The 56266-nt window shown below is 67.3% G+C and carries 56 protein-coding genes and 1 riboswitch (2 of these 57 running past the window's edge); of the genes, 37 read left to right on the top strand and 19 right to left on the bottom strand.

Annotation, left to right across the window (positions count from 1 at the left end):
* From cheW to ACFPTO_RS09920, 12 genes are all read left to right on the top strand, one after another.
* Positions 1–319, top strand: the 3' portion of a protein-coding gene (gene cheW, locus ACFPTO_RS09975; RefSeq protein ID WP_377711198.1) for a chemotaxis protein CheW. Its footprint begins 224 nt before the window's first position; the window shows 319 of its 543 coding nt (coding positions 225–543); the start codon falls outside the window, past its left edge; it ends in the stop codon at positions 317–319.
* 159 nt (positions 320–478) lie between these two features.
* Entirely contained in the window at positions 479–2299 is a 1821-nt protein-coding gene (locus tag ACFPTO_RS09970) for a methyl-accepting chemotaxis protein (protein ID WP_377711196.1), read from the top strand.
* A gap of 160 nt (positions 2300–2459) precedes the next feature.
* Positions 2460–3425 (top strand): CheR family methyltransferase, encoded by a 966-nt coding sequence (locus ACFPTO_RS09965; protein WP_377711195.1) that lies wholly within the window; start codon positions 2460–2462, stop codon positions 3423–3425.
* Positions 3422–4198 (top strand): chemoreceptor glutamine deamidase CheD, encoded by a 777-nt coding sequence (cheD, locus tag ACFPTO_RS09960; RefSeq protein ID WP_377711194.1) that lies wholly within the window; start codon positions 3422–3424, stop codon positions 4196–4198. Before ACFPTO_RS09965 ends, cheD begins: the two co-directional genes overlap by 4 nt.
* Positions 4199–4203: 5 nt before the next feature.
* On the top strand, positions 4204–5310 hold the full coding sequence (locus tag ACFPTO_RS09955; RefSeq protein ID WP_377711193.1) for a protein-glutamate methylesterase/protein-glutamine glutaminase: 1107 nt from the start codon (positions 4204–4206) through the stop codon (positions 5308–5310).
* 123 nt (positions 5311–5433) lie between these two features.
* A complete protein-coding gene (gene cheY, locus ACFPTO_RS09950) occupies positions 5434–5829 on the top strand; it encodes a chemotaxis response regulator CheY (protein WP_377711191.1) in 396 nt (131 codons plus the stop codon).
* A gap of 58 nt (positions 5830–5887) precedes the next feature.
* Positions 5888–6580: a protein phosphatase CheZ gene (gene cheZ / locus ACFPTO_RS09945; protein WP_377711709.1), complete on the top strand. Its 693-nt coding sequence runs from the start codon at positions 5888–5890 to the stop codon at positions 6578–6580.
* Positions 6581–6841: 261 nt separating this feature from the next.
* Complete coding sequence (gene flhB / locus ACFPTO_RS09940; RefSeq protein ID WP_377711190.1) at positions 6842–8098, top strand: flagellar biosynthesis protein FlhB; 1257 nt, start codon at positions 6842–6844, stop codon at positions 8096–8098.
* Positions 8095–10191, top strand: coding sequence for a flagellar biosynthesis protein FlhA (flhA, locus tag ACFPTO_RS09935; protein ID WP_377711189.1), 2097 nt, complete (start codon positions 8095–8097; stop codon positions 10189–10191). The genes flhB and flhA overlap by 4 nt, the downstream gene beginning before the upstream one ends.
* 325 nt (positions 10192–10516) lie before the next feature.
* Complete coding sequence (gene flhF, locus ACFPTO_RS09930) at positions 10517–12490, top strand: flagellar biosynthesis protein FlhF (RefSeq protein WP_377711188.1); 1974 nt, start codon at positions 10517–10519, stop codon at positions 12488–12490.
* Positions 12483–13451, top strand: a complete 969-nt coding sequence (locus ACFPTO_RS09925) for a MinD/ParA family ATP-binding protein (protein ID WP_377711187.1) — start codon at positions 12483–12485, stop codon at positions 13449–13451. The genes flhF and ACFPTO_RS09925 overlap by 8 nt, the downstream gene beginning before the upstream one ends.
* Before the next feature lie 48 nt (positions 13452–13499).
* Positions 13500–14231 (top strand): RNA polymerase sigma factor FliA, encoded by a 732-nt coding sequence (locus tag ACFPTO_RS09920; protein ID WP_377711186.1) that lies wholly within the window; start codon positions 13500–13502, stop codon positions 14229–14231.
* 134 nt (positions 14232–14365) lie between these two features.
* Here the strand turns inward: ACFPTO_RS09920 and ACFPTO_RS09915 are convergent, their stop codons facing one another.
* The 3 genes from ACFPTO_RS09915 to flgA form a co-directional block, all read right to left on the bottom strand.
* Positions 14366–14815: a flagella synthesis protein FlgN gene (locus ACFPTO_RS09915; protein WP_377711185.1), complete on the bottom strand. Its 450-nt coding sequence runs from the start codon at positions 14813–14815 to the stop codon at positions 14366–14368.
* 34 nt (positions 14816–14849) lie between these two features.
* Complete coding sequence (flgM, locus tag ACFPTO_RS09910) at positions 14850–15203, bottom strand: flagellar biosynthesis anti-sigma factor FlgM (protein ID WP_377711184.1); 354 nt, start codon at positions 15201–15203, stop codon at positions 14850–14852.
* Between the two features lie 99 nt (positions 15204–15302).
* Positions 15303–16694: a flagellar basal body P-ring formation chaperone FlgA gene (gene flgA / locus ACFPTO_RS09905; RefSeq protein ID WP_377711183.1), complete on the bottom strand. Its 1392-nt coding sequence runs from the start codon at positions 16692–16694 to the stop codon at positions 15303–15305.
* A gap of 203 nt (positions 16695–16897) precedes the next feature.
* On the opposite strand from flgA, the gene ACFPTO_RS09900 reads away from it, so the two are divergent.
* From ACFPTO_RS09900 to flgL, 12 genes are all read left to right on the top strand, one after another.
* Positions 16898–17521, top strand: coding sequence for a flagellar basal body protein (locus ACFPTO_RS09900; RefSeq protein WP_377711181.1), 624 nt, complete (start codon positions 16898–16900; stop codon positions 17519–17521).
* 104 nt (positions 17522–17625) lie between these two features.
* Entirely contained in the window at positions 17626–18051 is a 426-nt protein-coding gene (gene flgC, locus ACFPTO_RS09895) for a flagellar basal body rod protein FlgC (RefSeq protein ID WP_377711180.1), read from the top strand.
* A 106-nt stretch (positions 18052–18157) separates the two neighbouring features.
* Positions 18158–18868 (top strand): flagellar hook assembly protein FlgD, encoded by a 711-nt coding sequence (locus ACFPTO_RS09890; protein ID WP_377711179.1) that lies wholly within the window; start codon positions 18158–18160, stop codon positions 18866–18868.
* Positions 18869–18894: 26 nt separating this feature from the next.
* Positions 18895–20160, top strand: coding sequence for a flagellar hook protein FlgE (gene flgE / locus ACFPTO_RS09885; protein WP_377711178.1), 1266 nt, complete (start codon positions 18895–18897; stop codon positions 20158–20160).
* Between the two features lie 35 nt (positions 20161–20195).
* On the top strand, positions 20196–20954 hold the full coding sequence (flgF, locus tag ACFPTO_RS09880; protein WP_377711177.1) for a flagellar basal-body rod protein FlgF: 759 nt from the start codon (positions 20196–20198) through the stop codon (positions 20952–20954).
* 46 nt (positions 20955–21000) lie between these two features.
* Positions 21001–21789, top strand: a complete 789-nt coding sequence (gene flgG, locus ACFPTO_RS09875) for a flagellar basal-body rod protein FlgG (RefSeq protein ID WP_377711175.1) — start codon at positions 21001–21003, stop codon at positions 21787–21789.
* A gap of 42 nt (positions 21790–21831) precedes the next feature.
* Complete coding sequence (gene flgH, locus ACFPTO_RS09870; RefSeq protein ID WP_377711173.1) at positions 21832–22524, top strand: flagellar basal body L-ring protein FlgH; 693 nt, start codon at positions 21832–21834, stop codon at positions 22522–22524.
* A complete protein-coding gene (locus ACFPTO_RS09865) occupies positions 22518–23729 on the top strand; it encodes a flagellar basal body P-ring protein FlgI (protein ID WP_377711172.1) in 1212 nt (403 codons plus the stop codon). The genes flgH and ACFPTO_RS09865 overlap by 7 nt, the downstream gene beginning before the upstream one ends.
* Before the next feature lie 10 nt (positions 23730–23739).
* Complete coding sequence (flgJ, locus tag ACFPTO_RS09860) at positions 23740–24753, top strand: flagellar assembly peptidoglycan hydrolase FlgJ (protein ID WP_377711171.1); 1014 nt, start codon at positions 23740–23742, stop codon at positions 24751–24753.
* A 280-nt stretch (positions 24754–25033) separates the two neighbouring features.
* A complete protein-coding gene (locus ACFPTO_RS09855) occupies positions 25034–25792 on the top strand; it encodes a flagellar brake protein (protein ID WP_377711170.1) in 759 nt (252 codons plus the stop codon).
* Positions 25793–25963: 171 nt separating this feature from the next.
* Entirely contained in the window at positions 25964–27976 is a 2013-nt protein-coding gene (gene flgK, locus ACFPTO_RS09850) for a flagellar hook-associated protein FlgK (RefSeq protein ID WP_377711169.1), read from the top strand.
* Between the two features lie 11 nt (positions 27977–27987).
* On the top strand, positions 27988–29256 hold the full coding sequence (gene flgL, locus ACFPTO_RS09845; protein ID WP_377711168.1) for a flagellar hook-associated protein FlgL: 1269 nt from the start codon (positions 27988–27990) through the stop codon (positions 29254–29256).
* A gap of 58 nt (positions 29257–29314) precedes the next feature.
* Here the strand turns inward: flgL and fliR are convergent, their stop codons facing one another.
* Genes fliR through fliP form a run of 3 tightly spaced genes read right to left on the bottom strand, consistent with a single transcriptional unit; the run spans position 29315 to position 31169 of the window.
* On the bottom strand, positions 29315–30106 hold the full coding sequence (fliR, locus tag ACFPTO_RS09840) for a flagellar biosynthetic protein FliR (protein WP_377711167.1): 792 nt from the start codon (positions 30104–30106) through the stop codon (positions 29315–29317).
* A gap of 34 nt (positions 30107–30140) precedes the next feature.
* Positions 30141–30410 (bottom strand): flagellar biosynthesis protein FliQ, encoded by a 270-nt coding sequence (gene fliQ, locus ACFPTO_RS09835; protein ID WP_377711166.1) that lies wholly within the window; start codon positions 30408–30410, stop codon positions 30141–30143.
* 12 nt (positions 30411–30422) lie between these two features.
* The gene (fliP, locus tag ACFPTO_RS09830; protein ID WP_377711164.1) at positions 30423–31169 is read right to left on the bottom strand and encodes a flagellar type III secretion system pore protein FliP; all 747 of its coding nucleotides are present in this window, start codon (positions 31167–31169) and stop codon (positions 30423–30425) included.
* On the opposite strand from fliP, the gene ACFPTO_RS09825 reads away from it, so the two are divergent.
* Positions 31168–31299, top strand: coding sequence for a hypothetical protein (locus tag ACFPTO_RS09825; protein ID WP_377711163.1), 132 nt, complete (start codon positions 31168–31170; stop codon positions 31297–31299). The two genes, fliP and ACFPTO_RS09825, sit on opposite strands and share 2 nt — an antisense overlap.
* Positions 31300–31340: 41 nt before the next feature.
* Here ACFPTO_RS09825 and fliO read toward each other — a convergent pair whose 3' ends face one another.
* The 10 genes from fliO to fliF all read right to left on the bottom strand — a co-directional run bounded on the left by fliO (position 31341) and on the right by fliF (position 41623).
* Entirely contained in the window at positions 31341–31955 is a 615-nt protein-coding gene (fliO, locus tag ACFPTO_RS09820) for a flagellar biosynthetic protein FliO (RefSeq protein ID WP_377711162.1), read from the bottom strand.
* Positions 31952–32419 carry a flagellar motor switch protein FliN gene (fliN, locus tag ACFPTO_RS09815; protein ID WP_377711161.1) on the bottom strand — a complete coding sequence of 156 codons (468 nt, stop codon included), beginning with the start codon at positions 32417–32419 and terminating at the stop codon, positions 31952–31954. The genes fliO and fliN overlap by 4 nt, the downstream gene beginning before the upstream one ends.
* Positions 32412–33410, bottom strand: a complete 999-nt coding sequence (gene fliM / locus ACFPTO_RS09810; RefSeq protein ID WP_377711708.1) for a flagellar motor switch protein FliM — start codon at positions 33408–33410, stop codon at positions 32412–32414. Before fliM ends, fliN begins: the two co-directional genes overlap by 8 nt.
* A 97-nt stretch (positions 33411–33507) precedes the next feature.
* On the bottom strand, positions 33508–34023 hold the full coding sequence (gene fliL, locus ACFPTO_RS09805) for a flagellar basal body-associated protein FliL (protein ID WP_377711160.1): 516 nt from the start codon (positions 34021–34023) through the stop codon (positions 33508–33510).
* A gap of 440 nt (positions 34024–34463) precedes the next feature.
* The gene (locus ACFPTO_RS09800; protein ID WP_377711159.1) at positions 34464–36038 is read right to left on the bottom strand and encodes a flagellar hook-length control protein FliK; all 1575 of its coding nucleotides are present in this window, start codon (positions 36036–36038) and stop codon (positions 34464–34466) included.
* Positions 36039–36064: 26 nt separating this feature from the next.
* Positions 36065–36517 (bottom strand): flagellar export protein FliJ, encoded by a 453-nt coding sequence (gene fliJ / locus ACFPTO_RS09795; protein WP_377711157.1) that lies wholly within the window; start codon positions 36515–36517, stop codon positions 36065–36067.
* Complete coding sequence (gene fliI, locus ACFPTO_RS09790; RefSeq protein ID WP_377711707.1) at positions 36514–38181, bottom strand: flagellar protein export ATPase FliI; 1668 nt, start codon at positions 38179–38181, stop codon at positions 36514–36516. Before fliI ends, fliJ begins: the two co-directional genes overlap by 4 nt.
* Positions 38178–38864, bottom strand: a complete 687-nt coding sequence (gene fliH / locus ACFPTO_RS09785) for a flagellar assembly protein FliH (RefSeq protein ID WP_377711155.1) — start codon at positions 38862–38864, stop codon at positions 38178–38180. Before fliH ends, fliI begins: the two co-directional genes overlap by 4 nt.
* Positions 38857–39852 (bottom strand): flagellar motor switch protein FliG, encoded by a 996-nt coding sequence (gene fliG / locus ACFPTO_RS09780; RefSeq protein WP_377711153.1) that lies wholly within the window; start codon positions 39850–39852, stop codon positions 38857–38859. Before fliG ends, fliH begins: the two co-directional genes overlap by 8 nt.
* Positions 39842–41623 carry a flagellar basal-body MS-ring/collar protein FliF gene (fliF, locus tag ACFPTO_RS09775; RefSeq protein WP_377711151.1) on the bottom strand — a complete coding sequence of 594 codons (1782 nt, stop codon included), beginning with the start codon at positions 41621–41623 and terminating at the stop codon, positions 39842–39844. Before fliF ends, fliG begins: the two co-directional genes overlap by 11 nt.
* A 334-nt stretch (positions 41624–41957) precedes the next feature.
* Here fliF and fliE point away from each other — a divergent pair, with 334 nt between their 5' ends.
* The 5 genes from fliE to ACFPTO_RS09750 all read left to right on the top strand — a co-directional run bounded on the left by fliE (position 41958) and on the right by ACFPTO_RS09750 (position 45242).
* Positions 41958–42293, top strand: a complete 336-nt coding sequence (gene fliE, locus ACFPTO_RS09770) for a flagellar hook-basal body complex protein FliE (protein ID WP_377711149.1) — start codon at positions 41958–41960, stop codon at positions 42291–42293.
* A gap of 142 nt (positions 42294–42435) precedes the next feature.
* A complete protein-coding gene (fliS, locus tag ACFPTO_RS09765; RefSeq protein ID WP_377711148.1) occupies positions 42436–42882 on the top strand; it encodes a flagellar export chaperone FliS in 447 nt (148 codons plus the stop codon).
* A complete protein-coding gene (locus ACFPTO_RS09760; RefSeq protein ID WP_377711147.1) occupies positions 42879–43208 on the top strand; it encodes a flagellar protein FliT in 330 nt (109 codons plus the stop codon). The genes fliS and ACFPTO_RS09760 overlap by 4 nt, the downstream gene beginning before the upstream one ends.
* Positions 43209–43284: 76 nt before the next feature.
* On the top strand, positions 43285–44847 hold the full coding sequence (gene fliK, locus ACFPTO_RS09755) for a flagellar hook-length control protein FliK (RefSeq protein WP_377711145.1): 1563 nt from the start codon (positions 43285–43287) through the stop codon (positions 44845–44847).
* Positions 44847–45242: an EscU/YscU/HrcU family type III secretion system export apparatus switch protein gene (locus ACFPTO_RS09750; protein WP_377711144.1), complete on the top strand. Its 396-nt coding sequence runs from the start codon at positions 44847–44849 to the stop codon at positions 45240–45242. The genes fliK and ACFPTO_RS09750 overlap by 1 nt, the downstream gene beginning before the upstream one ends.
* On the opposite strand, the gene ACFPTO_RS09745 is transcribed toward ACFPTO_RS09750, so the two are convergent.
* Both ACFPTO_RS09745 and ACFPTO_RS09740 read right to left on the bottom strand, forming a co-directional pair.
* Positions 45220–46653: a coniferyl aldehyde dehydrogenase gene (locus tag ACFPTO_RS09745; RefSeq protein WP_377711143.1), complete on the bottom strand. Its 1434-nt coding sequence runs from the start codon at positions 46651–46653 to the stop codon at positions 45220–45222. The genes ACFPTO_RS09750 and ACFPTO_RS09745 overlap by 23 nt on opposite strands.
* A 62-nt stretch (positions 46654–46715) precedes the next feature.
* Positions 46716–48446, bottom strand: coding sequence for an isovaleryl-CoA dehydrogenase (locus ACFPTO_RS09740; RefSeq protein ID WP_377711141.1), 1731 nt, complete (start codon positions 48444–48446; stop codon positions 46716–46718).
* A gap of 314 nt (positions 48447–48760) precedes the next feature.
* Here ACFPTO_RS09740 and ACFPTO_RS09735 point away from each other — a divergent pair, with 314 nt between their 5' ends.
* Positions 48761–50389, top strand: coding sequence for a GMC family oxidoreductase (locus tag ACFPTO_RS09735; RefSeq protein ID WP_377711140.1), 1629 nt, complete (start codon positions 48761–48763; stop codon positions 50387–50389).
* 47 nt (positions 50390–50436) lie between these two features.
* Here ACFPTO_RS09735 and ACFPTO_RS09730 read toward each other — a convergent pair whose 3' ends face one another.
* Positions 50437–51366, bottom strand: a complete 930-nt coding sequence (locus ACFPTO_RS09730; protein ID WP_377711138.1) for a LysR family transcriptional regulator — start codon at positions 51364–51366, stop codon at positions 50437–50439.
* A gap of 111 nt (positions 51367–51477) precedes the next feature.
* Here ACFPTO_RS09730 and ACFPTO_RS09725 point away from each other — a divergent pair, with 111 nt between their 5' ends.
* From ACFPTO_RS09725 to ACFPTO_RS09700, 6 genes are all read left to right on the top strand, one after another.
* On the top strand, positions 51478–51954 hold the full coding sequence (locus tag ACFPTO_RS09725; protein ID WP_377711137.1) for a CidA/LrgA family protein: 477 nt from the start codon (positions 51478–51480) through the stop codon (positions 51952–51954).
* Positions 51955–52009: 55 nt separating this feature from the next.
* Positions 52010–52732 carry an LrgB family protein gene (locus ACFPTO_RS09720; RefSeq protein WP_293034342.1) on the top strand — a complete coding sequence of 241 codons (723 nt, stop codon included), beginning with the start codon at positions 52010–52012 and terminating at the stop codon, positions 52730–52732.
* A 138-nt stretch (positions 52733–52870) separates the two neighbouring features.
* On the top strand, positions 52871–53302 hold the full coding sequence (locus ACFPTO_RS09715; RefSeq protein ID WP_377711135.1) for a DUF29 domain-containing protein: 432 nt from the start codon (positions 52871–52873) through the stop codon (positions 53300–53302).
* 232 nt (positions 53303–53534) lie between these two features.
* Positions 53535–54347 carry a glycosyltransferase family 2 protein gene (locus tag ACFPTO_RS09710; protein WP_377711134.1) on the top strand — a complete coding sequence of 271 codons (813 nt, stop codon included), beginning with the start codon at positions 53535–53537 and terminating at the stop codon, positions 54345–54347.
* 196 nt (positions 54348–54543) lie between these two features.
* Positions 54544–54660: riboswitch (S-adenosyl-L-homocysteine riboswitch) on the top strand.
* A gap of 33 nt (positions 54661–54693) precedes the next feature.
* A complete protein-coding gene (gene ahcY / locus ACFPTO_RS09705; RefSeq protein WP_377711133.1) occupies positions 54694–56112 on the top strand; it encodes an adenosylhomocysteinase in 1419 nt (472 codons plus the stop codon).
* A 65-nt stretch (positions 56113–56177) separates the two neighbouring features.
* Positions 56178–56266, top strand: partial view of a phage holin family protein gene (locus ACFPTO_RS09700; protein WP_377711131.1) — the start only. 265 nt of this gene lie beyond the right edge of the window; only the first 89 of its 354 coding nucleotides appear in the window; it begins with the start codon at positions 56178–56180; its stop codon lies off the right edge, out of view.

Below are 56266 nucleotides of genomic sequence, written 5' to 3'. Positions count from 1 at the left end.
CAACCTGCGCGGCATCATCGTCCCGATCGTGGACATGCGCATCAAGTTTCATCTGGGCCGCGTCGAATACGACCACCAGACGGTCGTCATCATCCTGAACGTCGCGCATCGCGTGGTCGGCATGGTCGTGGACGGCGTGTCCGACGTGCTCACGCTGCAGCAAGACCAGATCATGCCCGCGCCGGAGTTCGGCGCGACGCTCACCACCGAATTCCTCACGGGCCTCGGCACGCTGGACGGCCGCATGCTGATCCTGATGGACATCGAAAAGCTGATGACGAGCCGCGAAATGGCGCTGATCGAGGCGCTCGCCAAGTAGGCACGGCGGACCGGTATCTGGGGGGCCCACGGTGTGGGCAGGCGCGAAAGAGCGGCAAGCCGCCGAAAAGAGCGGCAAGCTGCCCTTTGTTTGGCGCGCTGCAAATAACGATTTGTGCGACGCTCACTGAACCTTTCGCACAGCACAGGAGCCATTGAGATGCTGCACAAGTGGTCGATCCGCGCGACGCTAACCGGCGTCGGCGCCGTACAGATCCTGCTGACCTTTCTGGTCGGTGCGCTAGGCCTTTTCGCGCTCGGCGGCGCGGGCGACTCGCTCAGCGCGATTGCGCACGGCGACGTCGTCGCGATGCGCTCGCTGAACGACGCGTCGTCGTATCTGCTGCGCGCGCGCATCTCGCTCGAGCGCGCGAGCGCGCTCGCCGTGGCGAACCAGGCCGACGAATCGAAGCAGGCGCTCGATCGCGCCGACGAACTGCTCGCCAAGGGCAACGACGCGTGGAAGGCGTTCCAGGCCGCGCCGAAGAGCGGTATCGACGCCGCTGCGCTCGACACGCTCGCGCAAAAGCGCGCGACGCTGCTGCAAGACGGCGTGCAGCCCGAGATCGCGGCGCTGCGCGCGAACGATCAGACGGCTTATCGCGCGGTCGCGGACACGAAGATCAGCCCGCTGTTCGTCGACTACGACAACGGTGCCACGCCGCTCGCCCAAGCCCTGCAGAACGGCGCGCAGCAGCGCGAAGCCGACGCGCGCGGGCGGATCGCGTTCATGCGCACGCTGATCGTCGGCATGTCCGCCGTCGCGCTCGTCGTCGTGCTCGTGATCCGCTTCGCGCTGCGCGGGCTCATCGTGCAACCGCTCCAGGAAGCCGTGGATTGCTGCGAGCGCATCGCGCAAGGCGATCTGTCGACGTCCATCGTAGTCGACCGCACGAACGAAATCGGCCGTCTCTTCGTGGGCCTCAAGCGCATGCAGGAGAGCCTTGTCTCGCTCGTGAACGCCGTGAACACGGGCGCGGGTTCGATCGACATCGGCGCGCGCGAGATCGCGATGGGCAACACCGATCTGTCGCAGCGCACCGAGCAGCAGGCGGCTTCGCTGCAGGAAACCGCGTCGAGCATGGAGCAGCTCACCGGCACTGTGAAGCAGAACGCCGAAAACGCACGCCAGGCGAGCCAGCTTGCGGTCAACGCGTCGGATATCGCGACGCGCGGCGGCGAAGTGGTCGGCGAAGTGGTGCACACGATGCAGGACATCGCGGCCAGCTCGGCGAAGGTTGTCGACATCATCAGCGTGATCGAAGGCATCGCGTTCCAGACCAACATTCTGGCGCTCAACGCGGCGGTCGAGGCCGCGCGGGCGGGCGAGCAGGGCCGCGGCTTCGCGGTGGTCGCGGGCGAAGTGCGCAGCCTCGCGCAGCGCAGCGCGAGCGCGGCCAAGGAAATCAAGGAACTGATCAACGATTCCGCGCAGAAGGTGCAAAGCGGCTCGCAGCTCGTGGGCCGCGCGGGCACGACGATGGAAGACATCCTCCTCGCCGTGCGGCGCGTGACCGACATCATGGGCGAGATCAGCTCGGCCTCCGAGGAACAGTCGGGCGGCATCGAACAGGTGAACCGCGCCGTCACGCAGATGGATACGGTCACGCAGCAGAACGCGGCGCTGGTCGAACAGGCAGCGGCTGCGGCGGCCTCGCTCGAAGAGCAGACGCGCAATTTGCAGACCGTGCTCGGAATCTGGCGCACGGGCGCGGCGTCCGCGCGCTCGCGCACGACGGCTGGGCGCTCTGCTTCAGCACCGGCAACGTCCGCAGCGTCCGCAGCGCCTGTCGCCACGCAGGCTGCGCACGCGCCGCAAGCCACGCAGGCAGCGCCCGCCGCGAAGCGCGCGGCCGCACCCGCAGCGTCGCCGAAGCCTGCCGCCGATCCGGTTCTGCTGCGGCCGGCGACGAAGTCCGCTCCGCGCGTCGAGCCGGTCGTGAGCGCCGCATCAGCGGACGCCGACTGGGAAACGTTCTAGATCGGAAGAGCTACGCAATGCACACGAGTGTCCACGGCCGCGATGAAACGTACCGTGCTGCCGTCGACGAGACGGCCGCGCGGCGCGGCGCGCATGGCGCTCTGCAACCCGCCGCGCGCGCGGCCGGGCGTGTGGCCAGATCCGGCGGGAGCGCAAGACGATGAGCGATCCGCGTTCAAGGCGAGACGATCGCGCCACGCGCGCGAGCGCGAGTGCGGCGCCAGCCGAGGGTAACCGCGATTTCGATTTCACCACGGCGGACTTCGAGCGGATCCGCGCGCTGATCCATCGCCGCGCCGGTATTTCGCTTTCGGACCACAAGCGCGACATGGCGTACAGCCGTCTCGCGCGGCGCCTGCGCGCGCTCGGGCTCGACAGCTTCCGGGACTACCTCGATCAGCTCGAACAGGGCAACGACGCGCTCGAGTGGGAGGCGTTCACGAATGCGCTCACCACGAACCTCACGGCGTTCTTTCGCGAGGCGCATCACTTTCCGATTCTCGCGGAGTTCGTGAAGCGGCGCACGCAACCGGTTTCGGTGTGGTGTTCGGCGGCTTCCACGGGCGAAGAGCCGTATTCGATCGCCATGACGCTGATCGAGGCGCTCGGTGAGCGTGCGGCGCGCGACGCGCGCGTGCTCGCGACCGATCTCGACACCCAGGTGCTCGCGAAGGCCAATGCGGGTGTCTATGCCTACGACCAGGTGAAGCACCTTTCGGCGGAGCGTCTGAAGCGCTTCTTCCTGAAGGGCACCGGCGCGCACGACGGCTTCGTGAAGGTGCGCCCCGAGTTGCGCCAGATGATCCGCTTCGAGCAGCTCAATCTCACCGACGCGGACTACGGTTTGCGGCAGCAATTCGACGCGATCTTCTGCCGCAACGTGATGATCTATTTCGACAAGCCGACGCAGTCGCGGGTGCTCACGCGCTTCGAGCCGCTGATGAAGGCGGACGGACTGCTGTTCGCGGGGCATTCGGAAAACTTCACTTACGTCACGCAGGCTTTCCGGCTGCGCGGCCAGACCGTCTACGAGCTGGCGCGGGAGCGGGCCACCGCGACCACCGCGGCCACCGCCACCACGTCGGCCGCGCGCCGCGTCGGCGACACGATCGGAACGCCTGCATGAGCACCACGCTGCCGATCGCGACCAACCTCTATTACGACAACCACTTCCACCGCCAGGGCGTGAAGCTGTTGCCGAACGAGTTCTATACGACCGCCGAGGACATGGTGCTCATGACGGTGCTCGGCTCGTGCGTGGCCGCGTGCATTCAGGATCGCACGGCGGGGATCGGCGGCATGAACCATTTCATGCTGCCCGACGACGGCGCCGATGTCGCGCAGGCCGCCTCCGACGCGATGCGTTACGGCGCCTACGCGATGGAAGTGCTCATCAACGAGCTCATCAAGGCGGGCGGTCGGCGCGAGCGCTTCGAAGCGAAAGTGTTCGGCGGCGCGGCGGTGCTCGCGGGCATGACGACGATGAATATCGGCGACCGCAACGCCGAGTTCGTGCGCCGCTATCTCGCGACCGAACACATCCGCATCGTCGCCGAGGATCTTCAGGGCCCGCATCCGCGCAAGATCGCGTTCTTGCCGCATACGGGCCAGGTGATGGTGAAAAAGCTGCGGCTCACGCAGGATCCGGGCGTCGCCGAGCGTGAACAGGCGCTCGCGCGGCAATCTCCCGAGGCGCGTGCCGAAAGGCTCGCCCAGGCGCGCGCGCGCGTCGAGCTGTTCGGACTCGCGGGCACGCGGGCCGCGGCAGCCCGCGCGCCGCAGCCGGCCTCACCGCAGCAGGCGGGCACTCGCAGCCGCGTCGAACTTTTCGGCGCGGCGGGTTCCTCGCCGCTGCGGCCACTCAGACAAGACAACGCCAAGACAGTAGAGGAGGCGTGAACACTGTGCAAAAAATCAAGGTTCTCTGTGTCGACGATTCGGCGCTCATCCGCAGTCTGATGACGGAGATCATCAACGATCAGCCGGACATGACGGTCGTCGCCACTGCGCCCGACCCGCTCGTCGCGCGTGAGCTGATCAAGCAGCACAACCCCGACGTTCTCACGCTCGACGTGGAAATGCCGCGCATGGACGGCCTCGACTTTCTCGAGAAGCTCATGCGCCTGCGTCCCATGCCGGTCGTGATGGTGTCGTCGCTGACCGAGCGCGGCAACGAAATCACGCTGCGCGCGCTCGAACTGGGCGCCGTCGATTTCGTGACCAAGCCGAAAGTCGGCATTCGCGACGGCATGCTCGAATACGCGGAAAAGCTCGCGGACAAGGTGCGCGCCGCCGCGCGCGCACGCGTGCAGGCGCGTCACGCCGCACCGGCTGCGGCCCATGCGGGCGCGGCTGGCGCGCCGGGCACGCCTCCGGCCGCGACCCACGCGCCGATGATCAACAACCCGCTGCTCAGTACCGAGAAGCTGATCATCATCGGCGCATCGACGGGCGGCACGGAAGCGATCCGCGAAGTGCTCACGCCGCTGCCGCCCGATGCACCGGCCGTGCTGATCGCGCAGCACATGCCGCCGGGCTTCACGAAGTCGTTCGCGCAGCGCCTGAACGGCCTGTGCCGCATCAGCGTGAAGGAAGCCGAGCACGGCGAGCGCGTGCTGCCGGGCCATGCGTATATCGCGCCGGGCCACGCGCACCTGCTGCTCGCGCGCAGCGGCGCGAACTACATTGCCCATCTCTCCGACGACCCGCCGGTGAACCGGCATCGTCCGTCGGTCGACGTGCTGTTCCGCTCGGCGGCGCAGCACGCGGGCAAGAATGCGATTGGCGTGATCCTCACGGGCATGGGCCGCGACGGTGCCGCGGGCCTGCTCGACATGCGCCGCGCGGGTGCGTACACGTTCGCGCAGGACGAGGCGAGCTGCATCGTGTTCGGCATGCCGCGCGAGGCGATTGCGGCGGGCGCCGCCGACGAAATCGCGCCGCTTTCGGACATGAGCCGCCGCGTGATGGCGCGTCTCGCGCAGATGGGAGACCGCGTACAGCGGGTATGATGCGCGCGCAGCGAAGCGCGCCGCGTAGCACGGGCGCGCAGCGGTGAATAACTGATTTGACTGGCCTCGTAGCATGCGAGTCTGGATAATTGCCCGGGGCAAGCCTGGAGGAATGGAACTGTGATGGATAAGGGAATGAAGATTCTGGTGGTGGACGATTTTCCGACGATGCGCCGGATTGTCCGCAACCTGCTGAAGGAACTGGGCTACTCGAACGTCGACGAAGCCGAAGACGGCGCAGCGGGCCTCGCGCGCCTGCGCAGCGGCAACTATGAGTTCGTGATTTCCGACTGGAACATGCCGAACCTTGACGGTCTCGCGATGCTCAAGGAGATCCGCGCCGATGCGGCGCTCACGCACCTGCCGGTGCTGATGGTGACGGCGGAATCGAAGAAGGAAAACATCATCGCGGCGGCGCAGGCCGGCGCGAGCGGCTACGTGGTGAAGCCGTTCACGGCGGCGACGCTCGATGAGAAGCTGAACAAGATTCTGGAGAAGATGGCAAAAGCGGGGAGCTGACGTGAACGAGTACATCGGCGCACAGGCCAACGAGCTGCCTGACGAGCTGTCCAACGAGCTGCAAGAAGGCGCGGACAGCCTGTCGGGCGATCTGTCCGGGAACGCGGGCGACCGCATCCTCGCACGCATCGGCCACGTGACGCGCACGTTGCGGGACTCGATGCGCGAACTCGGCTTCGACAAGCACATCGAACGCGCGGCCGAAGCCGTGCCCGACGCGCGCGAGCGGCTGCGCTACGTCGCCAGCATGACCGAGCAGGCCGCGGAGCGCGTGCTCTCGGCCATCGAGCTCGCCAAGCCGATGCAGGAGCAGCTCGAACGCGACGCGCGCGCGCTCTCCGAGCGCTGGGCGACGTGGTACGACGCGCCGATCGGCCGCGAGGAAGTGCGCGTGCTGATGGACGAAACGCGGGCGTTCGTCGACGGCGTGCCGCAGGTCACCATCGCGACGAACCAGCAACTGCTGGAGATCATGCTCGCGCAGGACTTCCAGGATCTCACCGGCCAGGTGATCAAGAAGATCATGGAGGTCGTGTATCTGATCGAGCAGCAACTGCTCGGCGTGCTGGTCGAGAACATCGCGCCGGAGCGGCGCGAGCAGTTCGCGGCGACGGCCGCGCAGCTCGTCGAATCGCCGACGGGCAGCCCCGCATCGCTGCTGAACGGCCCGCAGATCAACCCCGAAGGCAAGGCCGACGTCGTGCAGGATCAGGAGCAGGTCGACGATCTGCTCGCGAGCCTCGGCTTCTAGCCCTCCCGCGCGGGGCGGCGCGTCAGCGGTAAATCGCTGGCGGGCCGCCGCCCTTGCCCCGACCGGGCGGCGCCTGAAGGCCCAGGCAGGCCCGGGCAGGCCCGGGCAGGCCCGGGCGCCGGTCCGGCCCATTCCCCGAAATACCCCCGTTTCTCCGGCTTACTCCGGCAATCGGCGCTGGTGCGCCACGGCAATAATTGCTGTCACTGAAAAAGGGCGCGGGCGGCCAGACGAGGCCGTGCGCCACCGACCGGAGCAAGCGTGGCTGAGGACAGCGACCTCGAAAAAACCGAATCCGCCACTCCCAAGCGCCTCCAGAAGGCGCGGGAGGAGGGGCAGGTTGCGCGTTCGCGGGAGCTGTCCACATTCGCACTGCTCTCGGCGGGCTTCTACGGCACGTGGATACTCTCGACCGGGATTGGCGGGCATCTGCAGGCCATGCTGCGCGGCGCGTTCACGTTCAATCACGCGAGCGCGTTCGACACCAGCCGCATGCTGAGCGGTGCCGCCGTGGCTGTGCGCGAGGGGCTTTACGCGACACTGCCGGTGCTCGCGCTCACGGGCGTCGCAGCCCTGCTCGCGCCGATGGCGCTCGGCGGCTGGCTCTTTTCCACGAAATCGCTCGAACCGAAATTCAGCCGCCTGAACCCCATCGAGGGTCTAGGGCGCATCTTCTCGGTGAACGGGCCGATCCAGCTCGGCATGTCGCTCGCGAAGACGCTCGTGGTCGGCGTGATCGGCACCATGGCGGTCTGGCAGCGGCACGAGGAAATTCTGGGGCTCGCGCTGCAACCCGTGCCGCGCGCGCTCGCCGACGCGTTCCGCCTCGTCGCCGTCTGCTGCGGCACGACCGTCGCGGGGATGTTCGTGGTGGCTGCGCTCGACGTGCCCTACCAGCTCTGGAGCTACTACCGCAAGCTGCGCATGACGAAGGAAGAGGTCAAGCGCGAGCACCGCGAGAACGAAGGCGATCCGCACGTGAAGGGCCGCATCCGCGCGCAGCAGCGCGCGATGGCGCGCCGCCGGATGATGGCGCAGGTGCCCAAGGCCGACGTGGTCGTGACCAACCCGACGCACTTCGCGGTCGCGCTGCAGTACACGGACGGCCAGATGCGCGCGCCGAAGGTGATCGCCAAGGGCGTGAACCTCGTGGCGGCGCGGATCCGCGAAATCGCCACGGAGCACAACGTGCCGCTCCTCGAAGCGCCGCCGCTCGCCCGCGCGCTCTATCACAACGTGGATCTGAACCGCGAGATTCCAGGCCCGCTGTACGGCGCGGTCGCGCAGGTGCTCGCGTGGGTTTACCAGCTCAAACGTTTTCGCGAGCACGGCGGCGACGTGCCGATGGAGCCAACCGATCTCGATGTGCCGGCGGAACTCGACAAGGGCCCCGTAGCCGACGAAGAGGCGGACGAAGAGGCCAGCGACACGCTGGGCCCGGACCAGCCGGCAGCCGGCCAGACCAGCAGTGGCGGCGCGAAGAAGCCGCGCCGCGGCAATGAAGGAGCATCTGAATGAACGCCCGCACCGGTTTTCTCTCGCGCCGCCCGGACGTGCTGCAAGCCACGAACCTGCGTGCGCTCGCGGGGCCGATCCTCATCTGCATGATCCTCGGCATGATGATCCTGCCGTTGCCGCCGTTCCTGCTGGATCTGCTGTTCACGTTCAACATCGCGTTGTCGGTGATGGTGCTGCTCGTCAGCATGTACACGATGAAGCCGCTCGACTTCGCCGCGTTCCCGAGCGTGCTGCTGTTCTCCACGCTGCTGCGGCTGTCGCTGAACGTGGCGTCCACGCGTATCGTGCTGCTCGAAGGCCACACCGGCCCGGACGCGGCGGGCAAGGTGATCGAGTCGTTCGGCCACTTCCTCGTGGGCGGCAACTTCGCGGTCGGTATCGTCGTGTTCGTGATTCTCATGGTCATCAACTTCATGGTGATCACGAAGGGCGCGGGCCGGATCGCCGAAGTGTCCGCGCGCTTCACGCTCGATGCGATGCCCGGCAAGCAGATGGCGATCGACGCCGACCTGAACGCAGGCCTCATCAACGAGGAAGCCGCGCGCAAGCGCCGCACCGAGATCGCCCAGGAAGCCGAGTTCTACGGTTCGATGGACGGTGCGAGCAAGTTCGTGCGCGGCGACGCGATTGCGGGCCTGCTCATCATGGTGATCAACATCCTGGGCGGGCTGATTGTCGGCGTCGTGCAGCACGGCATGGAATTCGCGGCGGCGGGCAAGACCTACACGCTGCTCACCATCGGTGACGGCCTCGTCGCGCAGATCCCGTCGCTCGTGATCTCGACGGCCGCGGGCGTGATCGTCTCGCGCGTGGCGACCAACGAGGACATCGGCACCCAGCTTACCGGCCAGCTCTTCACGAACCCGCGCGTGCTGATGATCACCGGCACGATCATGGGCATGATGGGCCTGATTCCGGGCATGCCGCACTTCGCGTTTCTGCTGCTCGGCGGCGGCGCGATCCAGCTCGGCCGCGTGCTGAAGAAGAACGCCGAAGCGAAGAAGGCGAGCGCCGTGATCGCCGACGCCGTGCCGACCGCGATGACGCCCGTCGAGAACACCGAGGCAAGCTGGGACGACGTCGCGCTCATCGATACGCTCGGCCTCGAAGTGGGCTACCGCCTGATTCCGCTCGTCGACAAGAACAGCGACGGCGAACTGCTCAAGCGCATCAAGAGCATCCGCAAGAAGTTCGCGCAGGAAATCGGCTATCTGCCGCCGGTCATCCATATCCGCGACAACCTGGAACTGCGCCCGAACGCCTATCGCATCACGCTCAAGGGCGTCGAAGTGGGCTCGGGCGAGGCGTATCCGGGCCAGTGGCTCGCGATCAATCCCGGCCAGGTGAGCGCGGTGCTGCCCGGCACGCCCACGACCGATCCGGCGTTCGGACTGCCCGCGATCTGGATCGACACGAACATGCGCGAGCAGGCGCAGGTGTTCGGCTACACGGTCGTCGATTCGAGTACGGTGGTCGCGACGCACCTGAACCACCTCGTCGTCATGCATGCGTCCGAGCTGCTCGGACGCCGCGAGGTGCAGGCGCTGGTCGAGCGGGTGCAGAAGGACACGCCCGCGCTGGTCGAGGATCTGGTGCCGAAGCTGCTGCCCGTCACGACGCTGCAGAAGGTGCTGCAGTACCTGCTGGAAGAAGGCGTGCCGATCCGCGACATGCGCACGATCATGGAATCGCTCGCCGAGCACGCGTCGCGCATCACGGACCCGCACGACCTCACGGCGGCGGTGCGCATCTCGCTGGGCCGCGCGATCACGCAGCAATGGTTCCCGGGCATGGGCGACATGCAGGTCATGGGGCTTGACGCGAACCTCGAGCGCGTGCTCTCGCAGACGCTTACATCCGGGCCGAACCCGGGGCTCGAACCGGGCCTCGCGCATACGCTGCTCACCCATACGGAAAACGCGATGGCGCGCCAGCAGGGCATGGGCCTCGCGCCGGTGCTGCTCGTGCAGCACGCGCTGCGGCCGATGCTCTCGCGCTTCCTGCGCCGCAGCCTGCCGCAGTTGAAGGTGCTCTCGTATGCCGAAGTGCCCGATACGCGCAACGTGAAGGTCGTGAATGTGATCGGGGCCTGATGACGAACTGTCGCACCGCCTCGCGCGAAAAGACCCGCTTCGGCGGGTTTTTGCTTTTTTTCGGATGCCCGGATACGCCAACCGTGCTGCGACGCGCGTGTCCCCCCGAGCCGCCCGCCGGACTCCCGGCCACCCTGGCGGCATCCCGCCATTGCCCGAATTGCCCGTGTTTCCCCGTTTTGATCCACCGATCATGGCGCTGCTGCCTTCGAAATAATTCAATCATCGGAAAAAGTCCCAGTGCGGCGCCACGACAACGTTGGCGCGCTGGAACAGCAGCACATGACGGCGGCGTGCGTGCCGCTCACCTCATCGGGGGTTCAGCTTGAACATTCGGAAATTCATCGGCGGCAACAGCCGCGACGCGTTGCGCCTCGTGCGCGAAGCGCTCGGCGCCGACGCAGTCGTGCTGTCGAATCGCACCCTCGATGACGGCACGGTTGAAATCGTCGCGCTAGCGGACCGCGATCTCGCGGCGCTCGCGCCCGCCGATGTTTCCGGAGCAGCTTCCGCAGCCGCTTCCGCCACCGCTTCTGCCACATCGGGCGCGGCGAAGTCCGCGCGCACGGCGGGCGGCGCCAACCCGTACGCGAGCGGCATGCCCGACGTGTTTTCGTCGGTGTTCGGCGCGAGCCCGGAAGTGGGCGCTCAGCAGGGCGCGGCGCTCGCCTTCTCCGACATGGCGCGAGCCACGGACGATTCGGGCGATGCCGACGACAACGGCGACGCCGATGTTTCCGTCGCGCTCGATTCGGTGCGGCCGGGCGCCGCACGCAACGCGTCCGCGCCGGGCAGCGTCGGTGCAAACAGCGGTGCAAACCGGAACGCGAAAAACCCCGCCCGCAAGCCGATGAACAGCGCCACGCAGCCGGCGACGCTGCCGCCGCTCACGCCGCGCCACGCGCCGAATCCGCTCGCGCCGCACGAAGCCGCCGCGATGCTCGAACAGGCCGCTACGCATTCGTACGGCGATTCGCTCACCGGCGAGCGCCAGCCGACGATGGCCGAATCGAACCCCTGGCTCATCGACCACGCGCGCCGTATCGCGAGTCAGCAGGAAGCCGCGCGCACCGCGGGCATCTCGCCGTCGGCGGCGATGGCTAAAGGCCTCGGCATGCCGGCCGATCCCGTGCACCCCGCCGATGTCGACGCCACGACGCCCGACTGGGCGCGCGAAGCCGCCGACGTGGCGGCGCGCCGCGCCGCGCAGCGTCTTGGCTACGGCCCTGAAGCGGCCGGTCCGTCCGCCGACGCGGGCAACGCCGCGCAGCAACCCGCGCATACCGTGAGCGAAGCGATTCGCTCGCGCATCGAGCAGGTGGTCAACGAGACCGTGATGAGCGAACTCGCGTCGATCCGCGGGATGATGGAAGAGCAGTTCGCGGGCCTCGTGTGGGGCGAGCGCCAGCGCCGCAGCCCGCTGCAGGGCGTGCTCACGAAGCAGATGTTCGCCGCCGGTTTCTCGGCGCAGCTCGTGAAGATGGTGATCGACCGGCTGCCCGCAGTCGAAACCGAAGCGGCCGGCCTGGACTGGATCCAGTCGGTGCTCGAATCGAATCTGCCGGTCCTCGAAAACGAAGAGGCGCTCATGGAGCGCGGCGGCGTGTTTGCCCTGATGGGCCCGACGGGCGTCGGCAAGACGACCACGACCGCCAAGGTCGCGGCGCGCTGCGTGATGCGTTTCGGCGCGAGCCGCGTGGCGCTCCTCACGACCGACAGCTACCGGATCGGCGGCCACGAGCAACTGCGCATTTTCGGCAAGATCCTCGGCGTTTCGGTGCACGCGGTGCGCGACGGCGCGGACCTGCATCTCGCGCTGAACGAACTGAAGAACAAGCACATCGTGCTGATCGACACGATCGGCATGAGCCAGCGCGATCGCGCCGTGGCCGACCAGATCGCCATGCTGTGCGGCGCGGGCCGTCCGGTGCAGCGCCTCTTGCTGCTTTCGGCGACGAACCACGGCGACACGCTCAACGAAGTCGTGCAGGCCTACGAGAGCGCGCCCGACCGGGCGCCGCTCACGGGCTGCATCCTCACGAAGCTCGACGAGGCGACCAACCTGGGCGGCGCGCTCGACACGGTGCTGCGCTACAAGCTGCCGGTGCATTACGTTTCGACGGGCCAGAAAGTGCCCGAGAACCTTTACGTGGCCACGCGCCGCTTCCTGATCCGCAGTGCGTTCTGCGTGCCGCGCGAGCATTCGCCGTTCGTTCCGCACGAGGACGACATCCCGGCGCTGCTCTCGGCGCTGTCGATGCGCACGGGGTCGCAGGCACCCGAGGTCCGGTTTGGATAAGTTCGTCGTCGACCAGGCGGAAGGGCTGCGGCGGCTGCTCGCGCGCGAGGGTTCGCGCGTCGTGGCCGTGACGGGCGGCCCTGGCGCGGCGGGTCGCACGACCACCGTGGTCAATCTCGCCGCCTCGCTCACCGCGCTCGGCAAAGACGTGCTCGTGATCGACGAGTGCCTCGGCCCGCAGTCGGTGTGCGCGACGCTCGGCACCGTGCGCGGCGCGGGCAACGTCGCCGCGTTCATGCGCGGCGAGGCGGCGCTCGCCGAGACGGCCGGACGCCATGCGCTCGGCTTCGGCGTGCTGGTGGCCTCGCGCGAGAACCGCGCGCATTACACCGCGGCGCAGTTGCACGAACTGGTGGCCGGGCCCGCCGACTTCGTGCTGATCGACGCGGAGCTGGACGCCGATGGCGCCTTGTCGCCGCTCGCCATGCATGCGCATGACGTGCTGGTCGTGATGCGCCTCGCCGCCCAGTCGATCACCGATACCTACGCGTGCCTGAAGCGTCTGCATTTCGCGCATGCGATCAGGCAGTTCCGCGTGCTGGCGACGCACGTATCGAGCGCCGCCGACGCCGAGGCCGCACTCGAAAACCTCGCGGGCGTCGCGAGCCGCTACCTGAACGTCTCGCTGCAAGTCGCGGGCCACATCGCCGCCGAGCCGCACATGCATCGCGCGGTGCAGCTGGAGCGCTGCATCGTCGACGCCTTTCCGTCGACGGCCGCCGCGCGGGACTACCGCCGCCTCGCCGCCGAGCTGCAGAGCTGGCCGATGCGCCCCGCGCTGTCGTCGCACGCGCAGTCGCCGCGCACGTCGGGTGAGCCGGGCGAGTCGCGCCTCGCGCGTGCGGTGGACGACGACGCATTCGATTCCGCCGTTGCAGGTGTTTCATCCGAGAGCGCGCCGGCCCAGAAGGGCTGGCGAGCCGACCCGCCCGCGCAGCGGCCCTCGACGCAGCACGCGTGACGCGCGCGCCCGGGGCCTTGCAAGGGATACGAGAAGCAGGAGAGCACGATGTACAACGCTCAAGGAAAAATCGCGCAGGCCGACGTGCTGGCGAAGTACGCGCCGCTCGTGCGGCGCCTCGGACTGCAGCTCGTGGCCAAGATGCCCGCCAGTGTCGACCTCGACGATCTGATCCAGGCCGGCATGATCGGCCTGCTCGACGCGGCCAACCGCTATAAGGAAGACCAGGGCGCGCAGTTCGAGACCTATGCGAGCCAGCGCATTCGCGGCGCGATGCTCGATGAGCTGCGCAGCAACGACTGGCTGCCGCGCAGCCTGCGCCGCACGTCGCGCGAAGTCGAGTCGGCCGTGCACCAGGTCGAGCAGCGCCTCGGGCGCGCCGCGAGCGAGACGGAGATCGCCGGTCATCTGAACATGCCGCTCGACGAATATCAGTCGATGCTGCAGGACTTGCACGGCAGCCAGCTCATCTACTACGAGGATTTCGACCGCTCCGCCGAAGACGAGCCGTTTCTCGACCGTTACTGCGTCGATCACACCGATCCGCTTTCGGCGCTCCTCGACGACAGCCTGCGCGGCGCGCTGATCGAGGCGATCGAACACCTGCCCGAGCGCGAGAAGCTGCTGATGTCGCTCTATTACGAGCGCGGCATGAACCTGCGCGAGATCGGCGCGGTGATGGAGGTGAGCGAGTCGCGCGTGTGCCAGCTGCACAGCCAGGCCGTCGCACGGCTGCGCACGCGGCTGCGCGAAATGGCGTGGGCGGGGACGGAGAACTAGGCGCGCGCCTGCCCCAATCAACCGCACCCTGCTTGATCCGGCTTCATTCCCCGGCACGATTCTGGCGGTCCGAAAAATAAAAAGCCGAAGCGCAAAACGCTTCGGCTTTTGTGCTGCCCGCGCGGTGCGCCGGCTCAGTACCCGAACGACGGCATCCGGCCATCCGGGCCGTACAGCATCTGCGTGCTCTTGCCGCCGGTGTCGCCGCGCAGGATCGCGATCGAGCGGCGGTTATGTTCCATGCGCGTCTGGATCATCATGCCGACCGTGATGTTCGCGCGGCGCGCGCGCTCGGTCGAACTCTTCAGCAGCGCCCACTGGCCCGCGAGACGCGGGTCGTTTTCGCACGCCATCTCGATGCCCTTGCGGCCGCCCGGCAGCCCGAGCCCGGCGAGTTCGGCGTCGCGCACCTTTTCGAGGCCCGCGAGACGCTGCGTGAGCACCGTTTTCTGCTCGACGATCTGCGGCAGGGTGTCCATGCCGTCCTGGCTGGTGAGCGCTTTTTGCTCGACCGCGAGCAGCGAGGCGAACGCCTCGACCGCGGCGTGTTCGTCGATCAGCGTGGCTAGCAGGGCGTCTTTCATGGTTGAGCGAAAAAAGTCAGTTGCGGCGGCGTGTTCAGTTCGCCGGCCGCGCCGAGAGCAGATTGCGCGCGGTTTCCAGCACGCCGTCCGCGATCTTGCCCGTGTCGATCTGCAGGGTGCCGTTGCGGATCGCGTCCTTGATCGACTCGACGTGCGCCATGTCGATGTCGGCCGCGCCGCTCGCCGCGAGCGAACGCAGTGTCGACGACATCGCCGAAAGGCTCACGTTCGCGTCGCTGCCAGCGCCGCTTTGCGCGGGCGCGCCCGTGCTTGCGCCGCTGGTGCTGCCTGCGCCTGCGGTGCTCGCGGATTCGCCTTGCTGCTGCGTGCGCGCGAGGCCGTTTTGCAGCGAACGTGCGCTGTTGCGGGTGGTGGAGTCGACTTTCACGATGGGCTTCCTGATCGATTTGATCCTGATATCGGCAGGCGACGGCCGAAACTTTAGCCCAAAACCTCAACCGTTACATGCTGTTACGTGCGCAAACGATCATATCTGGACCTGCACCGTGCCCGCGTCTTTCGCGACGCCCGTGATGATCTGGCCGCCGGCCGTGCGCACGCGTACCTGCTGGCCAGGCGCCGCGTTGTTGAGCGCGCTGCCTTCGGAGGAAATCGTGAAGTTGGCGCCCTCGGCGACCACTCTCACGGTTTGCCCGATGGTCACCGACTGCGCGCTGCGCAGCATGTCGGTGCGCAGCGGCAGGCCCGCCGAGATGCGCAGGAGCGCGAGCGCGCCCGTGGCCTGCGACGGATCGGTGATGACGGTGCGCGGCAGCGACGCGAGATCGCCCTCGCGCGGCACGAGATCGGCGACGGTCAGCACCTGGCTGGGCTCGATCTGGCGCGCAGCCGTGTAATAGGTGATGGCGACGGCCACGCGGGCGCTGACGAACAGCGTCCACGGCTTCTCGCCGATGCAGCGCACGCCCACGGTCGTGCGGCCCCACGTGCGGGCGCCAGGCGGCATGAACGGTTCGAGCTGCGTGCAGGCGGCGAGGCCGCGCGGGAAGACCGGCGCGACGGTGACCGTGATGCGGCCCGGCAGGCCGACCGATTGTTGCTGAAGGAATTTGAGCGCGGCGGCGCGGATCACCTCGCCGTCCTCCTGGCCGGGCGGAACCGGCGCGGACCGGGCGTTGTTCACGGCGGTCGCGGTGGCGTTGGCGGTGGTGTTTGCGTTGGCGTTGGCGTTGGCGCCCTTTTGCGCGAGCGCGGCGGCTGCGTAGCGCTGTATGGCGTTTGCACGCGCGTTGGCGGCGTTGATCTCCGCCGCGCCATTGGCCGGGTTATGGGTGGCGCCTGGGGTGGCGCTTGCGGCAGCGTTTGCTGTGGTGTCCGCCGCGCCCTCGCTGGCGGATGCGTCGACCACGACCGGCGCCACGCGGCTCGACGCCGTGCCGACGCTCACGCGCGGCAGTGGTGGCAGCGGCGGTACGGCGCGGCGTGCGGCGACGGCAGGCGTCGCCGGTGTGCCGGGCGCGGGGATCGTGACGATGTTGGGCGCAACGCCTGGCGCTTGCTCCGCCTGGCGCTCGCCCGGACCGGGAATCGCGATCATGCCGGGCGGCGTGGCGTTCTCGCGGGCGGCAGCCGGGGCATAGACGCTCGCCGCAGCGGCGGGTGCCGCGAACGCCGCGCCGCCGCGACCCGGCGCATCGAGCATCGCGCCCATTTGCGCGGCATCGGCGCCGCCGCGGTCGCCCGGGCCCGCGATGTAGATCTGGCCGCCCGGCGTCTGCGCGAGCGCGGCGCCACCGCCGCCGCCAGCAAGCGCGCAGCACAGCGCAAGGAGACGCACCGCAAAGCGCAGGCCACGCAGGCTGCGCACGCGACGCGGCGCGCCGTGACCGGGCGCGCGGGCAGGGGCAGTCTGCGGCATCGTCGTTCTCCATCCCAGGCATTGACACGCATCGCATTCTAGGCGGCCCGCCCGGCATGTTCGCGTCGAATAGAGGGGCGCTTCCCCGGCTATTCGTCCGATTGGTTCTTGCCACGCGCCCCTAAGATTCCACTCCATGCGAAAAGGTCTGCGCATTGCGCGCACGCCTGCCGCCTCTCATTTCGTGTAACGGAGAACGCACGATGCTGGACAAACTCGACGCCGAATTCGCGTTCGGCCGCGAAGCGCTCGACGTGCGCGCCACCCGCCAGGCGCTGCTGTCCGCGAACATCGCGAACGCCGATACGCCAGGCTACCTCGCGCGCGACGTGGACTTTTCGGCGTCGCTCTCGGGCGCGCTGAGGCGCGCGGGCGCGACGGGCGCGGCCGGTTCAGCGGGGATGGCAGGTACGGCCGGCATGGCGAGTGCCACGGGCTCGATGGGCAGCGTGGGTCTCGCGGGCACGTCGAACGGCTCGGGCATTTCGGGTGGTACGGGCACGGCGGGCATGGGCGGCAGCAACGGCGTGCCGCTCGCGATGTCGCAGCCCGCGGGCGTGACGAGCGGGATGACGATGGCGTCCACGGAGTCCGGCCACATGGCGGGCAACGCGAAGCTGATCCCGACGGGCGGGCCGACCGAGCAGTACTCAAGCCCGGTGATGTACCGCAACCCGACGCAGCCCGCGCTCGACGGCAACACGGTCGATCTCGACACCGAGCGCGTGCAGTTCGCCGACAACGCGCTGCACTTCGAATCGGGCATGACCGTGCTCTCGCAACAGATCAAGACGATGCTCTCGGCGATCACGTCGGGTACGAGCTAACGGGTTCGACCCGAGGCCCGGGGGGCGTCGGGCAGCAGCGGGACAGCAAACAACGGCAGCAAGGCAGCAGACAGGAATACGTATTCCGTGAGGTCAATGAAACCATGCCATCCCTGATGAACATCTTCAGCGTTGCGGGCTCCGCCATGACGGCCGAGTCGCAGCGCCTGAACGTGACGGCGTCCAATCTCGCCAACGCCGACTCCACCACCGGTCCGGACGGCAAGCCGTACAAGGCCAAGCAGGTGGTGTTCGCGGTCGATCCGCTCGGCGGCTCGCGCACGGCGTCGGGCCAGCAGGTGGGCGGCGTGAAGGTGACGGGCGTGGTCGACGACCCGACGCCGATGAAAGAGACCTACGACCCGAGCAACCCGGCGGCGAACGCCGACGGCTACGTGACCATGCCGAACGTCGATCCGGTGCAGGAAATGGTGAACATGATCTCGGCGTCGCGCTCGTACCAGGCCAACGTGGAGACGCTGAACACCGCCAAGGCATTGATGCTCAAGACCCTGACGATCGGCACCTGAGCGGCGTTTTTTTCGCCCGATCAGGCAAACGTTAAGCCACGCACGAAGCCACGCACGACGCCACGCCCCAGGCAACGGCACCAGAAACGCATCCGAGGAGAACACGTTGACCTCCAGCACCACCATCGGCGGCTCTTCCGCCACCGTGTCGCCGCAGCTGCTCGACACGATGAACGGCACGAGCGCCAGCTCGGCCAGCTCGGCTTCGAGCAGCACGAGCGCAAGCAACCTGCAGACCACCTTCCTGCAACTGCTCGTCGCCCAGCTGAAGAACCAGGATCCGACCAATCCGATGGACAGCTCGCAGATGACCTCGCAGCTCGCCCAGATCAACACGGTGTCGGGCATCAGCCAGCTCAATACGTCGCTCTCGTCGCTCTCGACGCAGCTCTCCGCGGGCCAGAACGCCCAGGCCGCACTGCTGATCGGCTCGTCGGTGCTCGCCCCGAGCAGCAGCGTGACGGTGTCGGGCGGCACGGTGCCGCAGCTCGGCGTCTCGGTGCCGGCGGCGGCCTCGGATGTGAAGATCACGATCAGCGACACGTCGGGCAAGATCGTCGGCTCGATCGACCTCGGGCCGCAGGCGGCAGGCACCGTCCCGGTCACGTGGAAGGCGGCGGACGCGTCGGGCAACACCCTCGCGGACGGCACGTACCACATCACCGCGACCTCCACGATCAACGGCAACCCCGGCACGGCCACCGCGCTCGTCGCGAGCCAGGTCCAGGCCGTGATGCAGCAGGCGGACGGCACCCCGAGCGTTTCGCTCGCCAACGGCAAGACAGTCCCGCTCACGAGCGTGGCCGGCATCCTCTGATCAAGACATAACGCGGAGCAGAAAACATGGGTTACCAGCAAGGTCTGAGCGGTCTCGCCGCGGCGTCGAACGATCTCGACGTGGTCGGCAACAACATCGCCAATGCGAACACCGTGGGCTTCAAGTCGAGCACGGCGCAGTTCGCGGACGTCTACGCGAACTCGATCGCGACCTCGGTCAACATGCAGATCGGTCTCGGCGCGTCGCTGGCGGAGGTTCAGCAGAGCTTCTCGCAGGGCACGATCAACACGACGGGCCAGGCGCTCGACGTCGCGATCAACGGCAACGGTTTCTACCAGATGTCGAACAACGGTTCGATCACGTACTCGCGCAACGGCGTGTTCAACCTCAACAAGAACGGCTTTATCGTCGATGCCGCGGGCAACGATCTGATGGGCTACGCGGCGGGCCCGAGCGGCATCATCAACACGGCCCAGACGGTGCCGTTGCAGGTGCCGACCACCAACAGCGCGCCGCTGGCGACGTCGAACATCACCGCGCAGCTGAACCTGAACGCGCAGGCCGCGAAGCCGGCCACCGCGACGTTCAACCCGGCCGATTCGACCAGCTACAGCTACTCGACCGCGATCACGGCCTACGATTCGCTCGGCGGCACGGAGCAGGTCAACATGTACTTCGTGCAGAGCGCCGTCGGGCAGGCCGAAGCCTACGTGACGTCGAACGGCAAGACGACGGACCTCGGCCAGATCGCGTTCAACTCGTCGGGGCAGATCTCGGGCTCGACGCTCGGCACCGGGGCCTCCGCGCTCGCGCCGGTCTCGCTCGCGACCGCGACGAACGGCTCGGGTTCCTTCACGTTCACCACGACGCCGACCGACGGCTCCGCCACGCCGCAAACGCTCACCATCGACTTCAAGGGCACGACCCAGTACGGCGGCGCGAGCGGCGTGAACAACCTCGCGCAGAACGGTTACGCGAGCGGCACGCTCTCGAACTTCTCGATCGGCGCCGACGGCACGATCACCGGCAACTACTCGAACGGCCAGACCATGGCGCTCGGCCAGATCGTGCTCGCGACGTTCAATAACCCGAACGGGCTCGTGAACCTCGGCGGCAACCAGTTCGAGCAGACGACCCAGTCGGGCGCCGCGCAGATCTCCACGCCGGGCAGCACGAACCACGGCGTGCTGCAGGGCGGCGCGCTGGAGCAGTCGAACGTCGACCTCACGAACCAGCTCGTCGATCTGATCACCGCGCAGCGCAACTACCAGGCGAACGCGCAGACGATCAAGACGCAGCAGACCGTCGACCAGTCGCTGCTTCAGCTGTAAGCCACCCATCAGGCACTTGAGGCTCCGGGCGAACCATGGACCGATTGATCTACACAGCAATGACGGGCGCCACTCAGGCGCTCGAACAGCAGGCCGTCGTGGCGAACAACCTGGCGAACGTCTCGACCACGGGTTTTCGCGCGCAGCTCGCCAACTTTCGCGACGTGCCGATGTCGTTCGGCGACGGCTCGACGGTCAACGACCAGACGACGCGCACGTTCGTGCTGTCGGCCACGCCCGGCTCGGACATGACGCCCGGCGCGATCTCGCGTACCGGCAATCCGCTCGACATCGCGATCCAGGGCTCGGGCTTCTTCGCCGTGCAGACGGCTGACGGCAACGAGGCCTACACGCGTGCGGGCGATCTGCACGTCGATTCGAACGGCCAGCTCGTGACCGCCAGCAACCAGCAGGTGATCGGCAGCGGCGGCCCGATCGCGGTGCCGCCGGGCTCGGCCGTGACGATCGGGACGGACGGCACGGTCTCGGCCCTCGCACCCGGAAGCCAGCCCAACGCGATCGCGATGATCGACCAGATCAAGTTCGTCAACCCGCCCGCGGGCACGCTCACGCGCGGCGACGACGGTCTCTTCCGGACGGCCGACGGCAATCCGGCCGATGCCGACCAGACCGTGCAGATCGCGACGGAATCGATCGAAGGCAGCAACGTCAATCCGGTGGCGGCGATGGTCTCGATGATCACCAACGCGCGCCAGTTCCAGATGCAGACGAAGCTGATGCAGACCGCCGACCAGAACGAACAGAGCGCCAACCAGCTGCTCCAGTTCACCTAAGCATTGAGGACCGCGCGCCGCGCGGCCCGACCGGGAGAAAAACACCGTGAACCGATCGCTCTACATCGCCGCTACCGGCATGAATGCGCAGCAGTCGCAGATGGACGTGATCTCGAACAACCTCGCGAACGTGAGCACCAACGGCTTCAAGGGTTCGCGCGCCGTGTTCGAAGACCTGATGTACCAGACGCTGCGCCAGCCCGGCGCGAACTCGACGCAGCAAACCGAACTGCCCTCGGGCAGCCAGGTCGGCACCGGCGTGCAGCAGATCGCCACCGAGCGCCTCTACACGCAGGGCAACCTGCAGCAGACCGGCAACTCGAAGGACCTCGCGATCAACGGCGCGGGCTTCTTCCAGGTGCAGATGCCGGACGGCACGACCAACTACACGCGCGACGGCTCGTTCCAGACCAACTCGCAGGGCCAGCTCGTGACCGCGAGCGGCTACCAGGTGATCCCGGCGATCACGGTGCCCTCGAATGCGACCTCGCTCACCGTCGGCAGCGACGGCGTGGTCACGGTCACGACGGCCGGTTCGAGCGCCAGCACGACGATCGGCTCGCTGCAGCTCGCGATGTTCATCAACCCGACCGGGCTGCAGTCGAACGGCGAGAACCTCGTGTCGGAAACGGCTTCGTCGGGCGCGCCCACGATCACGACGCCTGGCCTGAACGGCTCGGGCACGCTCAACCAGGGCTACATCGAATCGTCGAACGTGAACGTCGTGCAGGAACTCGTGAACATGATCGAGACCCAGCGCGCGTACGAAATCAACAGCAAGGCCGTCAACACGTCGGACCAGATGTTGCAGACGCTCACCCAGATGCAGGTTTGATGCTGACGGAATCGAGGCGGTGGAATCGAGGCGGTGAATAGCATGGCGGCACGTATCAACCTTTGCATGCGCGCGGCGGCCCTCGTGGCCGGCGCTGCCCTGCTCGCGCTCGGCGGTTGCGCATACATCCCCAACCGGCCGCCGATCACGCAGCAGCCCATGACGGCCGTGCCGCCGCCGCCGCCCGTGAACACGTCGCCCGGCTCGATCTACAACCCGGGCTACGCGGGCCGGCCGCTCTTCGAGGACCAGCGCCCGCGCAACATCGGCGACATCCTGACGATCGTGATCGCCGAAAACATCAACGCGCAGAAGTCCTCGGGCGCCAATACGAAGCGCGGCAGCAGCACGAACTTCACCGTGCCGAACGCGGGCTTCGCGCCGGGCGTCTTCTCGCGCATGAATCTGGACGCGACGGGCGCGAACCAGTTCGACTCCACCGGCGGCGCGAAGGCGTCGAACACGTTCAACGGCGTGATCACCGTGACGGTGACGAACGTGCTGCCCAACGGCAATCTCGTCGTGTCCGGCGAGAAGCAGATGCTCATCAACCAGGGCAACGAATACGTGCGCTTCTCCGGCGTCGTCAACCCGAACACCGTTGCCGGCGACAACTCCGTGCTCTCCACCGACGTCGCCGATGCGCGCATCGAATACTCCGCGAAGGGCGTGATCGACGAGGCGGAGACGATGGGCTGGCTGCAACGCTTTTTCCTGAACATCGCGCCATGGTGACGATCCGCATCAAGCAGGCGCGCCGCTCGCGCGCGCAAGACGTGTTCGCCGCGCTGCGCGTGGTGGCCCGCTGTCTTTCCTGTCTTTTCGCCTGCGCGGCGCTCTTCACGCTCGCGACGCCCGCGCGCGCCGAGCGCGTGAAGGACCTCGCGACGTTCCAGGGCGTGCGCGACAACCCGCTGATCGGCTACGGCCTCGTCGTGGGCCTCGACGGCACCGGCGACCAGACCACCCAGGCGCCGTTCACGACGCAGACGCTCGCGAACATGCTCGCGAACCTCGGCATCTCGATCAACAACACGTCGAGTGCGAACGGCCAGGCGTCGCAGACGCTCAACAACATGCAGCTCAAGAACGTCGCCGCCGTGATGGTGACGGCGGTGCTGCCGCCGTTCGCGCGGCCGGGCGAGCCGATCGACGTGACGGTTTCGTCGCTCGCGAACGCGAAGAGCGTGCGCGGCGGCACGCTGCTGCTCACGCCGCTCAAGGGCGCGGACGGTCAGGTGTACGCGCTCGCGCAGGGCAACGTGGCGGTGGGCGGCGCGGGCGCGTCGGCCAACGGCAGCAAGGTGCAGGTGAACCAGCTCGCGGCAGGACGCATCGCGGGCGGCGCGATCGTGGAGCGCGCCGTGCCGTCGCCCGTCGCGCAGCAAGGCGGCATCCTGCAGCTGGAAGTGAACGACATGGATTACGACACGACGCAGCGCATCGTGGCGGCCATCAACAACATGTTCGGCTCGGGCACGGCCATGCCGCTCGACGGCCGCACGATCCAGGTCCGCGGCCCGGCCGATCCGTCCGCGCAGGTGGGCTTCATCGCGCAGATCCAGAGCCTGAACGTGCACCCGGCCCAGCCCGCGGCGAAGGTGATTCTCAACGCGCGCACCGGCTCGATCGTGATGAACCAGATGGTGACGCTCGATAACTGCGCGGTGGCGCACGGCAACCTCTCGGTCGTCATCAACACGCAGACCGTGGTGAGCCAGCCCGGCGCGTTCTCGAACGGCAACACGGTGGCGGCGCGCCAGTCGCAGATCCAGATGAAGCAGGACAACGGATCGCTCAAGCTCGTGACGGCGGGCGCCAATCTTGCCGAAGTCGTCAAGGCGCTCAACGCGCTCGGCGCGACACCGGCGGACCTGATGTCGATCCTGCAGGCGATGAAGGCGGCGGGCGCACTGCGCGCCGACCTGGAGATCATCTAAGGATCAGCTCATGGACAGTTCGAAGATCGACAACAATCTCGACATCACCAACCGCTTCGCGCTCGACGTCCACGGCTTCGACGCGATGCGCGCGGCCGCGAACGCCGCGCCGCAGCAGGGCGTCAAGATGGCGGCGAAGCAGTTCGACGCCGTCTTCACGCAGATGATGCTCAAGAGCATGCGCGAAGCGACGCCCGACGACGGCCCGCTCGATTCGCGCGACGGCAATACGTTCATGTCGATGCTCGACCAGCAGCTCGCGCAGCAGATGTCGAACAAGGGCATCGGCGTCGCGAACGCGATGCTCAAGCAGCTCACGCGCAGCATGGGCGGCGCGGCGCTCGGCGCGGACGGCGGCGAGGGTGCGGGCGGCGTCGCCAACGCGCTTTCCGGTCTCGCGGGCTCGGGCACGGGCGCGGGTTTGGGTGCAGGCGGCAGCCCGGGCAACCTCGCGATGCTCAACGCGCTCGGCCGCGCGTACGGCAACGCGGCGGCCAACGGCGCGCTCGCGAACGGCAGGAACTACGGCGGCAACAGCGCGCTCATGCCCGCGGTGCACGGCAACGGCGACGCCTCGGCCGATGCGTTCGTCGACAAGCTCGCCAACGCCGCACAGCAGGCGAGCGCATCGACCGGCATCCCGGCCCGCTTCATCATCGGCCAGGCCGCGCTGGAATCGGGCTGGGGCAAGCGCGAGATCAAGCGGGCGGACGGCTCGGCGAGCCACAACGTCTTCGGCATCAAGGCGTCGAAGGACTGGACCGGCAAGACCGTCTCGACGGTCACGACCGAATACGTGAACGGCGAGCCGCACCGCGTGGTGGCGAAATTCCGCGCGTACGACTCGTACGAAGACGCGATGGCCGACTACGCCACGCTGCTCAAGAGCAACCCGCGTTACGCGTCGGTCATCGACGGTTCGCACAGCGCGGAGAGTTTCGCGCAGGGCATGCAGCGCGCGGGCTACGCGACCGATCCGCATTACGCGCAAAAGCTCCTCTCGGTCATGCAGCAGATGAGCTAAGGCCGGTTCGCCCCGGTAACGGGCCGGCGAACGCACCTGGCCGAAGCGCAAACGTTGCCTGCGCGACGATCCCGGCACGATGGCCGCAAAGCCATGCCGGGTCGTGCGCCGGGTGGATTTTTTGCCGGATTTATTTTGTGGCGCGCCCTAAATTTTCCCGTCATCCTGCCGCTAATCCAGACGAGATGGGTAAGTACAAGGGGCGGCGCACGCCGCCCGAATGGCGCGCTCTGGGTCCGTCTCACGCGCGCCGGCACGTCCACGAAATTCCGGCAGGCCGATGAATACCGTTCAGTCGAATCAACAGGAAGAAGTGGGGGGCGAAGAAGACGTCCCCGAATTCGCACGACGCAATCCGCTCGAAGTGGGCGTGCAGTTGCGCAACCTCGTCAATCGCGGGGACTTCCTGACTCTTCAGTACCGCGGGGGGCAGATCGTCACCCGCATCCTCGATGTCGATACGCGAAACCAGACGTTCGTGTTCGACTGGGGCGCGCTCGCCGAGCAGAACGCCAGCGTGCTCAACGCCGATCAATGTGAATTCCATGCGTCGCCCGAGGGCGTGCGGGTGCAGTTCACGACGCGCGCGCCGCAGCGCACCGACTACGAAGGACGGCCCGCGTTCATCGCGTCGTTCCCCGAGGTGCTCTACTACATTCAGCGCCGCGAGTACTTCCGCGTCGATACGCCGGTGATGGATCCGTGCATCTGCCGCGGCGTGCTGCCCGACGATTCGCCTTTCACCTTCGTCGTGCACGACATCTCGCTCGGCGGCGTGGGCCTGCGCACGACCGATCCGCGCGCCGAGGCGATCGGCATGGGCGTGCATATTCCGGACGTCGAACTGGATCTGCGTTCGTACGGCAAGCTGCGCGTGGATCTCGCGCTCGTCGTGCGGCGTTTCATCGACTTGCCGAATGGCGAGCGCCGCTATCACCTCGGCTTTCGCTTCGAACTGCTGCCCGGCTCGACCGAAAACAGCCTCCAGCGCTACATCACGCAACTCGAGATGAAGCGCCGCTCACTCGCGCGCGCCTGACGCCCGCATCAAGGCACGCCGCCGCCGTCCCGGGCGGCGCGCACCTTGACCTCTTCGACGCCAAACGTTTTCCGCGCGTCCAGACACTCAATTTTCGCGACGTCCTGCCGTTATACGGGTAGTCCACCACGCGGCCGCATTGAGGCGGCCGGCGGTTCACGAGGATCACGCATGACCACGAATATCTTTTCGATCGGCTTGAGCGGTTTGCAGGCGGCCCAGATCGGCATTGCGACGTCGAGCGAGAACATCAGCAACTCGACGACCGCCGGCTATAACGTCGAAAGGCCGGACTATGCCGAGTCGAATGGCCAGAACACGGGTTCGGGTTATCTCGGCAACGGCGTCACGACCCAGTCGGTGGAGCGCGCCTACAGCCAGTACCTCACGACGCAGCTGAACAACGCGCAGGCCACCAACAGCTCGATCACGGCTTCGTACACGCTCGCGCAGCAGCTTTCGAATCTCGTCGGCAGCCCGACGTCGGGCATCGCCGCGTCGATCACGTCGTTTTTCTCGGGACTTCAGAACGTCGCGAACTCGCCGAACGACTCGGCGGCGCGTCAGACCGCGCTCTCCGATGCGCAGACGCTCGCCGACCAGATCAACTCCGCCGGCCAGCAGTACAGCCAGATGCGCCAGAGCGTGAATACGCAGCTCTCGGAAGCGGTCACGCAGATCAACACCTACTCGAAGCAGATCGCGGACCTCAACACGCAGATCACCGCTGCGAGCGCGACGGGCCAGCCGCCGAACCAGTTGCTCGACCAGCGCGACCTGGCCGTGGCGAACCTCTCGAAGGTGGTCGGCGTGTCGGTGGTGCAGAACAGCGGCGGCTACAGCGTGTTTCTCGGCAACGGTCAGCCGCTCGTGGTGAGCGCCCAGAACTACAGCCTCACGACGCAGCCTTCGAACAGCAACGGCGCCGAACTGAGCGTGGCCTGGGCCGGCGGCGCGGGATCGAACACCACGCCGCAGCAACTCACGTCCGCCGCGCTGCAGGGCGGCACGCTCGGCGGTCTCGTCTCGTTCGTCACGCAGACGCTCGATCCGGCCGAAGCGAAGCTTGGCGCGATTGCGACCAGTTTCGCGGGGCAGGTCAACGCGCAGAACGCGCTCGGCCTGAACCTCGGCGGCACCGCGGGCATTGCGCTATTCAACGTGAACCCGGCGCTCGTCACCGGCCACGCGACCAACACCGGCAACGGGGTGGTGACGGTGGCGCTCACCAACGCATCGCAGCCGTCGACGGACACCTTCACGCTGGGCTATAGCACGGCTTCGGGCACGGGCACCTACACGCTCACCGACACGACGACGAACCTGTCGTGGACGACCACGACGGCGCCGAGCACGATCACGCCGTTCGCACCGGCGGGCAGCGGCCTGAGCATCACGTCGACGGGCACGATGAACAGCGGCGACGCCTACACGATCCAGCCGACGGGCAACGCGCTCGACAGCTTCTCGCTCGCGACGACCGATCCCGCGGCGATCGCGGCGACGGCGCCCGTGCTGGTGTCGGCGAGCGTCGGCAACACCGGTTCGGGGAGTGTCACAGGCGGCACGGTCACGGCGGGCTATGCGGTGCCCGCGACGCCGTTTACGGTCACCTACAACGCCGCCACGGGCACGCTCACGGGCTTCGCCACCGGCACGACGATCACGTATTCGACGCCGGGCTCGACGACCACTTCCTCGGTGACGATCAACCCGCCTGGCGTGACGGGCGTGCCGTACAACCCGGCCACCGGCAACTCGTACACGATCACCGATCCGACCGACGGCGTGACCAACGTGAGCTTCACGATGACGGGCACGCCCGCCAACAACGACAAGTTCACGATCGTGGCGAACCCCGGCGGCGCGCAGGACGGCCGCAATGCGCTGCTGCTCTCGAACCTCACGTCCAGCACGACGCTCAACGGAACGGCCACGCTCACGAGCGCTTACGCGAGCTACGTGAATTCGATCGGCAACACGGCGACGCTGCTCCAGGCGAACAGCACGTCGCAGCAGTCGCTCGTTTCGCAGATCACCTCGCAGCAGCAGTCCGTGCAGGGGGTGAACATGGACGAAGAGGCCGCGAAGCTGCTTCAGTACCAGCAGCTCTACCAGGCCAACAGCAAGGTCATCCAGACCGCGGCTTCGCTCTTCCAGACCCTGATCGGCATCATCCAGTAAGGCGCTGACCCATGCGTATCGCAACTTCCGAGTTTTACTCCACGAGCCTCGCGACGATGGAGAACCAGCAGTCCCAGCTTCTGCAGATCGAGCAGCAGGTTTCGTCGGGCGTGGCGATCTCGAACCCCGGCGACAATCCACTCGGCGCAGCCCAGGCCGTGCACCTCTCGTCGACGAGCGCGACGCTCACGCAGTACGCGTCGAACCAGAGCACGGCGCTCACGTCGCTGCAGATCGAGGGCACCGCCCTCACCAACATCACGACCACGCTGCAGAGCATCAATTCGATTGCTTCGGAAGCACTCGGCGGCTCGTTGAACGATACGAACCGTGCGGCGCTCGCCAAGCAGATGGAGGGTTACCGCAACGAGCTGCTGTCGTACGCGAACGCCAACGACGGCCAGGGCAACATGCTGTTCTCGGGCTTCCAGAAGACGTCGCAGGTGTTCACCGACACGGCCGGCAAGGGCGCCCAGTACAACGGCGATTCGGGCCAGCGCGTGATTCAGGTGAACGACACGCGGCAGATCGCGATTGGCGACTCGGGCAGCTCGGTGTTCCTGAGCGTGCAGCCGTTGGGCTCGCAGCAAGTCCCGGCGGGCAGCGCGACCAACACCGGCACGGGCGTGATCGGCGCGGTCACGGTGACCGATCCGACGGCGGCCACGAACGGCGACAGCTACTCGATCGGGTTCGCGAACGACCCCGTCACGAACGCCCTGACCTACACCGTCACCGACAACAGCGCCGTTCCGCCGACGACCACGGCGGCTAAACCGTACACGGACGGTGCGGCGATCTCGCTCGGCACCGGCATGAACGTGACCATCTCGGGTACGCCTTCGGGTGTCGTCACGCCGCCCGCCGTCGTGGGAGATTCGTTCACCGTGACGCCGGCCACGGCCGCTGCCAACACCAACGTGTTCACCACGATCGACAACATGATCGCTGCGCTGAACCAGCCGTCGCAGGACAACGCCACGGCCACGGCCACGTACACCAACGCGATGACGACCGGCATGGCCGCGCTCAGCAATTCGCTGTCGAACGTGATCACGATCCAGGCTTCGGTGGGCGGACGCGAACAGGAACTGCAGGCGCTGCAGACCGTGACGTCGAATAACGCGCTGCAGACCACGACGGACCTCCAGACCCTCATGAGCACGAACATGACGGCGGCGATCAGTCAGTACACGCAGGTCCAGAACTCGCTCTCGGCATCGCAGAAGACGTTCGCGCAGACCCAGCAGCTCTCGCTGTTCCAGTACATCAATCCCTGATCCTTGGGCGGGCGCGGCGCGTGCGGCATGCGCGCGCTGCGACTACCGCCGCATGCGCTCAGCCCGCGGGGCGCAGCGCCGCGGCGATGCGGCCCATTTCGTCGATGCCGCTGTCGAACAGGCGTGCGAAGAACGGGATCATGTTCGGCACCATCATGACGATGAGCAGCATGCCGGTCATCATCGTGAGCGCGAAGCCGATCTGGAAGATGCCGATCTGCGGCGCGGCGCGGTTCAGGATGCCGAGCGAGAGATTGGTGATGAGGAGCGCGACCACGACCGGCAGCGCGAGCAGCAGGCCCGAGGCGAACACGACCGAGCCCCAGTTCGCGAGGATGCGCCAGCCCGGCGCGCCGAGGATGTTGGCCGAAATGGGCACCGACTCGAACGATGCGACGAGCGCCGCGAGCATCTGCAGATGGCCGTCGAGGATCAGGAACGTCAGCATCGCGAACATGTTGAGCAGGCTCGAAAGCGCGGACGTATTGGCCGAGGTCTGCGGATCGAAGAAGGTGGCGAAGCCGAGTCCCATGCCGAGCCCCATGATGTCACCCGCCGCGGTCACGGCCGCGAACACCACCTGCATCGTGAAGCCGAGCGCGATGCCGATCAGAAACTGGTTCACGATGATCCACACGCCTTCGGCCGAGAAGACCGTGACGTGCGGCATCGCGCCGAGCGTGGGCGCGACGATCAGCGTGATGAAGCCCGCAAGGCCGATTTTCACGCGCGTTTGCACCACGCGCTGGCCGAGCAAAGGCGCGACCGCGATGAGCGCGAGAATGCGCGTGAACGGCCAGAGGAACGCGGTGAGCCAGCCGTTCAGCTGCGCATAGGTGACCGAGAACATTGCGCGAAAAAACGCGGGCGGCGGCGTGCGCCGCCTAGTTGGCGAGCGACGAAATGCTCGCGAACATGCGGTGCATGTAGTCGAGCATCGTCGTGAGCATCCACGGCCCGGCGATCACGAGCGTCACGAGAATCGCGATGAGCTTCGGGATGAACGAGAGCGTGGATTCGTTGATCTGCGTGGCCGCCTGGAAAAGGCTCACCACGAGACCCACCGTGAGCGACACGAGCAGGAGCGGCGCGGCCAGCATGATCGAGATGAGCATCGCCTCGTGGGCGAGCGTCATGACCGATTCGGGCGTCACAGGCAGTCCTCCTTACACGAAACTCTGCGCGAGCGAGCCGAGCAGCAGTTGCCAGCCGTCGACGAGCACGAACAGCATCAGCTTGAACGGCAGCGATATGGTTGCGGGTGAAACCATCATCATACCCATCGACATCAGCACGCTCGCCACCACCATTTCGATGATCAGGAACGGGATGTAGATCGTAAAACCGATCTGGAAGCCCGTTTTCAGCTCGCTCGTGACGAATGCCGGCACGAGCAGCGTGAGCGGCACGTCCTCGGGGCCCTGCATCGGCGCCGCGTGCGAGATGCGCGCGAAGAGCGCGAGATCCGATTCGCGCGTCTGGCGCAGCATGAACGTCTTGAACGGCGCGACGCCGCGCGAAACCGCCTCGTCCATCGGCAGCGTACCGGCGGAGAAGGGCTTGTAGCCGTCGTTATACGCCTTGTCGAGCACGGGCGACATCACGAACAGCGTCAGAAAGAGCGCGAGGCCCACGAGCACCTGGTTGGGCGGCGTGGTGGTCGTGCCGAGCGCCTGGCGCAACAGCGACAGCACGATGATGATGCGCGTGAAGCTCGTCATCATCAGCACCATCGCGGGCAGGAACGACAGCATCGTGAGCAGCAGCATCGTCTGCACGCTCAGCGTGTACGTCGTTCCGCCGTTCGGGCCGGGGGCCGAATTGAAGGCGGGGAGGCCCGCGGCCTGCGCGTGCGCCACGTGCGGCAGCACGAGCGCCACTACGGCGGCGCCGAGGACCAGCGCGAACGGCATGGCCGATTTCACGAACGATCCGGCGAACAACCTGGTAAATGAGCTGGAGAACAACCTGGCGAATGCGCTGGCAAATGAGCTGGCGAATGACCTGCTGAACGACGGGCGGCGCGCACGGGTGGCCGTCTGAAGCGCACGCCCTTGTGCCGCGTCGAGGGAACTGCTGTCCATTTACTGCGCTCCGCCGTCGTGACGCCTGAATCGTTTACCCGCTTCGCTTTTCAGCGCGTCACGAAAGCGCTGTCCGAAGCCGCCCTGCAGTGCGGGGCCGGGTTGCGCCGCATCCGGCACGGTGCCGGCGGGCATGGTGTGCAGGAGACGCACGTTGCCGGGCGCCGTGCCGAGCACGAGCCAGGTGTCGCCGATCTCGACGACGGACACGCGCTCCTTGCCGCCGAGCGATGCGCCGCCCACCGTCTTCACGAGCGTGCCGCCGGACATGCCGTGCAGGCCGAGCCGGCGCGCGAGCCACGCGCAGCCGAACACGATGCCGATCACGAGCACGAGGCCGAACACGGTTTGCAGCACGGCGCCGAAGCCGAGCGAAGGCACCGCGCTGCCCGCGCCGAGCGCATTGGCCGAAGAAGCGGCCGAAGCGGCGGAGGCGCCCGAAGCGGCGAGGGCGGCGGCCTGGTTCACCGCGTTGAGATCGGCGGCGTGGGCGGCAAGGGGCGACGCCGCGAGCACCATGACGAGCAATGCGGGGAGCACTGCGGCGCATGCGAGCGGCGAAGCGAATGCCTGCGCGGCGCGGCGAACCGCGCCATGCCCTGCCAGCGGGTTCATCGGTTGAGCTTCCGGATCCGCTCGGAGGGCGTGATGATGTCGGTCAGGCGGATGCCGAACTTGTCGTTGACCACCACGACTTCGCCCTGGGCGATGAGGCAGCCGTTCACGAGCACGTCCATCGGCTCGCCCGCGAGACCGTCGAGTTCCACGACCGAGCCCTGCGCGAGCTGAAGCAGGTTGCGGATCGCGATCTTCGTGCGGCCGAGTTCGACGGTCATCTGGACGGGAATGTCCAAAATCATGTCGATGTCGTTGTGCGTCGTGGTCGACGTTACCTTCGAGAGCGGCTGGAATACGCCTGCTGCCTCCGCGGGCTGCGTCGTGGCGACCTCATTGCCGTTCTGTTCGGCGAGCGCGGCCGCCCAGTCGTCGAGCCCCTGCTCCTCGTCGGGCTGCACGGCGGCTCCGGCACCGGTTTCGAGCATCGGCTCGTCTGCGGGCGTGGCGTTCACGTCACTCATCTCTACTTTCCTTCATCGTGTCGGCTGCGCTGATCATTTTCTGGACCCGCAACGCATATTGACCATTGAAAATTCCGTAGCCGCATTCCATCACCGGCACGCCGTCGACCTTGGCGACGATGTGCTCGGGAATGTTGAGCGGCAGCACGTCGCCCGCCCGCATGTTCAGGATCTGCTCGAACGTGATCGGGCACTCGGCGAGATCGGCGGTGAGCTCGACTTCTGCGGCCTGCACCTGCTGCGAGAGCACGCGCACCCAGCGGCGGTCCACGTCGAGCACGTCGCCCTGGATCGGCGAGGACAGCACGTCGCGCATCGGCTCGATCATCGAGTAGGGCAGGCAGATGTGCAGCGTGCCGCCCGTCGGCCCGAATTCGATCGAGAACTGCGTGACGATCACGATCTCGTTGGGCGTGGCAACGTTTGCGAACTGCGTGTGCATTTCGGAGCGCACGAATTCGAAATTCAGCGGCCGCACGCTCTTCCAGGCCGTCGTGTAGTGCTCGAACACGAGGTTGAGCAGCTTGCCGATGATGCGCTGCTCGGTCTGCGTGAAGTCGCGCCCTTCGACGCGCGTATGAAAGCGTCCGTCGCCGCCGAACAGGTTGTCGACCACGAAGAACACGAGGTTCGGGTCGAACACGAACAGCGACGTGCCGCGCAGCGGCTTGACCTGCACGAGGTTCAGGTTCGTCGGGATCGGCAGGTTGCGCGTGAACTCGGCGTACTTCAGTACCCGCACCGGGCCCACCGAAATCTCGGCGGTGCGGCGCATGAAGTTGAAGATGCCGACGCGCAAGAGACGCGCGAAACGCTCGTTGATGATTTCGAGGCCGGGCATCCGGCCGCGCACGATGCGTTCCTGCGTCGCGATGTTGTACGGCCGGACGCCCTTGCTGTCTGAACTGTTCGACTCGTTGTCGACTTCGCCGGTCACGCCCTTGAGGAGGGCATCGACCTCCTCCTGGGACATGAACTCGCTGTGGCCCATGCTCATGATGCGTGGCTCTCCCCGCAGTGGACGCGGCGCGCCGGCACTTCGCGCAGCGTGCGTGGCTGACAGGCTTGCTGGGTCATCGGGTTCACGCTCACTGCACGACGAATTCGGTGAACAGCACGTCGTCGATGCGCATGAAAGGCTCGCGCGGGTCGGACGGCTGGGAGATCAGCACGGAGAGTTCGGTGGCGAGCGCGCGCTTGCCGTCGAGCGTCGCGAGATCGGCAGGCTTCTTGGCCGACAGCGCGAGCAGCACGCGGCTGCGGATCTCGGGCGTGTGATCCTTGAGCGTGTCCTGGGTCGCCTGGTTGGGCACCTTCAGCGTGAGGCCGATGCGCAGGTAATGCGCGTCGCCGTCGTCCGACTGCAGGTTCACGGTCATCGGGTCGAGCACGAAATACACGGGCGTCGGCGATGCCGCGACGGTCGCGGCGCTGGCGGTAGCCGCAGTCGCACCTGCGCCGTGTCCTTGCATGACGAACCACACACCTCCTGCGGCGGCGCCTGCGGCGAAGATCGCGATGAGGGCGGGGGCAAGATAGCGCTTCATTGGGCCTGGTTTCTCGCTTTCTGTTGCGGCTTGCTTGGATGCGGTCGTTGTCGCCATGTCAGTTGAGCGCCTGCTGTACGTGCATAGGGGCCGTTAATTCCGGTAGCTTGCATTGTTCTGGCTTTTGCCTTGCGGCGATGGGGGGAATAGAAGGGGGATTTGCGGCTATCTCGTGCTTTTGTTGTGCAACGTGCGCAAGCCTTCGATGAGGCATGCGCACGTCGTTGCGCGTGCAAGGCGCCGATTGTGCACAAGGCCGGTGAATTTCTTATTGATGGCGCCTGGCGGCGGGTGTGCGACCGACGGCATCGGCGGCAAGGGGGGCTGAAGTTGCCTGAGGGTGCCCGAGGGGGCCTGAAGATGCCGGGCGAAGCGGCGCGCGCAGGGCGGGCCGCTTCACTGGCTCATTTCATGGGCTAACCGCACGGGCTAACCCCGCAGGCCAACTCGCGGGTTTGCCGTGTTGCGCGCGCCGTGAGGCGCCGCATCAGGCAAATTCAGGCAAATGTATCGATCAGGCCGACGCTGCGTTGCGTGACGGTCGTCGTGGCTGCGGCGACGGTGCTGTCGGCCGCATCGTCGCTCGTGCTTGCCGTCCTCGAGCCGCGGTTGCTGCCGCTTTCCTGCTGCGCCTGCTGGTTCATCTGCCGTGCGAAGCCGTCGCTCACGCTCGCGCTGCCAAGGCCGATGCCGTTTTGCTCCATCGCCTCGCGCAGCTTCGGCAGCGCCGCCTCGACGGCGTCGCGCACCTGCTGGTGCTGCGAGACGAAGAGTGCGTGCGCGTGGCTGTCCGCGACCTGGAGCACCACCTGCAGCGGGCCGAGATCCTTCGGATTCAGCGTGAGCTGGGCGCTCGACTCGTGTGCGTTCGAAAGGAACACGACTTTCTGGCTGAGTGCATCTTCCCAGTCGGCCGTGCCCACTTGCGGTGCGAGGGCCGTTGCGCCCGCCGACGACGATGCCGCGACGGTCGATGCTCCTGCGGTCGCCTGGCTTTGCGCCGCTGCGGCCGCTGCCGCCTGGGCGGCGACGAGCGCATCGGGTGTGCTCTGGCCCGCGCTGGCAGCGGCGGCTGCCGGGTCCTGCAGCGCCTGTGCCACTGCCGCTGCTGTGGCCGTGTCGTTCGTCGGGGCCGCGGCCGTCTTGTCGCTGGCCAGGGCGGCGGCGTTCTCGCCCGCGCCCTTGACTGCCGTGTGGGTCGCGAGGTGCGAGGCGAAGTTGCTTGCCGCGCCGGAGGACGGCGTGAGGGAAGCGCTCGGGTGCGTGTTCAGGCTCGTGGCGGTGCTCGCCGTCGTGCTTGCCGGTGTAGTCGTCGCGGCGGCGTGTCCCCCCGCTGCGGCCGAGCCGTCGCGCAGTGCGGCGAACGCGGCCTGCAGTGCGTCGCGCACCGATTTCGGGTTGCCCGAGGTGCCGGCGCCTGCTGCCGCGTTGCCCGCAGCGGTCGCAGCCGTACGGGCCGCGGTAGCTGCCGTCGTGGCGGCGAGGTCCGCAAGCGCGGCATTGGCGCTGGCCTGCGCGCTGGTGGCATCGCCGACGGCGGCCTGGCCCTGCCCCTGCGCTTGAGCCTGCATCTGAGCCTGCATCTGCATCTGCAACTGCATCTGCGCCTGCACGGCCGCGGCTGCAGCTTGTGCGCCCGCGGCATCGGTCTGGTTCTGATCGGGGCTGGCGCTGCCGCTTTGCTGCTGGCCGCTGCTCGATGCCTGTTGCGCGCCATGCGAATGCGAGGTCGAGCCCGACGACTGCGCCGTCTGGCTCGACGAACTGGCCGTCTGCTGGCTCGCCGCCGCGCTTTGCTGCGCGTTGGCGCTGTTGTGGAAGCCGCTGTTGCTGTTGACACTGTTGTTCACGCTGCTGGCGGCGCTCGCAAGCGCGGTGCTGACCGGCGGCACGGACGCGCTCGCCGCCGGTTGCGGCAGCGGGGCGATCTGCACGGGCGTTTGCGCGTTGATGCTTTGCTGAAGCGTCTGCGCGAAGCTCTGGCCGGCCTGCTCGTCCTGACTCGCGGACGTAGCCGCCGCCGCGTCCCCGAGGCTCCCGAGCAGTGCGCTGATTCCGGTAAGTATCGACATGCTTGCGGTCTCGAAAAATTGTGCTGTTACAGATGTTGCGGCGCGCGCATGCGCAGGATGCGCGCGGCGTATTCATCGGAGTCGCGCTGCTCGCGACGCGCTTCCTTGCGCGCCGCAACCTGATCCTGGCGCGTCTGCAGGACTTCGTACGAGCCGAGCTTCTGCTTGCAGCGCTGCCATTCGGGCTTCGCGGCTTCGACACGCACGGTGGCCTGGTCGAGCATGCGCCGCTGCTGGTTGATCGCCGCATCGAGCGTGTCGATGAACGCCTGGAAGTTGCGCACGTTGCCCGCCGCCATGCCCTGGCGTGCTGATTCCGTGAAACGCGTATGGTACTCGTCCCGGTACGTAATGAGTGCCTGAAGCTGCTTTTCGACTTCGCCGCGCTCGCGCTGCAGGCGCCCGAGCCGCTGCGTGGCAGTGTCGACTTCGTCCTGAGCGAGTCCGATCAGGGTTTGCAGCGGTGTGGGGTTCGTCATGTCCTGGCTCCTTGCCCGTTGGCCTGCCCGAGAAGTGTCCCGAGTGCCTGGAGGCTTGCCTGATAGCTCGCGGTTTCGCGAAAGCCTTGCTGGAGGAACGCTTCGATGCGCGGATACAGCGAAATGGCGCGGTCGAGCACCGCGTCGCGGCCGCTCACGTACGCGCCGACGTTGATGAGGTCGCGGTTGCGCTGATAGCGCGAAAGCATCTGCTTGAACTGGCGCGTGCAATTCAGATGCTGGTCGTCGATCAGCGCGGTCATCGCGCGGCTGATCGAGGCTTCGATGTCGATGGCCGGATAGTGGCCCGCTTCAGCCAGCGTGCGCGAGAGCACGATGTGGCCGTCGAGAATCGCGCGCGCGGCGTCGGCGATCGGGTCCTGCTGGTCGTCGCCTTCGGTGAGCACCGTGTAGAACGCGGTGATCGAGCCGCCGCCCGCCGGGCCGTTGCCCGTGCGCTCGACGAGCGCGGGCAGGCGCGCGAAGACCGAAGGCGGATAGCCTTTGGTCGCGGGCGGCTCGCCGATGGCGAGCGCGATTTCGCGCTGCGCCATCGCGTAGCGCGTGAGCGAATCCATGAGCAGCAGCACATGCTTGCCCTGGTCGCGGAAATATTCGGCGAGCGTCGTGGCGTAGGCGGCGCCCTGCATGCGCAGCAGCGGCGAGACGTCGGCCGGCGCGGCCACCACGACCGAGCGTGCGAGCCCGTCGGGCCCGAGAATCTGCTCGATGAATTCCTTGACTTCGCGGCCCCGCTCGCCGATCAGGCCGATCACGATCACCTCGGCGCTCGTTGCGCGCGCCATCGTGCCGAGCAGCACCGATTTGCCGACGCCCGAGCCCGCGAAAAGACCCATGCGCTGGCCGCGCCCGACCGTGAGCAGCGCGTTGATCGCGCGCACGCCGACGTCGAGCACGTGGTGGATCGGCTCGCGGTTGAGCGGGTTGAGCGAGGCGGCGGTGAGCGGCGCATCGGCTTCGGTCGCGAGCGCACCGAGTCCGTCGAGCGGCTTGCCCGAGGCGTCCACCACGCGGCCGAGCATGCCCCAGCCGACCGGCAGGCGCTTCGCGCCCGACATCGGATCGGCGATGGGCGCGGCTTCGAGCGGCCACACGCGCGCGCCGGGCAACAGGCCCGCCACTTCGGTGGTCGGCATCAGGAACAGCTTGTCGCCGCCGAAGCCCACCACTTCGGCTTCGGCCATCGGCAGCGTGCTGCCGGGCGGCAACTCGATCATCACTTCCGCGCCCACCGAAAGACGCAGGCCCACGGCTTCGAGCACGAGGCCCGCCGCGCGCGTGAGGCGCCCGCATGCGCGCAGCGGCAGCGCGCGCGCGTTGCGCTCGCGCACGCCTTCGAGAAACGTGTTCCACGCCTGCAGATGCTCGTTCGCGGGATCGTAGTGCGGCGGCGGTGTGTAGTCGGCAAACGCGGGGGCAAAAGCGGAGGCAGAGGCGCTCGCATCGGCGCTCGCTTCGCTGTCGGCGTGTTCTGGTTCGTCCGTGATTTGTCCGGCAGCCGGGACATGCGCCACGAGGTCCGCCCGGACCTCGGCGGGCTGCGCCGCGTCGTGCGCGAGCGGGCCGAACGACGCGAGCGCGAGCTCCTGTTCGAGCGCCGTGAGGCCGCCCGTGTGGATCGTCCCGGCCGCCGGCGGCGTCACCATGGCCGTACCTTGCCGAGTGCAGCGGCCACGCGCTCCCAGCGCGAGCCCACGGTCGCGTCCACTTCGCCGGTCGCGGCCTGCGCGCGGCAGCCGCCGCGCTCCAGCGCCGGGTCGGTGCGCACGGTCCAGCCGCGTGTCTGGAGTTCTTCCTGCAGATAGGCTTCGACCACCGGCAGATCGGCCGGGCTCACCACGAGCTGCGGTGCGCCCGCGAGCGCGGGTTCGGCGGCGAGCACTTCGCGCGCCACGGCGAGAAGCGTGGTCGGATCGTGCTGGACCTGCTGGCGCACGACCTGCTGCGCGATGTCGAGCGCGAGTTCGACGAGCGTTTCGGCCACGCCGGCCTGCACGGTCGTCAATGCTTCGCCAAAGCGCTGCGCGACGAGCGCGAGCTGCAAGGCCAGCGCACGCGCGTCGGCGAGACCCTGTTCGAAACCCTGCTTGTGGCCCTGCTCGTGACCGGCCTGGTAGCCGAGCGCCTGGCCCGAGACGTGGCCCGAAGCCAGACCTTGCGCGTGCGCTTCGTCGCGCAGGCGCTGCAGCTCGGCGATGAGCGCGGCCGCTTCGTCGGGCGACGGCGGAGGAGGCGGCGGCGGCGGGGGCGGCGGCGGATCGAACGACGCCATCTCCCAGCGCCGGTACGCCGTGCCCTTCAGCTTGGCCGACACGTCGTCAGACATACGCATCTTCCGCCTTGCCGCCGATCACGATCTGACCGCTTTCGGCCAGATTGCGCACGATCTGGAGGATCTGACGCTGCTGCGCCTCGACTTCCGAGACGCGTACCGGACCGCGTGCGTCGAGGTCTTCGGCGAGCAGTTCGGCCGCGCGCTGCGACATGTTCGAGAGGAACTTCTGGCGCAGCGGGGGCGGTGCGCCCTTGAGCGAGATGATGAGCGACTCCGACTCGACTTCCTTGAGCAGCAGCTGGATCGCGCGGTCTTCGAGGTCGAGCAGGTTTTCGAACACGAACATCTGGTCGATGATCTTCTGCGCGAGTTCGGCGTCGTACTGGCGCACGTTTTCGAGCACGCCTTCCTCGAACTGCGCCGGCATGAAGTTGAGAATTTCGGCTGCCGTGCGGATGCCGCCCATCGGGCTGCGCTTGAGGTTGTCGCTGCCCGAGAGCAGGCCCGTGAGCACGTCGTCGAGTTCGCGCAGCGCGGCGGGCTGGATGCCGTCGAGCGTCGCGATACGCAGCAGCACGTCGTTGCGCAGACGCTCCGTGAAGCACCCGACGATCTCGGAAGCCTGGTCGCGGTCGAGGTGCACGAGGATCGTCGCGATGATCTGCGGATGCTCGTTCTTGATGAGCTCGGCCACCGAACTCGAATCCATCCACTTGAGCCCTTCGATGCCGCTCGTATCGCCGCCCTGCAGGATACGGTCGATGATCGCACCGGCCTTGTCCTCGCCGAGCGCCTTGTTCAGCACGTTGCGGATGTAGTCGTTCGAGTCGAGCGAGAACGCCGTGTGCTGCTCGGCTTCCTTCACGAACTCCTGCAGTACGGCTTCGATCTCTTCGCGCTTGACGTTCTTGAGCGACGCCATGGCGGCGCCGATCTTCTGCACTTCGCGCGGTCCGAGGAACTTGAAGACCTCGGCGGCCTCTTCCTCGCCGATCGACATCAGCAGCAATGCACTCTTGACAGCACCTTCAGCGCTCATCGTTCACCCAGGTTTTGACGACGGTTGCGACGATCTTCGGATCCTGGCGCGCGATCGTGCGCGCGTAGTCCAGATTCCGCTCGAACCGGAGTTTCTCGCTTTCGAAGGCGGCCAGCGCGGCGTCGTTTTCCGTATCCTCGACCGGCGGCGGCGGGAGGCCGTCCAGCAGCAGCGGCTCGCTGTCCAGGCTCGCCGGCAGGAGCGGGGCGGGCGGCTCCGGCGGCGGGAACGCGCGGCGCAGCGCCGGCTTCACCATCCAGAAGTACAGGACCGCCGCCACCGCTGCGATGCCGAGCCACAGTGCGATCTGCTTGGCGAGCGCAACGATGTCCGGCTGGCGCCACCACGGCAGGTTCGCATACGGATCGGCTTCGGTCTGGAACGCGGCGTTCACCACGTTGATCGAGTCGCCGCGCTTCGCGTCGTATCCCATCGCGTCCTTCACGAGCTGTTCGACTTGCGCGAGCTTCTGCGCGTCGAGCGGCTGCATGGTCGCATGGCCCTTCGCGTCGACCTTCGGCTGATAGTTGACGATCACCGCCACCGAAAGCCGCTTGATGTCGCCCGGCGCCTGCTGGTAGTGGCGCACGGTCTTGTCGAGCTCGTAGTTGGTCGTCGTGTCGCGATGGTCCGAAACCGGCGTCGTGGCGGGCTGGCCGCTCGCGCCGGCCGGCGCGCTGACCGGCGCCGAAGCGGGCTGCGGCGGCTGGTTCGACAGCGCGCCCGGCACGCCCGAGGCGCCGCCTTGCTGCAGTTCCTGCGCGATGCTCTGCTGCTGGCTGCGGATCGCGGCCTGCTGCGGGCTGCCGTTCGGGCCGTACGCTTCGGAGGTCTGTTCGAGCTTCGAGAAGTCGATGTCGGCGCTCACCTGGGCGCGCGCGTTGCCCGAGCCGAAGAGCGGCGCGAGGATCGCATCGATGCGCGCCTGCGTGTCGCGCTCGATCTGGCGCACGTACTTGATCTGGGTGGCGTCGAGCCCGGCGCTCGCGGCGTTCTGCGTGAGCAGGTTGCCGTCCTGGTCGACCACCGTGACGTTGTGCGCGGTCAGATCGGGCACGGCCGAGGCGACCATGTGCGTGATCGAGGCGACCTGGCCTTCGTCGAGCATGCGGCCCGGGTAGAGATTCACGAGCACCGAGGCGGTGGGCGCCTCGTGCTCGCGCACGAACACGGAGGGCTTCGGAATCGCCAGATGCACGCGCGCCGTCTTCACGCTCGCGATCGATTCAATCGTTTGCTCCAGCTCGCCCTCTAGCGACCGCTGATAGTTCACCTGCTCCGCGAACTGGCTGATGCCGAACTTCTGGTTGTCCATCAGCTCGAAGCCGACCGAGCCGTTCTTCGGCAAACCCTGGGTGGCGAGCCGCAGGCGCATTTCGTTGACCTGGTCCGTGGGCACGAGAATCGTGCCGCCGCCGTTGCTGAGCTTGTAGGGAACGTTTGCAGCCTGCAACGCGGTGATGATCGCGCCGCCGTCGCGGTCCGACAGGTTGCTGTAGAGCACCTTATAGTCGGGCGCGCGCGACCACAGCACGAGCGCGGCCACCACGGCAAGCAGCACGGCGACGGCGAAGATCAGCGGCGCACGCGGGTTGCCGCGCATGGCGCGCAGCGACGGCAGCGCGCCAAAGCGCTGCGCGAATCCGCTCGCGCCGCCGAGGTCGTCAGCGGCGCCCGGCTGCGCGGCGCCGGCGGCGCCCGCCGCGGCAGCGCCGGTGGCGAGGCCCACGCGGGCGTCGGGGTTGATCAAAGAGTTGGCTGACGAATCCATGCGTCGGGTTTCTCCGGGAGGCCTTCAGCGTCCGCCGCTCCGCACTGCGGCACAGGCTCGGGCCGCCCCGGCGCAAGCGCTTCCCGGGAACGGTTCCGGCCCGGCGCGGCGCGCTGGCGACAGAGACTTTCACGCTAGGGATTATCCGCAGGCGCGCGCAAGCCGATTGCGCGAATAGAGCCGGGTTTCCCCCCTAGTTTCGGCGGTCTCGCCGATGCCCCGCTGCTATTCTGTGCACCAGTCTCGGCGGCCTGTGCGTGCGCCGGGCGCAGCGGGCGGCGCAACCATGCTTCGCGCAGGCCCCTCGCGTCACTTTCCTTACTGTGGAGCAATCATGTCCTTGCCAGTATCTCCGCTCACGTCCGCACTCGCGCAGATGCAGTCGATGGCGACGCAGGCGGCCAGCGGGCCGAGCGCTGCCGACCAGGCCTCGGGCGCCGCGACGGCAGGCGGGTTCGCAGCGGCGCTCAAGTCGTCGCTCGACAAGATCAGCGGCGACCAGCAGAAAGCCGTGGGCGAGTCGCAGGCGTTCGAACTGGGCGCGAACAACGTCTCGCTGAACGACGTGATGGTCGACATGCAGAAGGCGAACGTCGGCTTCCAGTTCGGGCTGCAGGTGCGCAACAAGCTCGTTTCTGCGTACACCGACATCATGTCGATCCAGGTCTGATTTCAGGCGGATTGCCGCGCATGCAGCGCTAAAGCTTCTCCCACAACCTTCCGATAACCCGGCTATGGCCGGCAGGCGCTTCTCGGCGCCGCACGCCGGATGCAACCGTATTCACAGCCGCAAGTATCGAGGAGAAGCACCCATGTTTTCGTCTTCACGCTCTGGAGCCAACGCGTACGCACACGTGGGGGTCACGACTGGAGTCATGGGTGCAAGTCCGCACAAGCTCATCGCGATGCTGTACGAAGGCGCGCGCAAGGCGGTGGCGCAGGCGCGCATGCACCTGCAGATGGGGAATGTCGCGGGGCGTGGCGAGGCGATCGGCAAGGCAATCCAGATTGTCGAAAGCGGGCTTCAGCAGGCTTTGAACATGGAGGCGGGCGGGGAAATCGCACAGCGTCTGAATGCGCTGTACGACTACATCGCGCGCCGCCTGCTGGAAGCGAATATTAAACAGAGCGAGCCCATGCTGGTCGAGGTCGACGGCCTGCTGGCGACGCTCGAGGAAGCCTGGCTGGGCATAGGGCCGGAAGCCGACCGGCTGGCTGGAGCGCCTGGCGCTCCGGGCGCCGGTCCAATGATGAGATGACGAACGCAGACTACTTCGCCCGCTACGAAGCGATAGCGGCAGTCTCAGAGCGGATGCTCTGCGCAGCACGCGGTGCGCACTGGGACGATCTGATCGATCTCCAGGAGGAGTATCGCCACCTCGTCGACGCGCTCAAGGCCGCGGACGGCGGCACGCAGCTGTCCACGCACGAGCGCGCGCGCAAGTTCGAGTTGATCCGCCAGATCCTCGCCGACGACGCGGCGATCCGCGAGCTGGCGAGCCCGTGCATGACGCGCCTCGCGGCGCTCTTTGCCGGCAGGACGCGCCCCGGGCGGGTGTTGCAGGAACTCTACGGCGTGCGCTAGGCGCGCCGTGCCCGATCGACATTGATACCTGGGCGGAGCGCGACGCGCGCGACGACCCGCCGGCCTCGGGGAATGCATGAACGGAATCGACACGGGAAGCGCCGCGCTCGTCGCGAACCGCTCGAGCGCGCTCAATCCGGTGGGCTCGCAAGGCAGCACGGGCGCGACGCAGACGGGTGTATCGGCGCTTGCGACCGGCACGCCGACGCTGCCCGATGCGGTCACGGGCGCCACGCCGCAGGCCTCGGCGCAAACCGTACTCTCGGCTGTGGCGCTTACGCTCGACGCGATTATCCGTTCGGGCGGCGAAGCGACGCCCGCGGTGGTCGGCAACGCGCCGGTCTGGAGCGATCCGGGCGCCGCGACGCAGGCCGGGGCGGGTGCGTTGCCGGGTTCGGTCACATTTCCGGGCGCGGCTGATTCTGCCGCGCAGGCTGCGCTGATCGAAGCCGAGCTACTCGCTGGCGACGCTGCCGCACTGACACAAACCGATACGCAATGGGGCGTGAACGGCAATCCAGCCGGTTCCAGCACGGCGGACGCCGCGCAGGCCGCCACGACCGCAGGCGCGCAAAACGGCCCGGCGGCTTCCGCTGCTGCGTCCAGCCAGTCCAGTGCGGCTACGGCGGCCAGCCAGGCCGCGGCGGCAACCCCAGTTGCCGCGCTTGCCGCGGCGCTCGCGCAGACCGTCACGGACAGCGGCCTCTTTTACGAATCCCATCTCGCGCAATGGCTGCAAGGCCAGCGCACGCCCGCGTCGCTCGCCGCCGAGCCGCAGAACCGGCTCGTCGACGGCGCCGCCCAGTTGCCGCACGACTGGAGCCTCGCCGCAAGCGACGCAGACGACGTGTTCTGGACCGAAACGCTCGCAGCGGGGGCGCGCGAGCCGCAGGCGGGCAGCGCGAACGCGTCGCTCGCCCGCAATACGGCCGCCCAGACCGGCCCGGCCGCGCTCGCGACGAATGCCGCGCTCGTGCGGGCGAACGGCGCGCTTTCCGAAGCCGCGCTTTTGCCTGCGTTGTTGCCTGCATCGTCGCCCGCGTCGCACGACGCGCAGGCAGCAAGCGCTTCGATTCATCCAGCCGTGATTCCGCTCGTGCGGCAACAGCTCGATCTGCTGGCGACCGGCGAATTCCGCTGGACCGGCGAGGCCTGGGCGGGCGTGCGCCTCGACTGGAGCATCCAGCAGGACCGCGTCGATGCGCGCGATCCGCGCCACGGCGCAGCCGATCCCGACGACGCGCAGTGGCGCACGCGGCTCACGCTTGCGCTGCCGTCGCTCGGCACCGTCGATGCCGAGCTGACGCTCACCGGCCAGTCGCTCGCCGTGCGGGTTCAGGCGAACCCGGACGGCGCGTCGCGCCTGGTTCAAGGCGGCAATGCGTTGAAGGGCCGACTCGAAGCGCTCGGTCTCGCGCTCACGGGATTCTCGATTCGCGAAGTCGGCAGCGGTGCAACGGGTTCTGCCGAAGCCGCGAAAGCCGCGAGCGCGTATGCGCGCGCCGCTGCGCAAGAGGTTCAAGAGGCACAGGCGGCTCAAGCAGCACAGGCTGCCCAGGCGGCTGCGCAGGCCCGTCCGGCGGAGCCGCAGGCGAGCGCGGCTGTCGCGGGCGCAGGCTATCTCGACTGGGATCTGTAATGAGCCGCATGCATCGCAAGAGCGCCGCCGCGCTCGCCTACGACGCCCCTGCCGCCGACGGCGCACCGCGCGTCGTCGCTAAGGGCTACGGCCTCGTCGCGGACATGATCATTCAGCGCGCAAAGGAAGCAGGCCTCTACGTGCACGAGTCGCCGGAGATGATGTCGCTGCTGATGCAGGTCGATCTCGACTCGAAGATTCCGCCCCAGCTCTACCAGGCCGTGGCCGAACTGCTCGCGTGGCTGCATCAGCTCGAAGCTGTCAGCAGCGCGCCGCCGCCCGCGCCCGATTCTGCCCCCCAATCCGCCGCCGCCGCGCCGGATCGCGCCGCCGCGCAGCGGCGCTTGTCGCCGTTCCTGTCGCTTCCGCCGCTCAGAACTTCATCATCAGATTGACCAGGAAGCGGAAGATCCGGCCGTAGGGCGGCGCGATCAGCCCGCGCGCGTTGAGCCGCGCCTGCGTGAACACCGGCTTCAGCTTCGAAAAGGTCGCGAAACCCTCGTAGCCGTGATACGCGCCCATGCCGCTTGCGCCGACGCCGCCGAACGGCAGGCCCTCGGCGGCGATGTGCATCAGCGTCTCGTTCACCGACATGCCGCCCGCGATCGTCTCGCGCGTCACGCGCTCGATGGTGCGTGCGTCGTCGGCGTAGAGGTAGAGCGCGAGCGGGCGCGCGCGCGAATTCACGTAGCGCAGCGCCTCGTCGAGCGTGTCGTAGGGCACGAGCGGCAGGAGCGGCCCGAAGATCTCCTCCTGCATGAGCGCCGTGTTCGCCGGTGCATTCGTCACGATCACGGGCGCCATGCGCCGCGTCGTCGCGTCCTGGCCACCGAGCTGGCCACCGAGCGGATGCAGTTGCGCACCCGCCGCCAGTGCCTCGTCGGCGATGCGCACGAGCCGCCCGAAATGGCGCGCCGAGATGATCGACGTGTAATCGCGGTTGTTGAGGAAGTCGGGATAAAGCTGCGCGAAGCGCGTGCGGGCGCGCTCGATGAACGCCGCCTCCTGGCCGCGCGGCAGCAGCACGTAGTCGGGCGCGATGCAGGTTTGACCCGCGTTGAGCGTCTTGCCGAGCAGGAGGCTGTCGACCGCGTAGTCGAAACGCGCGTGCTCGCCGATCAGCGCGGGTGATTTGCCGCCGAGTTCCAGCGTCACGGGCGTCAGATTGGCCGACGCCGCGCGCATGACCTCGTGGCCGATGCGCGTCGAGCCGGTGAACAGCAGATGGTCGAACGGCAGCGCCGTGAACGCGGCGCCGACCGACGCGTCGCCGTTGACCACGGCGACGTGGTCGCGCGAGAAGGTCTTTTCGATGAGGGCTTCGAAGAGCGCCGAGGTACGCGGCGTCAACTCCGGCATCTTGATCATCGCGCGGTTGCCCGCCGCGAGCGCGCAGACGAGCGGCCCCGCGCCGAGCAGCAGCGGATAGTTCCACGGCACGACGATGCCCGCGACGCCGAGCGGCTGCGGCACGATTCTCGCGCGCCCGGGCCGCAGCCATTTGCCGACGCTGCGGCGCTGCGGCTTCATCCAGCGCGCGCCGTGCCTGAGCGCGCCATCGATCTCCTGCTTGAGCACGACGAATTCCGAAAGCGTGATCTCGGCTTTCGAGCGTTGGCCGAAGTCGGCGTTCATCGCTTCGGCCAGTGCATCGCGATTGTCGAAGAGCATGGCGCGCAACGCCCTCAGGTGGCGTGCGCGCACCTCCCACGCCGGGAACGGCTCGCGCAGGAACGCGTCGCGCTGCACGTCGAGCAGGGCAGCGAGGGGATCGCGCGAGACGGATTCGGGCAGATCCTGCTTCATGGCCGGTCGCTCCTCGGAGCTTGAGTGTTCGAATGATCGTGCATGGCGCAGCGGACTGTGAGTCAGATGGCCGGGAACGCGCGCGCCACTAACGCCGCATGGTCGAACCGCGCAGGCAGCGTGCCGGCCACGCGGCCGCAGTTGCCATTGCCGTCGCCGTCGCGTTCGCCGAGCCGCGTGGCGATGAAGGCGTCGGCGACTTCCTGCGGCCCCTCGCGCAACAACAGTGCCTGGGCGATCAGCACGATCTGCTGCGCGATGTGCCGTGCGCTCGCTTCGCGCGTGCCAGGCGCACCGTTGAGCAGTGCAGAAAGACGATCGAGCGCGGCTGTGAGCACCGGATGCCCCTGCGCCTCGCGCCGCCACGCGAGAAAGAGCGCCTGGGCGGCGTCGGCTTCGCGTTCGAGCGCGCGCAGCACGTCGAGGCACATTACGTTGCCCGAACCTTCCCAGATCGAGTTGACCGGCGCTTCGCGATAGAGGCGCGCCATCGGACCTTCCTCGACGTAGCCGTTGCCGCCCCAGACCTCCATGGCCTCGCCGGTGAACGCAATCGCGCGCTTGCAGACCCAGAACTTCGCGGCGGGCGTGACGATGCGGCGCCATGCGCGCTCTTCGGGCGACTGGGCGACATGCTGGGTGCCGTGCGCGCCAGCGTCTTCCTCGAACGCATGCGCGAGGCGCATGAACAGCACCGTCGCGGCCTCCGATTCGAGCGCGAGATCGGCGAGCACGTTCTGCATGAGCGGCTGATCGGCGAGCAGACGTCCGAATGCGCTGCGATGGCGCGCATGATGGATCGCCTCGACGAGCGACGCGCGCATGAGCGCCGCGCTGCCGATCACGCAATCGAGCCGCGTGTAGTTCGTCATTTCGATAATGGTCTGCACGCCGCGTCCCTCGTCGCCGATCATCACGCCGTACGCGTCGAAGAACTCGACTTCGCTGCTTGCATTGGAGCGGTTGCCGAGCTTGTTCTTCAGGCGCAGCACGTTCACGGCGTTCTTCGTGCCGTCCGGCGCGAAGCGCGGCACGAAGAAGCACGAGAGGCCGTCGTGAGCGCCGCTGCGCGCGAGCACCAGATGCGCGTCGCATTGCGGCGCGGAGAGAAACCACTTGTGCCCGGTCAGACGGTACCCGGCGCCGCGTCCGGTGGCCGCACCCGTGGTGGTAGCCGCTGCGTGCGCTTCGGTGCGGTTGCTGCGCACGTCGGAGCCGCCCTGCTTTTCGGTCATGCCCATGCCGATCATCATCGACGTCTTCTGCTGCCACGGCAGGTCGCGCGGATCGTGCTCGCGCGCGTACAGGCGCTCGCGCAGCGTTTCGAAAAGCGCGTGCTCGCGCCGCAGCACGGGGATGCTCGCGAAGGTCATCGTGGTGGGGCACAGCGCGCCCGATTCGATCTGCGCGTGCAGGAAGTAGCCCGCGCAGCGCGCGGCCATCGCGCCGGGCTGCGGGTTCGAGAACGGCAGCGCGTGCAGGCCCTCGGCACGCAGCAGCGCGAGCAGGCGATGCCAGGCCGGATGAAATTCGAGCGCGTCGATGCGCTCGCCGCGCGGACTGTGCGTGAAGAGTTCGGGCGGGTGGCGATTGGCGAGATCGGCGAGCGCGATCACCTCCGCGGTGCCGAGGCGCGCGCCGTCGCGTTCGAGCGCCTCGCGATGCCACCCGGCGCCCGCGCGCGCGAGCGATTCCATGAGCGCGGCGTCCGTGGTGAAGAGGTTGTAGCCGGCGAGCGGCGGCGCCTGATTCGTGACCTCGTGGCTCGTGCCGGGGCGATGTGCTCTTTCCATCTGCCTGTCTCCTTTGGGCCTTGGGCGCGGGTGCGCGCGGCCTTGTCTGATTATGGTGACTGCGTGGTGACTGCGCGATTGCGAGCGCATTCCATCCGCTGGCCGAAACTTTAGGGGTCCGATGGCTGCACCGGTTGTCATCATAGGCGGGCGCGCTTTCTGCCGCTTCCTGCCGATTAGAGGGAAGGCTCTGACATAAGTGTCGCGCTTCGCTCCGCTCGCTTCCTACAATGCGCAAAAAAAACAAATTATCAAACGCGCGTGCGTCGGGTGCGACCCAGATGCAACGCCGATAAAGACAGACGGAGAAGAGGGTGGAATACGACTACATCATCGTGGGCGCCGGATCGGGCGGCGCATCGCTGGCCGGGCGGCTCGCCTTGCGCTGTCCCGAAGCGACGATTGCGCTGATCGAAGCCGGTCCGCACACCGAACGCAATCTGCTCGTCAATATGCCGATGGGCGTCGCCGGGCTCGTGCCGCGCGCGATGAAGAACAACTACGGCTATGAGACCGTGCCGCAGCCGGGGCTTGGGGGGCGGCGCGGCTACCAGCCGCGCGGACGCGGCTTTGGCGGATCGAGCGCCATCAACGCGATGATCTACACGCGCGGCCATCCGCTCGACTACGACGAATGGGCGAAGCTCGGCTGCACGGGCTGGGCCTTTAGCGACGTGCTGCCGTACTTCCTGCGCGCCGAGGACAACACGCGCGGCGCGAACGCCTGGCACGGCGCGGGCGGGCCGCTCGGCGTCACGGATCTGCGCGACCGCAACCCGGTGGCGGAGCGCTTCGTGCAGGCCGCGCTCGAAGCGGGCTTTCGCGCAAATAACGACTTCAACGGACCCGATCAGGAAGGCGTCGGCTTCTATCAGGTGACGCAGCGCGGCGGCGAGCGCTGCAGCGTCGCGCGGGCGTACCTGTATGGACGTGAGCGCCCGAACCTGCACCTGATCGCCGATGCGACCGTGCTGCGCGTGACCTTCGACGGCGAGCGCACGACCGGCGTGAACGTGGCGCGCGGCGGCCGGGTCGAGGAACTGCGCGCGCGCGGCGAAGTGATCCTCGCGGCGGGCGCGTTCAACACGCCGCAACTGCTGATGTGCTCGGGCATTGGCCCGGCCGAAGAATTGCGCGCGCATGACCTGCAGGTCCGTTACGACGCGCCCGAGGTGGGCCGCAATCTGGCTGACCATATCGACTACACCTACAACCTGCGCGTGAGAACGACCGATGCGTTCGGTTATTCGCTGCGCGGCTTCGCGAAGATGGCGCCCGCGCTCGCGCGTTACGTCGGTTCGCGGCGCGGCATGTTCACGTCGAACGTCGCGGAGGCGGGCGGCTTTCTGAGGAGCCGCCCCGGTCTGGACCGGCCCAACCTGCAATTGCACTTTTGCACCGGGCTCGTCGACGATCACAGCCGCCGCATGCACTGGGGCCACGGCTATTCGCTGCACGTGTGCGTGCTGCGTCCGGCGAGCCGGGGCACGGTCACGCTCGCAAGCGCCGATGCGCGCGTCGCGCCCGTGATCGATCCGGGCTTTCTCTCCGATGCGCGCGACATGGATGCACTTGTCGCGGGCGTGCGGCTCGTGCGGCCTATTTTCGATGCGGCGCCGCTGGCGGAGCTTGGCGGGCGCGAACTCTACGCGCACGCCGGGCAGACGGACGCCGAACTGCGCGCGACGATTGCCGCGCACGCCGACACCATCTATCACCCGGTCGCGACCTGCCGCATGGGCGGCGACGCGCGGTCGGTCGTCGATACGCAGTTGCGCGTGCGCGGCGTGCGTGGATTGCGCATCGTCGATGCCTCGGTGATGCCGACGCTGATCGGCGGCAACACGAACGCGCCGACCGTGATGATCGGCGAGCGTGCGGCGGACTTCATCGCGCAAACGCGCCGCAAGGGTGAAACGGCCAGGGAAAGCGTGGTGGCCTGAGTGAGAACTGAGCCGCGGCTGCGCGTTTTTCGGCAGCCGCGCGCGCCTCATTCGCCCAGCCCGGGCGGCAGCACGAAATCGTCGAGAAACGACGAGGGCTTGCCGAAAGTCTCCTTCGCCACCGCGAGCCAAGCGCGCGCCGCATGTGACAGGTACGCGTTGCGCTTCCAGCCAATCGCCATATCCCAGGTGATTTCGGGCTCGCTCACGGGCAGGCACGTGAAGCGCGCGGCGTCGAGCCTGCGGCAGTACGGGGCGGGCAGCAGCGCGATCCCGACGCCCGCGAGCACGAGCGCCGCCATCAGATCCCAATGTCCGCTGCGCCCGACGATCTGCGGCACGAAGCCCGCTTCGCGGCACGCGTGCTGCACGACGTCGTTCAGGGCCAGGCTCTCGCCGTAGAACACGAACGGCTCGTCGGCGAGTTCGGCCAACGGCACGCTCGCTGCGCCGTCCCACCGCGAACCCTTCTGCGCGACGAGCCACAGCACTTCATGCGAGATCGGCAGCACGTCGATCGTTGCCGGATCGACCGGCTGCAGCACACCGCCCAGTTCGAGTTCGCCGGAAATCAGCGCGGCTTCGATTGCGCGCGAGCCCTGCTCGAAGAGCTTCAGCTCGATCCTCGGGTAGCGCTCGCGGAACGTCGCGATGGCGGGCGTGAAGAGCGAGCCGCCCATCGGTGGCACGCCGATGGTCAGCTCACCGCGGCCAAGCGTCTCCAGATCGTCGATTTCGGCCTGCAACTGCGCATGTGCGGCGAGCACGTCCTGGCCGCGCTGCCAGACGATGCGGCCCGCGTCGGTGAGCACCATCTGGCGCGTATCGCGCAGCAAAAGCGGCGTGCCGATCTCGTCTTCGAGCGCTTTCACCATCTTGCTGATGGTCGGCTGCGTGACGTGCATCTGCTCGGCGGCGGCGGTGAAACTCTGTTGCCGCACCACCTCGATGAAATAGCGAAGCGCGCGTAGCTCCACGGTTCCGGCTCCTGATTCCAATCTGGAATGATTTGGATAATTCTAAGTCATTATATTTATGCTGCGACGCAACCTATACTGGGCTCTTCCCAATGTCACCCAGGGTTTGCCATGACCACTCAACGCTCAACGACGAAAGCCTCGCGGCAAGTGGGCGCAGTGGCGCGCATCGGCTTGATCGCGGTGCAGTCGGCCCTGATCGCCGGACTCTGGTTCGCCGCGGACGACTTCGCGCGGGCGACGCATCTGCCCGTGCCGGGTGGCGTGGTCGGCCTCGTCGCGCTCCTCGCGCTGCTGTTCTGCGGCGGTGTTGCACCGCGTTGGGTCAAGGCCGGCGCCGACTGGCTGCTCTCCGACATGCTGCTGTTCTTCATTCCGGCCGCCGTGGCGGCCGTGCAGTACGGCGGGCTGTTCCGCGCCGACGGCTGGCGGCTTGCGCTCGTCGTGGTCGGCGGGACGCTGATGGTGATGGTTTCCGTGGCGTTCGCCGTCGAACAGGCCGCGCGTTTCGAGCGCCGCCTCGCGCTGCGCCGCGTGCTGCAGGCGCGCCACCTTACGCGTCACGCGCATCACGCGCGTCATGCCTGAACCGGCGGTGCAACACCGCTCCGATTGATTGATTGCTTTACAGGATGATCGCGTCATGAACACGTTTATTGCCTCCTTGTTCGCCGACGATGCCTCCCGGCTGATTGCCGCGGGCTGCCTGATCCTGACTGTCGTGCTCTATTTCGCGTCGAAGGCGCTTTACGCGCGCGTGCGCTCGCCGTGGCTCACGCCGCTCGTCGCCGTACCGGTCGTGCTGGGCGCGATCGTGCTCGCGCTGCACATTCCGTATCCGGTCTATTTCGAGGACACGCGCTGGCTCATGTGGCTGCTCGGCCCGGCGACGGTCGCGTTCGCGGTGCCGATCTACGAGTATCGCGAACTGCTCAAGCGGCACTGGATCTCGCTCGCGGCGGGCGTGGGCGTGGGCATTGTCGTCGCCGTGGGCGGATCGCTCGCGCTCGCGAAGCTCCTGCACCTGTCGCCCGAACTGCAGCGCAGCCTGATGACGCGCTCGGTTTCGACGCCGTTCGCCTTGGCCGTTTCCGACAAGATCCACGCGCCGCGCGATCTCACGGCGCTTTTCGTGATCGCGACGGGCGTGTGCGGGATGCTGTTCGGCGAACTGGTGCTCGCGCTCGTGCCGCTGCGCACGCGTCTTGCGCGCGGCGCGCTGTTCGGCGCGGCGGCGCACGGCGTGGGCACCGCGAAGGCGCGCGAACTCGGCAGCGAGGAAGGTGTGGTGGCGAGTCTCACGATGATGATCGCGGGTGTCGTGATGGTGCTGCTCGCGCCGGCGCTCGGCTTTTTGCCGGTGTGACTGCCGTACCCGCCGTACCTGCCGTCCGGCGCCGAATGGCGCTGAAAAGCCGGAGGTGACGGCACGAAGGCGGGAGAAGAACCCTTTCCCCAGGCCGGTACAATGGCGGCAGATGTGATCGGTCTGGAGGGCCGGAAAATGGGAACGAGCTACGAGAAGGACGTGGTGGCATGGGCGAACGAACAGGCGGCGTTGTTGCGTGAGCGCAAGTTCTCGGCGCTGGACATCGAGCATCTGGCAGAGGAGATCGAGGACGTGGGCAAGAGCGAACAGCGGGAACTGATCAGCCGTATGGCCGTATTGCTCGCACATCTGCTCAAATGGCAGTTCCAGTCTGCGCGGCGAGGCGCGAGCTGGCAAAGGACTATCAAGGCTCAACGGCTGGATGTGGCCTACCTTCTGGATGAGGCGCCCAGCCTCAAGTCCAGGTTGGCCGATGCGGACTGGATGCGTGTTGTGTGGGCGAGGGCGCTGGCGCAGGCGGTCAACGAAACCGGTCTCGATGTGTTCCCAGAAACCTGTCCGTGGTCGATGGAGCAGGTACTCGACGAGGATTTCATGCCGGACTGATGGTCGTTTCTGGATCGTCGGAAGTCGGGAAGCCAGCCTTGGGGCTGGCTTTTTTATCGTCTGTGCGAATGCGGTGCAACCCCGGCGCGACTACAGCGCAACCATGCGACTCTTCGGCGCGGTTGCGCCTTTAGCGGCTGCGCGCCGCACCATTTTCAGATTTCCCGGATCGCGGCCGGTCTATCATGGACAGCGTTGCCGCGCTTGTTGCGGCTTGACAGCGACGTTACCCATGCCGCCCATCTCAATCATCGTTCCGTGCTACAACAGCGCGCCAACGCTCGCGCGCGCCCTCGACAGCTGCATCGCGCAACGCGAAGCCGTGCAGATCCTCGTCGTCGACGACGGCTCGACCGACGCATCGGCTGAAATCGTGTTCGGCTATGCCCGCCAGGATACGCGCGTGCATCTGTTGCAGATGCCGATGAACAGCGGCGCGGCGCGGGCACGCAATTGGGGCGCGCTGCACGCGACTGCTCCGGTGCTGGCCTTTCTCGACGCCGACGACGAATACATGCCCGGCGCGCTCGCCGATGCGGGCGCGTGGCTCGAACAGCATCCCCAGGAAGCCGCGATCCGGCTCGATGTCGAGTTCGCCGGCTTTCCTGAATCGGTGCTTGCGCATCCCGACTTCCCCATGCACGCCGCGACGCTCAGCAACACGGTGCCGAGCAGTCTCGTGATCCGCCGCATCGCGTTTCTCGCGCTGGGCGGTTTCCCGATCGACGACTTCTTCCGCCAGTACGGCGGCGAGGACGGCGCGCTCTCGTGGGCGCTGCGCGAGACTTTTGGCCAGCGCCGGCTCGACGATGCGAAGCGCGTGCGCATGCACTATCACTACAACATCCACGCCGAGCGTTTCTTCCGCATCCAGGCCGGCCTGCAAACGCCCGATCCGGGCGATAGCGCGGCGGTCGTCCAGTGCTCGCGCCAGTTCCTCGATCAGGCGCTCGCCGCCGTGAAGCAATTGCGCGCGCTCAACGTGAGCGAAGCTGTGAATCCGCGCGCCGCCGCGGTGGCCGGCGAGATCGCCAGCTACACCTGAACTCCCCCGTGCCCGCGCGCAGCGATGCGCGCGGCGCCCGCGGCGCCCACATCACCCACGTCGCCCGCAGCGCCGTTCGCTGCGCATCCGCCAGGTCCGCCACATCTGCCACATCCGCCCGTGATGTCGCCGCGCGTGCATTTGTGCGACGCGGTAGTTCCGACGGCGCGATGCCGATTTGCTACAATCACGCCTCGTCTCCGAGGAGCGTTGCGACGGGCTGAGCATTACGCATGCAGCCCGCCAGGCTCGGAGGCGCTCAATCCGGTTGTTTCATAGTCAGGCAACCGCATCGAAACGGCGCTCACGTCTTTAATTTCTAGTCACTTTTAGAAAGGAGGGCGTGATGAACGCCGCAATTCCGCAAGCTCAAGTCAAAGATTTCGTTGTCGCCGATATGTCGCTTGCCGCCTGGGGCCGCAAGGAACTCGATATCGCCGAAACCGAAATGCCCGGCCTCGTCCAGATCCGCGACGAGTACAAGGCGCAGCAGCCGCTCAAGGGCGCGCGCATTGCCGGTTCGCTGCACATGACGATCCAGACGGGCGTGCTGATCGAAACGCTCAAGGCGCTCGGCGCCGATGTCCGCTGGGCCTCGTGCAACATCTTCTCGACCCAGGACCACGCCGCTGCCGCCATCGCGCAGGGCGGCACGCCGGTGTTCGCGTTCAAGGGCGAATCGCTCGACGAATACTGGGAGTTCTCGCACCGCATCTTCGAATGGCCGAACGGCGAGTTCGCCAACATGATCCTCGACGACGGCGGCGACGCAACGCTGCTGCTGATCCTCGGTTCGAAGGCCGAAAAGGACCGCTCGGTCATCGCCAGGCCGACGAACGAAGAAGAAGTCGCGCTCTACAAGTCGATCGCGCAGCACCTCGACAGCGATCCGTCGTGGTACTCGAAGCGCCTCGCGCACATCCAGGGCGTGACTGAGGAAACGACGACCGGCGTTCACCGCCTGTACCAGATGGAGAAGGATGGCCGTCTGCCGTTCCCGGCGATCAACGTGAACGATTCGGTCACGAAGTCGAAGTTCGACAACCTGTACGGCTGCCGCGAGTCGCTCGTGGACGGCATCAAGCGCGCGACCGACGTGATGATCGCGGGCAAGATCGCCGTGGTCGCGGGCTACGGCGACGTGGGCAAGGGCTGCGCGCAGTCGCTGCGCGGCCTCGGCGCGACGGTGTGGGTCACCGAAATCGATCCGATCTGCGCGCTGCAGGCGGCGATGGAAGGCTACCGCGTCGTGACGATGGAATACGCCGCCGACAAGGCCGACATCTTCGTGACGGCCACCGGCAACTACCACGTGATCGGCCACGACCACATGAAGGCGATGCGCCACAACGCGATCGTCTGCAACATCGGCCACTTCGACTCGGAAATCGACGTGGCGTCGACGCGCCAGTATCAGTGGGACAACATCAAGCCGCAGGTCGACCACATCATCTTCCCGGACGGCAAGCGCGTGATCCTGCTGGCCGAAGGCCGCCTCGTGAACCTCGGCTGCGCGACGGGCCACCCGTCGTTCGTGATGTCGAACTCGTTCACGAACCAGACGCTCGCACAGATCGAACTGTTCACGCAGGGCGCGAAGTACGAGAACAAGGTGTACGTGCTGCCGAAGCATCTGGACGAGAAGGTCGCGCGTCTGCACCTCGCGCGCATCGGTGCGAACCTGACCGTGCTGTCCGACGCGCAGGCATCGTACATCGGCGTCGACAAGAGCGGTCCGTTCAAGCCGAACCACTACCGTTATTAAGTCGTTGACGGGAGTAAGCGCTAAAGCGCCAACTCCGGCCGACACCTCAAGAACAAGGAGCTCTCATGACCGTGCTGCTGACCTGGCTGATCAACGCGCTTGCACTCCTGATCATCACCTGGCTCGTTCCGTCGATTCACATCCGCAGTTTCGG

Source organism: Paraburkholderia denitrificans, assembly GCF_042655705.1.
GTDB classification, from domain to species: domain Bacteria; phylum Pseudomonadota; class Gammaproteobacteria; order Burkholderiales; family Burkholderiaceae; genus Paraburkholderia; species Paraburkholderia denitrificans.
The sequence above is the reverse complement of the archived record's forward strand: the minus strand, read 5'-3'. Positions and strand labels throughout refer to the sequence as shown.

Excerpts from the sequence above, each read along its gene's own strand:
- ACFPTO_RS09970 (WP_377711196.1), top strand. The coding sequence starts at position 479 with ATGCTGCACAAGTGGTCGATCCGCGCGACGCTAACCGGCGTCGGCGCC.
- ACFPTO_RS09965 (WP_377711195.1), top strand. The coding sequence starts at position 2,460 with ATGAGCGATCCGCGTTCAAGGCGAGACGATCGCGCCACGCGCGCGAGC.
- cheD (WP_377711194.1), top strand. The coding sequence starts at position 3,422 with ATGAGCACCACGCTGCCGATCGCGACCAACCTCTATTACGACAACCAC.
- cheY (WP_377711191.1), top strand. The coding sequence starts at position 5,434 with ATGGATAAGGGAATGAAGATTCTGGTGGTGGACGATTTTCCGACGATG.
- flhA (WP_377711189.1), top strand. The coding sequence starts at position 8,095 with ATGAACGCCCGCACCGGTTTTCTCTCGCGCCGCCCGGACGTGCTGCAA.
- ACFPTO_RS09920 (WP_377711186.1), top strand. The coding sequence starts at position 13,500 with ATGTACAACGCTCAAGGAAAAATCGCGCAGGCCGACGTGCTGGCGAAG.
- ACFPTO_RS09915 (WP_377711185.1), bottom strand. The coding sequence starts at position 14,815 with ATGAAAGACGCCCTGCTAGCCACGCTGATCGACGAACACGCCGCGGTC.
- flgA (WP_377711183.1), bottom strand. The coding sequence starts at position 16,694 with ATGCCGCAGACTGCCCCTGCCCGCGCGCCCGGTCACGGCGCGCCGCGT.
- ACFPTO_RS09900 (WP_377711181.1), top strand. The coding sequence starts at position 16,898 with ATGCTGGACAAACTCGACGCCGAATTCGCGTTCGGCCGCGAAGCGCTC.
- flgC (WP_377711180.1), top strand. The coding sequence starts at position 17,626 with ATGCCATCCCTGATGAACATCTTCAGCGTTGCGGGCTCCGCCATGACG.
- flgE (WP_377711178.1), top strand. The coding sequence starts at position 18,895 with ATGGGTTACCAGCAAGGTCTGAGCGGTCTCGCCGCGGCGTCGAACGAT.
- flgF (WP_377711177.1), top strand. The coding sequence starts at position 20,196 with ATGGACCGATTGATCTACACAGCAATGACGGGCGCCACTCAGGCGCTC.
- flgH (WP_377711173.1), top strand. The coding sequence starts at position 21,832 with ATGGCGGCACGTATCAACCTTTGCATGCGCGCGGCGGCCCTCGTGGCC.
- ACFPTO_RS09865 (WP_377711172.1), top strand. The coding sequence starts at position 22,518 with ATGGTGACGATCCGCATCAAGCAGGCGCGCCGCTCGCGCGCGCAAGAC.
- flgJ (WP_377711171.1), top strand. The coding sequence starts at position 23,740 with ATGGACAGTTCGAAGATCGACAACAATCTCGACATCACCAACCGCTTC.
- ACFPTO_RS09855 (WP_377711170.1), top strand. The coding sequence starts at position 25,034 with ATGAATACCGTTCAGTCGAATCAACAGGAAGAAGTGGGGGGCGAAGAA.
- flgK (WP_377711169.1), top strand. The coding sequence starts at position 25,964 with ATGACCACGAATATCTTTTCGATCGGCTTGAGCGGTTTGCAGGCGGCC.
- flgL (WP_377711168.1), top strand. The coding sequence starts at position 27,988 with ATGCGTATCGCAACTTCCGAGTTTTACTCCACGAGCCTCGCGACGATG.
- fliR (WP_377711167.1), bottom strand. The coding sequence starts at position 30,106 with ATGTTCTCGGTCACCTATGCGCAGCTGAACGGCTGGCTCACCGCGTTC.
- ACFPTO_RS09825 (WP_377711163.1), top strand. The coding sequence starts at position 31,168 with ATGGCCGATTTCACGAACGATCCGGCGAACAACCTGGTAAATGAGCTG.
- fliP (WP_377711164.1), bottom strand. The coding sequence starts at position 31,169 with ATGCCGTTCGCGCTGGTCCTCGGCGCCGCCGTAGTGGCGCTCGTGCTG.
- fliO (WP_377711162.1), bottom strand. The coding sequence starts at position 31,955 with ATGAACCCGCTGGCAGGGCATGGCGCGGTTCGCCGCGCCGCGCAGGCA.
- fliN (WP_377711161.1), bottom strand. The coding sequence starts at position 32,419 with ATGAGTGACGTGAACGCCACGCCCGCAGACGAGCCGATGCTCGAAACC.
- fliM (WP_377711708.1), bottom strand. The coding sequence starts at position 33,410 with ATGGGCCACAGCGAGTTCATGTCCCAGGAGGAGGTCGATGCCCTCCTC.
- fliL (WP_377711160.1), bottom strand. The coding sequence starts at position 34,023 with ATGGCGACAACGACCGCATCCAAGCAAGCCGCAACAGAAAGCGAGAAA.
- ACFPTO_RS09800 (WP_377711159.1), bottom strand. The coding sequence starts at position 36,038 with ATGTCGATACTTACCGGAATCAGCGCACTGCTCGGGAGCCTCGGGGAC.
- fliJ (WP_377711157.1), bottom strand. The coding sequence starts at position 36,517 with ATGACGAACCCCACACCGCTGCAAACCCTGATCGGACTCGCTCAGGAC.
- fliH (WP_377711155.1), bottom strand. The coding sequence starts at position 38,864 with ATGTCTGACGACGTGTCGGCCAAGCTGAAGGGCACGGCGTACCGGCGC.
- fliG (WP_377711153.1), bottom strand. The coding sequence starts at position 39,852 with ATGAGCGCTGAAGGTGCTGTCAAGAGTGCATTGCTGCTGATGTCGATC.
- fliF (WP_377711151.1), bottom strand. The coding sequence starts at position 41,623 with ATGGATTCGTCAGCCAACTCTTTGATCAACCCCGACGCCCGCGTGGGC.
- fliE (WP_377711149.1), top strand. The coding sequence starts at position 41,958 with ATGTCCTTGCCAGTATCTCCGCTCACGTCCGCACTCGCGCAGATGCAG.
- fliS (WP_377711148.1), top strand. The coding sequence starts at position 42,436 with ATGTTTTCGTCTTCACGCTCTGGAGCCAACGCGTACGCACACGTGGGG.
- ACFPTO_RS09760 (WP_377711147.1), top strand. The coding sequence starts at position 42,879 with ATGACGAACGCAGACTACTTCGCCCGCTACGAAGCGATAGCGGCAGTC.
- fliK (WP_377711145.1), top strand. The coding sequence starts at position 43,285 with ATGAACGGAATCGACACGGGAAGCGCCGCGCTCGTCGCGAACCGCTCG.
- ACFPTO_RS09750 (WP_377711144.1), top strand. The coding sequence starts at position 44,847 with ATGAGCCGCATGCATCGCAAGAGCGCCGCCGCGCTCGCCTACGACGCC.
- ACFPTO_RS09745 (WP_377711143.1), bottom strand. The coding sequence starts at position 46,653 with ATGAAGCAGGATCTGCCCGAATCCGTCTCGCGCGATCCCCTCGCTGCC.
- ACFPTO_RS09740 (WP_377711141.1), bottom strand. The coding sequence starts at position 48,446 with ATGGAAAGAGCACATCGCCCCGGCACGAGCCACGAGGTCACGAATCAG.
- ACFPTO_RS09725 (WP_377711137.1), top strand. The coding sequence starts at position 51,478 with ATGACCACTCAACGCTCAACGACGAAAGCCTCGCGGCAAGTGGGCGCA.
- ACFPTO_RS09720 (WP_293034342.1), top strand. The coding sequence starts at position 52,010 with ATGAACACGTTTATTGCCTCCTTGTTCGCCGACGATGCCTCCCGGCTG.
- ACFPTO_RS09715 (WP_377711135.1), top strand. The coding sequence starts at position 52,871 with ATGGGAACGAGCTACGAGAAGGACGTGGTGGCATGGGCGAACGAACAG.
- ACFPTO_RS09710 (WP_377711134.1), top strand. The coding sequence starts at position 53,535 with ATGCCGCCCATCTCAATCATCGTTCCGTGCTACAACAGCGCGCCAACG.
- ahcY (WP_377711133.1), top strand. The coding sequence starts at position 54,694 with ATGAACGCCGCAATTCCGCAAGCTCAAGTCAAAGATTTCGTTGTCGCC.